A 51,369-nucleotide genomic window follows, 5' to 3' on the forward strand; every position below is an offset into this window, starting at 1 on the left:
CCGTGCTCGATCGTCAGCCCACCGAGGTAGGCACCGATCGCGTTCCCCAGGTTGAACGCGGCGATGTTGGCCGCCGACGCCAGCGCCGGCGCGCCCGCGGCCTTGTCCATCACCCGCTTCTGCAGCGGCGCCACTGTGGCGAACCCGGCCGCCCCGAACACCGCGATCGTCACCGCCGAGGTCACCTGCCCCTGTGCGGTGAACACAAAGGCGACCAGTACGGCGGCCAGCAGCGCCAGGATCCCGTACAGGCTGGGCATCAGCGACCGGTCGGCCGCCTTGCCGCCGAGCAGGTTGCCGACCACCAGGCCACCGCCGAACAGCACCAGCAGCCAGGTGACCGCGCCGGACGAGAAGCCCGCGACCTCGGTCATCATCGGCGCGATGTAGGTGAACGACGCGAACACGCCGGCGAACCCGAGCGCGGTCATCGCGAGTGCCAGCCACACCTGCAGGTTCTTGAACACGGCCAGCTCGCTGCGCAGGCCCGGTCCTTCGGAGGTGCTCTGCCGCGGGACGAGGAAGATGATGCCGAGCAGCCCGATCACGCCGAGCGCGGTGACGGCCCAGAAGGTCGACCGCCAGCCGAGTTGCTGGCCGAGCGCCGTACCGCCTGGCACACCGAACACGTTCGCGACGGTCAAGCCGGTGAACATGAGCGCGATCGCGCTGGCCTCCTTGGCCTTCGGGACCAGTGACGCCGCGACCACCGACCCGACGCCGAAGAACGCGCCGTGGGCCAGCGCGGCCACGATCCGCCCGGTCATCAGGACGCCGTACGTCGGTGCGACCGCGGAGAGCAGGTTGCCGGCGATGAACACGCCCATCAGCGCGACCAGGACCGTCTTGCGGGACACCTTGGACCCGATCGCGGTGAGCAACGGGGCGCCGACCACGACGCCGAGGGCGTAGCCGGAGATGAGCAGACCGGCGGACGGGATGCTGACGCCGAAGTCGGTCGCGACCTCGGGCAGCAGCCCCATGATGACGAACTCGGTGGTCCCGATCCCAAAAGCACCTAGAGCCAAAGCAAGAAGAGCCCCTCGCTTCGCTCGGGGGTTGGTGGGCGCCGCCAGGAGGGCTGCGGGCATGACTGGGTGTCTCCTCGAATGTAGTCTGGTGACTGTTACCGGCGTGTGCGATAGTTGCAGACGCGGGCTATTGCATAAGCGTTATAATTGCGCATGCAATCGTAAAGTTCAAGTGGAGGCGTGATGGGACTGCCGGACGACGCTGCGGAGGCGCGCGCGCAGGGATGGCGAACCCTGGCGGCCCTGCATGCCCGGATCGAGGACGAGCTGGAGCGCGCGCTGCAGAAGCAGCACGGGCTGTCGGTGAGCGAGTACAGCGTGCTCGACGTGCTCGCCCGGCAGGACGACTACCACCTGCGGATGAATCAGCTGTCGAACGCGGTCGTGCTCAGCCAGTCCGCGACGACCCGGCTGGTGAACCGGCTGGAAGACCGCAAGCTGCTGCAGCGGTACCTGTGCCCGACCGACCGGCGCGGCATCTACACCGAGGTCACCGAGGCCGGCCGCGACCTGCTCGACCAGGCTCAGCCCACGCACGACGCCGTACTGACGGCTGCCTTGGACAAGGCGGCCGACCTGCCCGAGCTGGCCCCGCTCGTCGACGCCCTGGGCAAGTTGTCGCTGAAGGTCTGACATGGCCCGGCGGTACGACAACCGCAAGCTCTACTACTGGCTGATGGGCAGCTGCCTGGTCCTGATCGGCCTGGCGTGGTTCGTCGTACGCCTGTTCTCCGTGCCGGTCGCCATCGGTATGAGCGCGGTCGCCGCCGTCCTGCCCCCGATAGCAGTGATCGTCGCCAACTGGGGTCAGGACTGAAGCACCTTGATGAACGCGGCCGCGAGCGGGTCGGGCTCGCCTCGGGTGTACGCCGTCAGGGTGCGGCAGACCGGGGGATCGGGGCGGAGGACGTGGCCTTCGAAGCCCGTGGGCAGGATGTTGTCGGGCACCAGAGCCGGTCCGAGTCCGGCGGTGGCCAGCGCCGGCGCTGCGGCGGTCTGCTCGGTGCGTACGGCGACCCGAGGCTCGAAACCCGCTTGTGCACAAGCGAGATCGAGTACGTCGCCCAGGCCGTGACCCGGCGTGTAGTGCACCCACGCGCGGTCGGCCAGCTCCTTCAACGCAACGGTCGAGCCATGGGCCGCGGCGTCGTCGGCGGCGAGCACGACGACGAGCTCCTCGGTGCCGAGCGTGAAGGTCCTGCCGGTCCATCCGGTCGGCTCGGGGCCGACCGCGAGGTCCGCTTGGCCGGCGTACATCGCCTCGACCAGCTCGTCAGTATGCCGGTGCTCGAACAGCCGGATGCCGACGTCGGGGTGGCTCTGCCGCCACCGACGCAGGGCGGTGGGCAGCACGCCGAGGGTGATCGAGTAGAGCGTCGCGATCTGCAGCTCACCGACCTCTAGTCCGGCGGCCTGGCGTGCGGCGCAGCGGGCGCGCTCGGCGTCGGCGAGCGTGGCGCGGGCGTGCGGCATCATCGCGCGGCCGGTCGGAGTCAGCCGGATCGCACGCGGCAACCGCTCGAGCAGCGGCCCACCGGCGGATCGCTCCAGGGTGCGGATCTGATGGGACAACGCCGGCTGCGTCACGTGCAGCAGCTCGGCGGCCTTCGTGAACGATCCCTGATCCACCACGGTCACCAGGTACTCGAGCTGCCGGAGCGTCGTCATGACCTCAGTTTATGACTTCGGTGAAAACTATGCCTTGGACTAATTGCCGCAGGTCAGCAAGGCTGATGAGCATGGACAAGGTTGCTTTGGTGGTCGGTGCGCGTGGGGTGATCGGGACGAATCTGGTCGAGCACCTGACGTCTCTGGGTGACTGGCGGGTGGTCGGGCTGTCCCGTCGCGGCGGGGTGGACGGGCCTCGGGTCCGGCACCTGGCCGTCGACCTGCTGGACCCGGACGACACCCGCGACAAGCTCGCCGGCCTCACCGACGTGACGCACGTGTTCTACGTCGCCTACCAGGACCGCCCGACCTGGGCCGAGCTCGTGCCGCCGAACCTCGCCATGCTGGTCAACGTCGTCGACGCGATCGAGCCGGTCGCGCGCAGGCTGCGGCACGTCAGCCTGATGCAGGGCTACAAGGTGTACGGCGCGCACCTCGGGCCGTTCAAGACCCCGGCCCGCGAGGACGACCCGCCGCACCTGCCGCCGGAGTTCAACGTGGACCAGCAGCAGTTCCTGGAGCACCGGCAGCAGGGCAAGGCCTGGACCTGGTCGGCGTTGCGCCCGTCCGTCGTCGGCGGTGTCGCGCTCGGCAACCCGATGAACCTGGCCGTCGCCATCGCCGTCTACGCGTCGATGTCGAAGGAACTCGGCGTACCACTGCGGTTCCCGGGCACGCCCGGTGCGTACGACGCCCTGCTCGAGCTGACCGATGCCGGGTTGTTGGCCAAGGCAACGGTGTGGGCGGCGACCGCGCCGGCCGCGGCCAACCAGGCGTTCAACATCACGAACGGCGACCTGTTCCGCTGGAACGAGCTGTGGCCGAAGCTGGCCGGCTGGTTCGGGCTCGAGGTTGCCCCGCCGCTGCAGATGTCCTTGCAGGACGTGATGTCCGACAAGGAGCCGCTGTGGAAGCAGCTGCAGGCGACGCACGGTCTGGCGGCGACGTCGTACGCGGAGGTCTCCTCGTGGCCGTTCGCGGACTTCGTGTTCGGCTGGGACTACGACTTCTTCGCCGACTCCTCCAAGTCCCGCCGGGCCGGTTTCCACGAGTACGTCGCCACCGACGAGATGTTCTTCGGCCTCTTCGCGGATCTGCGGAAGCGGCGAATCATTCCCTGATCCGGCGGGTATGGCATGCTCCGGCTGTGGCGGCGATGGGTGCGGGACGGTTGCTCGGGGCGAATCTGCGGGCGCGGCGGGACGAGCAGGGCATCTCGCTGTCCGAGCTGGCCCGGCGGTCCGGGATCGCGAAGGGCACGCTGTCGCAGCTGGAGTCCGGGGCGGGGAACCCGACGATCGAGACGGTGTTCAGTCTGTCGAACGCTCTCGGCGTACCGGTGTCGGCGCTGCTGAGCGAGGCGCCGAGCGCGGACCTGGTGCTGGTGCGGTCCGCGGACATCGACGTGCTGTCCGGTGAGGCGATCGACCTGCGGATGCTGCGCCGGCTGGAGCATCCGGGCGGGCTGTTCGAGATCTACAACCAGGAGGTCCGGGCCGGCGCCGTCCAGCAGTCGGCCGGACACCCCGGGACCGAGCACCACATCGTGCTGAGCGGGCGGTTGCGGGTCACGTCGCGGGGCCGGACCGAGGAGCTGGGCGAGGGCGACTATCTGGCGTTCCGGGCCGGCGGGCCGCACGAGTACGAGGCGCTGGACGGGCCGGTGCGGTCGGTCCTGCTGCTCGAGTACCCGCCGGACGCGCACCCGGTCACACCCGGCAGCCCGCATCTGCCCGGGTGACCGTTGACCGCAGTGGGTCTCGCGCCGTATCGTTCATTTTACTGAACGGCAAGGAGATGCTGCGATGCCTGGAACTACGACGGCCGACGTGGCTGTCGTGGGCGCTGGAATCGTCGGCGCGGCCTGCGCGGAGGCGCTGACCGCGGCCGGCGTGAAGGTCGTCGTGGTCGACCGCGACGCCGTCGCGGGCGGTACGACGGCGTCCGGCGAGGGCAACGTGCTGGTCTCTGACAAGGAGCCCGGGCCCGAGCTCGAGCTGGCGATCGCGTCGCGCGCCGAGTGGAGCGCCGTACTCGCCCGGCTGCCGGAGCGGGTCGCGGACGTGGAGTGGGAGTCCAAGGGCGGGGTCGTCGTGGCGACGACCGATCCGGGGCCGCTGAAGGAGTTCGCGGCCAAGCAGCAGGCGGCCGGTGTCGACGCGCGGGTGATCACTCCGGCGGAGGTCTTCGAGCTCGAGCCGCTGCTCACGCGGACCGTGACGATCGGGGTGCACTATCCCGATGACGCGCAGCTCCAGCCGGTGCTGGCGGCGACGGCTTTGCTGACCGCCGTACGGGACCGTGGGAGCTCGGTGCGGTCGGGGGTGGACGCGCTGGGGGTGCGGACGGCTGCGGGTCGGGTCGTCGGTCTCTCGACGTCTGATGGTGAGATCGCTTGTGGCGCGGTGCTGAACGCATGCGGGCCTTGGGCCGGGGCGTTCGGTGCTGCGGCGGGTGCGCCTATCCAGGTGCTGCCGCGGCGGGGGATGATCCTCGTGACGGCGCCGCTGCCGGAGTGCGTGCGGCACAAGGTGTACGACGCGGACTACGTCGGCGCGGTCGGGAGCGGTGACGCCGACCTGCAGACGTCGACGGTGGTCGAGTCGACGCGGGCCGGGACTGTGCTGATCGGGTCGAGCCGGGAGCGGATCGGGTTCGACGACTCGGTCCGGGTGCAGGTGCTGCGGGAGTTGGCGCGGAAGGCGGTCGGGCTGTTCCCGTTCCTGGGGGACGTGCCGGTGATGCGGACGTACGGCGGTTTCCGGCCGTACGCGCCTGATCACCTGCCGGTCATCGGGCCGGACCCGCGGATCGAGGGGCTGTGGCATGCGACCGGCCACGAAGGCGCCGGCATCGGCCTGGCCGCCTCCACGGGCCGTCTTATCACCGAGCTTCTCCTAGGCCTCACTCCACACATCACCGCGGCCCCGTTCCGCGTCGACCGCCCGGCGGTGCTGACCCCATGAAGATCACCGTGAACGGCCGCCCCGTCGAGGCGAGACCCGGCCAGACAGTAGCCGCCGTACTCCTGACCAACGGCCACCCCTCCTGGCGCACCACCCGCCACCACTCCCGCCCCCGAGGCCTCTTCTGCGGCATCGGCACCTGCCACGACTGCCTGGTGGTAGTCAACGGCACCCCCGACGTGCGCGCCTGCCAACGCACAATCCACGAAGGCGACACCATCACCACGCAGCAGGGCGCGATGCTGCCGGAGCCCGCAAGTCGGCCGGACAGGTCTTCGAGTGCTGTCCGAGAGTTTGATGTTGTTGTGGTTGGGGGTGGGCCTGCGGGGATTGCGGCGGCGTTGGGGGCTGCGGATGCGGGTGTGAGGGTGTTGCTGGTTGACAGTGCGGTGGGGGTGGGTGGGCAGTTCAATCGGCAGGTGGGGGTTGAGGGGGAGCGGGCTGAGCTGTTTCAGCATGGGTGGAAGGGGTTTGTGGCCAAGCGGGATCGGCTGGCGGCGCATCCCCGGATCACGCAGCTGAGCGAGACCTCGGTGTGGGCGCTGGAGCAGGGCAGCAAATTGTGGGTGCAGCGCGGGCCGGCTGACAGCGTGGGGCGGGAGGTGTTCGCGGTTGAGGCCAAGGCGATCGTGCTCGCGACCGGCGCCTACGATCGCGTACTTCCCTTCCCTGGTTGGGATCTGCCCGGCGTCTACAGCGCCGGCGCGGCTCAGGCGCTCGCCAAGGGCCAACGAGTAGCCGTCGGGAAGCGCGTGCTGGTCGCCGGCACCGGACCGTTCCTTCTCCCAGTGGCTGAGTCGCTGGTCGGCGTCGGCGCGGAGGTCGTCGCGCTGCTCGAAGCCAACAGCATCAAGACCGTCCGCAAGGGCTGGGCCACCGACCCATTGGTTGCTGCCAGCAAGCTTCGGGAGGCGGTCGGGTACGGCGTCCTGCTGGCACGGCACCGGATCCCGCTGAAGCACGGCTGGACGGTCATCGCCGCGCACGGAGACGAGCGCGTCGAGGCGGTCACCGTCGCGCGGGTGGACGCCGACTGGAAACCGATCGCGGGCACTGAGCGGCGTGTGGATGTCGACGCGGTCTGCCTCGGCTTCGGGTTCACGGCTCAGCTGGAGTTGGCGGTGTCGGCCCGGTGCGAGCTGACCACCGGACCGGACGGCGGGCCGGCTGTCGTCGTCGACGCTAACCAGCAGACCACCACCCCGGGCGTCTTCGCCGCCGGCGAGCTGACTGGCATCGGCGGCGCCGACCTCGCCGCGGCCGAAGGACGCGTCGCCGGAGCCGCCGCCGCTCGCCAGGCAGCAACCAAGGCGGACCACAAGCCGGTGACGCAAGCGGAGAACAAGGCGGCAACGCAAGCGGACTACAAGAAGGTTGTGAAAGGCCGGCGGTTTGCGGCTGCGCTGGCGAAGGCGTACCCGGTGCGGGACGGCTGGCGGGCGTGGAGTGGGCCGGCGACCGTGGTCTGCCGGTGTGAGGAAGTGACGCGGGGCGACATCGAAGGGGCTGTCGTCGAGCGGGGTGTGGGCGACGGGCGGGCGCTGAAGCTGACCAGCCGGGCCGGCCTGGGGCTGTGCCAGGGGCGGGTCTGTGCCCGGACCGTCGCCGAGCTGGCCGGGCCGGACGACGTACCCAATCCATCAATGAAACGACCGATCGCCGTGCCCGTCCGGCTGCGCGATCTGGCCGAGGCCCAGGCCGGGCCGACCGAGGAGGAGCTGTGACCGAGAAGCTGGACGGCGTCATCGTCGCCACCGCACTGCCGTACGCCGAGGACGCGAGCGCGCCCGCCGGGTTGCGGCCGGACCTGGACAAGTTCGCCGAGCACTGCCGCTGGCTGGTCGACAACGGCTGCCGCGGCGTCGGGCCGAACGGCTCGCTGGGGGAGTACTCGTCGCTGACCGACGACGAGCGCCGGGCCGTCGCCAGGACCGCGATCGAGGCCGTCGGTGACGACGGTGTGGTGGTCGTCGGCGTGCACGGCGTCGGCGCGCACCAGGCCCGCGCGTGGGCCGAGAAGGCGGCCGAGGACGGCGCGGACGGCGTACTGTGCCTGCCGCCGACCATGTACCGGGCGAACCGCGGCGAGGTGATCCACCACTTCAGCGAGGTCGCCAAGGCCGGGCTGCCGGTGATGGTCTACAACAACCCGATCGACACCAAGGTCGACCTGACCCCGGACCTGCTCGCCGAGATCGCGCAGCTCGACAACATCGTCGCGGTGAAGGAGTTCTCCGGTGACGTCCGCCGGATCCTGGAGATCCGCGAGCTGGCCCCGGACCTGGCCGTCATCGCCGGCGCCGACGACCTCACCCTGGAGGCGTTGCTGATGGGGGCGACCGGCTGGTTCGCCGGATTCCCGAACGTGTTCCCGAAGGAGTCGGTGCGTTTGTACGACCTCGCCGTACAGGGCAAGCTGGAGGAGGCGCGGGCGCTCTACGAGCCGCTCGTGGCCGCGTTCCGGTGGGACTCGCGGGTCGAGTTCGTCCAGGCGATCAAGTACGGCATGGACTACGTCGGCCGGTACGGCGGGCCGTGCCGCCCGCCGCGGGGCCCGCTGGTCCCCGAGCACGTCGCCCAGTTGGAGCAGGACATGAAGAAAGCAGTGGAGAGCTTGCGATGAGGTCCGTCCGGACGATCACCGCGATCGACTCGCACACCGAGGGGATGCCGACCCGCGTCGTCACCGGCGGAGTCGGCGTCATCCCCGGTACGACGATGGCCGAGCGGCGCGAGTACTTCGTCAAGCACCTGGACGACCTGCGGCTGTTCCTGATGAACGAGCCGCGCGGTCACTCGGCGATGAGCGGCGCGATCTTGCAGCCGCCGACCCGCTCCGACGCCGACTGGGGCGTGGTGTACATCGAGGTGTCCGGCTGCCTGCCGATGTGCGGGCACGGCACCATCGGGGTCGCCACGGTGCTGGTCGAGTCGGGCATGGTCGAGGTGACCGAGCCGGTGACCAAGGTCCGGCTGGACACCCCGGCCGGGCTGGTCGTGGTGGACGTTGCCGTGAACAACGGTCGCGCCGAGCACGTCACCCTGCAGAACGTCCCGGCGTACAGCCACGCCCTCGACGCGACCGTCGAGGTGCCGGGCCTCGGCACGGTCACCTACGACATGGCGTACGGCGGGAACTTCTACGCGATCCTGCCGTTGGAGCAACTCGGCATCCTGTTCGACCGGGCCGAGAAGGACCGGATCCTGAAGGCCGGCCTGGACATCATGGCCGCGATCAACGCCACCGACCGGCCGGTGCACCCGCTGGACCCGGGCATCCACAGCTGCAAGCACGTCCAGTTCACGGCGCCGGGTCAGAACGGGAGCCACTCGCGCAACGCGATGGCGATCCACCCCGGCTGGTTCGACCGCTCACCGTGTGGGACGGGGACGTGCGCGCGGATGGCTCAGTTGCACGCGCGGGGTGAGCTAGAGCTCGGTGTCGACTTCGTCAACGAGTCGTTCATCGGCACGTCGTTCACCGGGCGTTTGCTGGCGGCGACCACGGTCGGCGATCGCCCGGGCGTCGTACCGACCGTTCGCGGCCGGGCCTGGATCACCGGGATGGGTCAGTACCTGCTGGACCCCGACGACCCGTTCCCGGCCGGGTTCGTGCTCTGACCCTGCGGGAGGTGCTTGTCCGCCGGTGGGAAGCAGGCGAGGATGGCGGACATGACGGAGACGCCGGGGATCGACAGCACAGTGCCGCCGAGTGGGACCGGATGTGGGGATTGTCTGGCGATCGGCGGTTGGTGGTTCCACCTCCGCCGGTGCGCGCAGTGCGGGCACGTCGGGTGCTGTGACTCGTCACCCGCCCAGCACGCGTCGGCGCACGCCCGGGAGAGCGGTCACCCGATCGTGCAGAGCTTCGAGCCGGGCGAGGACTGGTTCTGGCACTACGGCGAGTCCCAGTACTACGACGGCCCGACCCTGGCCCCACCCCAGTCCCGCCCCGACAACCAGCCAGTCCCCGGAGGCAACGTCCCCACCGACTGGAAAACCAAGCTCCACCGCTAACCCCTCGCCGCGGCTACTCCGGCCAGTTGGAGTTCTTGATCACCTCGACGAAGTCGGTGCGGTGGAAGTCTGGGACGTAGTGGGCCAGGACGTCGGCCTTCACGTTGCCGAAGGTGGTTTCTGGGCGGTGCTTGATGCCTTCGGTGAAGGCGGCCAGGATGCGGTTCTTGAAGTCTGGCCGGGGATGCGCGGCGACGACCTCCGCGCGTTGCGTCTCGGTGATCGCGTCGTACCCGATGCCGAGCACGTCCAGCTCCACCCCGCGGGTCACCAGCGCGACCTCGGGTTCCATGTGCAGCGGGATCTCCGGCGTCGTGTGCAGCGCGATCGCCGTCCACACCCGGTCCGCCAGCAGCCCGGTCACACCGTGCGCGTGCAGGAACTTCCGCGCCTCGTCCGCGCCATCGATCTCGAACCGCTGATCAGTACGGCGGAACGGCTCGGTCAACCCCAGGTCGTGGAACATCGCCCCGACGTACAGCAACTCCGGATCGAACGCGAGCCCCTGCTGCCGGCCGCGCAACGCCCCGAACAGGAACACCCGGCGCGAGTGGTCGAACAGCAGCGGTGACGCCGCGTCGCGGACCAACTCGGTCGCTTCCTTGACCAGAACACTGTCCGGGATCTCGACCCCGGCGATCTGCTCGCTCATCGTGTTTCCCTCTCTCGTGGTTGCCTCAAGCCTGGCTGGCGCGGCTACGCTGGCACCATGTCCACAACGCCACACAAACCACAGATCCGGACACACCGGATCGCCCTCGTGGTGTTCGACGACGTCACCCTCCTCGACGTCAGCGGCCCCCTGGAGGTCCTCCACCAGGCCAACAAGCTCAAGCGCGGCGAGCGCAGTCACCGCGACGGTCGGCGGTATGCGCCGGTCCTGGTCTCGCCTTCCGGTGGGGACGTCAGGTCGTCCTCAGGCCCGGTGCTGGCGGGCACGGTCGCGGCGTCCGAGGCCGGGCGGTTCGACACCGTGCTCGTCGCCGGAGCCGATCACCTGGTCGAACGCGTCCCCGGCGAACTCCGCACAGCAGTCGGCGCCCTCGCAGACAAGGCCGAGCGGGTCGCCTCGGTCTGCACCGGTGCGTTTGTGTTGGCGGCTCTCGGCGTACTCGATGGGCGGCGGGCCACCACTCACTGGCGACACGCGCAGACGCTGGCGCGCCGCTACCCAGCAGTGCAGGTCGAGCCCGACGCGCTGCACATCGCGGCCGGGAAGTATGTGACGTCGGCGGGTATCAGCGCCGGGATCGACCTGACGCTCGCATTGGTCGAGGCCGACCACGGCGCCGAGCTGGCCCGCGAGATCGCGCGTGAACTGGTCGTCTTCATGCAGCGGCCGGGCGGTCAGTCCCAGTTCTCCGCGGCGATGGCGACACCTCCGGTTCGCAGCGATCCACTCCGCGCGGTGACCGCGACCGTTGTCGCCGATCCGGCTGCCGACCACAGCCTCTCCGCGATGGCCGCGTCGGCGGCGCTCAGCCCGCGGCATCTGACCCGCCTCTTCCAGAGTGAGTTGCAGACGACCCCGGCCCGCTGGGTCGAACGCGTACGGCTCGACCGTGCCCAGCAACTCCTCCTCGACGGCCACAGCATCACCACAGCCGCCCGCCTCAGCGGCCTGGGCAGCGACGAAACCCTCCGCCGAGCCTTCGCCCGCCACCTCAACACCACCCCGACCAACTACCTCCGCCGCTTCCGCGCCACCGGCTGAGCTCACCCAGCCCGAAGGAGACCCCGAGCAGTTGCGACGATCTCGGGCTCGAGACCGGACAGCCAAGTGACGCAGGCGTCGGCGATCTGGAGCACCGTCGGCCCGTCGTACTCGATGAGAAAGCCGCGCAGTACGGCGGCGCGCTCGTCGGACGGCGGATGGGTGCGATGCATCAACGCCGGCGGAAGGTCGAAAACCTCCTGCTGCACACGCTGGACCAGGTGGTCGACGGCGAGGAAGAGGAACGGGCCGGCGGCGGTGACGGCCTTGGTCAGGAACGGCGTTGCCGGGGTGAACTCGCGCAGGAGCAACAGGGCGGCCAGCTCGTCGGCCTCGAACTCGCGACTCACACCGGCGGCGCCCGGAGGTGCGTGCAGGTGACCGGCCAGCAGGTGACCGAGCTCGTGGCCGACCGTGAACTTCTCAGCCGACCTCATGATCAGGAAACCGAACGCCTGCCGCTCGGTGATGGGCAACCGGATCCGTGCCGGTGCATCGACTGCTCCTCCCGAGACGTAGGCGACGACCGATTCCGCGAGCATGACCCGGGCCTGTTCGCGGAGCCGATTCTGCTCGGCTGTCGGGTGCTCCGTCCGCCGGCTGCCGTCCGCTTGCCTGTCGAAGGTGAGGAGCGACGCGCTGAGCACGACCGCGACGCGATCGAGCAGCGTCCGCAGGCCGGTGTTCAGCAGGATCAAGGTGCCGTGGCGAGCCCGCCGGGCCTGCGCGTTGTATGCCTGATGCGGATACTCGCCGACGTACACGGCGCCTGGTACTTCGAGGCCGGTCTCGCGCAACGTGTTCCGCAGTTGCTCGTGCAGGTCGTCGTACGGATTCTCGTACCGCGCGACGTAGCCGTTCGTGAGGTACTCGTCGACGGGCTCGCGCAGGAACTCCCGTTCGGCCGCCGACAGTTGCTCGACGAACCGCCGGACGTCCGCTCGGCTCGGTGGTTCGAGCAGTTGTCCGAAACCCTCGTGACGCAGGAGGTCGCGGTACTCTTGCTCGATCGCCGTGGTCATCGGCTCGCTGCGAGGATCGCCGCCGCCCGGGCCGCCAGACAGCGATCAGCTCCCCGCGCGGCGATCTCGTAGTACTTGCGGGCCTTCGAGCGCCTGCGGCGTTGCTCCCAGTACCGCGCCAGATTGAAGGCTGCCGTCTGTTTGACGTGCTCCTCGTCGGACTTGTACGCGTACTCCGCGAACTTGCGGGCGGCTTCCCAGTTGCCGTCCTCGTCCTCGAGCGCGCCCAGGGCCAGCGCGGCCTCGGCCGATCCAGGGGCCTTGAGGCCGACGGCGACGTCGTACGCGTCCTTCGCCTCCGCACGCCGGCCCAGGTCTTCGAGCACCTGACCGACCCGGTAGGCGGCCAGGCCATGAGCCGTGGTCGGTCCGCAGGCCACGGCTGATCGGAAGGCGGCGAGCGCGTCGTCCCATCGGCTCGTCCGGCGCAGAGCGATGCCGAGGTAGAGGTAGCCGATCGCCCGAATCTCGGGCTCGTCCGACTCCGCCGTACGGCGGTACCACTTGAGCGCATCCGCGTTCCGGCCGTCTTCCGTGGCCAGGTCGCCGAGCCGGAAGGCCGCGCGGTGCGCTTCAGGCTTGGCGGTGCCGGCGCAGATGGTGAACGCCGCGATCGCCTTCGCCCGGTCGCCCGCCTCCAACGCCTGCTCGCCGCCCTTGAACGCGAACTCGGCCCGGTAGCGGTCGGAGATCCGCTCGAGCGTCGCTCGCCGTTGGCGATCGGCGGCTCCGGACACCTGGGCGCGGAGGATCCCCGCGGCCGCCGAGGAGTGCCGGCGCCCCGCCGGACTCGGCGTGCCGAACCTCTCGAAGCCCGCTCCCGCCGCTCCGGACGCCGGGACGTTGCCGGACCTGATCGCGTTCACGTCGGCGGAGTCCATCACGAGCCAGAAGGTCTGCGTCTTCACCCGGCAGGACGGGCACACGGTGCCTTTGACGCTCTTCATGAAGTCGCCGAGCTCTTCCCGGCCGGCCATCTCCCGGAAGGCGACGCAGTGATAGCAGTCCTCGGACATGGCTCCGACCAGCACAGGCTTCTCCTCGTCGTCAGTCTCCGTCGATCTGCCAGCGGCCGGCCTGTCCGTCCCAGTAGACGCGGAGCTTCTTCGACCGGCCATGCGCCGCCGCACCCAGATCCAGCTCCGCCAACGCGCGGATCGCCGCGTTGTCCATGTCGGGCTGGGCGTAGAGATTCACGTCGAGGCCGGGATCGTCGTTCTTCACCACCAGCAGTGGCCGCACCGGACCGGCCGGCTCCTTGCTCGCCACTCGCGCCTCTCGGAACCGTTTGCGGAGCAGGTTGCGTACGGCGTCGTACGAGTCCTCGGCCGCCCTCTGCACAAGGGTTTGCACGAACGGCACCACGGCTGCCGTCACCACCGCGGTGATGATGACGGTCTCGAGCGCCTCCGCCTCGTGCGGATCATGCGACACCTGATCGGCCTCGGAATGCTCTGCGTCGCTCATGCGCCCCCGCTCTCTCTTCGTACCGCCAACGTTACCGGTAGCCACCGACATTTCTCGTGGCGTCGGCGAGTGCGCTGGTGGGCAAGGGGTGTCCTGGCCGTCGGCGCCGCTGCGTTGACCGCCGTAGGTTCGTTGCTTGCGGCAACTGCTCGGGCTGCGACCGCGGCTGCGACACCGCCAGCTTCCCGGTGGGCGCCATCTGGATTTCGCGTCTGACGACTGCTGCCGTCGACCACCTCGAGTCGTTCGGGGTGGTCGACGGCAGGCAGTTGGGCCGGGCCATGATGTCGGCTGACGAGAAGCCGTCAGGCGGCGTCGAGGGCTTCGGTGATCTTGCGGGTCATCTCGGTCAGGGCCGGGCCGGGTCCGCCGCGCTCGGCGCGGGCGCCGGCCTCGATCGCGGTGAGGACGGTACTGCGGAAGTTGCCGGCCTCGGCGGGGTCCTGCTGCTCGAGCAGGCTCATGGAGGCGGTCAGGGCCGGCAGCACGGTGTCGGCGATCTCGGCGGTGGTCTTGCCGTTCAGCTTGACGCCCTTCTGCTTGTCGGCGAGCGCGTGCCCGACCGGGCCGGTCGCGGCGGCCAGAGCGAGCGATCCAGCGACGGCGATCTTACCGGCCGACTTGAGACCGGCGGCCGCGATCAGTGCGACGGCGCCGTGGGCGGCGGTGGCGAGGGTGGTCTTGTCCTGGTCGGTCAGGGTGATGGACATGGTGTGTGTGCTCCTTGGGTTTGTTGTCGTGATGGAGCAACCATCCGGGTCCGGACTGACACCGCTCTGACACCGCACAGACACGCTCCGGGCCGGTGTGTAGGCCCGTGTGGGAGCGCCGCGTCCTTTAAGGACGGCTTAAGGCTTGGGCGGAAAGTGGTGGACAGTACACCGCCTTAGGAGTGGCTCAGATGGATGTTGCGCAGCAGCTGCACCGGTTGATCACCGGACACCAGGTCGCACAAGCGGTGCATGTCGCGGCGAGGCTCGGACTGAGCGACCTGCTCGCCGACGGCCCGCGAAGTGTTGCCGAACTGGCCGAGTCCACCGCAGCGGACCCGCGGTCGCTGGCTCGTCTGATGCGGGTGCTGGTCGCGGTCGGGCTCTACGTCGGGGTCGAGGGCGAGAGGTTCGCGTGCACCGAGCTCGGCGACGCATTCCGGTCGGAGGCGCCGCGGTCGGTCGCCGGGTGGGCCCGCATGGTCGGCCGCCCGTTCCATTGGCAGGCGTACGGCGAGTTGGAGCACTGCGTTCGCACCGGCGAGAGCGGTTTCGTGGCGGCTCACGGCGTACCGCTGTGGGAGTACCTGACCGAGCATCCCGATGAACAGGAGCTCTTCGACGGAGCCATGACCGCAATCTCCCGCATGATCGCGGACGCTGTCGCGGACGCCTACGATTTCGGCCGGTTCGGCACGGTCGTCGACGTCGGCGGCGGTCGGGGACTGCTGCTCGCGGCCATCCTCGCGCGCTATCCGTCGCTGGACGGCGTACTTCTCGACCGGCCCGAGGTCGTGTCGGGCGCCCGCGCGTTGCTGGCGGCGGCCGGCGTGGCCGAGCGCTGCGGGGTGGTCGGGGGGAGCTTCTTCGAGGCCCTGCCCGCGAACGGCGACGTCTACATCCTCAAGGCCGTCATTCATGACTGGGCCGACGCGGAGGCGATCGAGATCCTGCGCACCTGCCGTCGCGCGATGCCAGCGCACGGTCGGTTGCTGCTGGTGGAACAGGTGCTGGACCTGTCGCAGGATGCGATGCGTACGGCGTTGTCCGACCTGACGATGCTCGTGATGGCCGGCGGCCAGGAGCGTACGTCGAGCGAGTATGGCGCGCTGCTGGCCGCGGCCGGCTTCGACCTCTCGCGCACGATCCCGACCACCGGGGATGTCTTCGTGATCGAGGCCGTCCCGGCCTAGACGGCGCCCGATCGCCCGGGGAGGCCGCGTGGATCAGGTGCTGAAGCGGAGGGGTTGGCCGGGGCGGAGTTGGGCGCAGGTGGGGAGGGTGGCGGTGGTGACGTAGGCGATGACGGGGTAGCCGCCGGTGACGGGGTGGTCGGTCAGGAAGATGACGGGGAGGCCGGACGGGGGGATCTGGACGGCGCCCAGGGCCATGCCTTCGCTGGCGAGCTCGCCTTCGCGGGACCGTTCTAGGGGCGTGCCTTCGAGGCGGACACCGACGCGGTTGCTGTTGCTGCTGACGACGTACGACTGGGTGGTGAAGGACTCCCACCCGGCATCGGTGAACCAGTCCCGACGCGGCCCGGGAGTCACGCGTACGACGACCTCGTCGCCAGGCGGATCCGCGACCGGGGCGAGGTCGACACCGGGCATCGGGCCGTAGTCGCAGCCGACGGGCAACGTCTGCCCGGCGGTCAACGGCGCAGGCCCGAGGCCGGAGAGCAGGTCGGTGGAGCGCGAGCCGAGCACCGGCGGTACGGCGATCCCGCCCCGGACGGCGACGTACGTGCGCAGACCGGTACGCGGCGGCCCGAAGTGGAGCACTTCGCCGGCCCTCAGGATGGTCGGTGCATTGAGCGGCACGCCCGGGCAGGGCGCACCGGTGATGGCGACGACGAGGTCGGTGTCGGCGTGCAGGACGAGACCACCGAATGTCACCTCGATCGCCGCGGCTTCAGGGGTGTTGCCGACCAGGCGGTTCGCCAGCGCGTACGACGTCCGGTCGCAGGCGCCGGACGTGGGGATGCCGAGGGACGCCTGGCCGATCCGGCCGCCGTCCTGGATTGTTGCCAAAGGCCCCGGTTCGAGGATGGTGAGGCTGCTCATCCACGACCTGCGTCGACGAACCGGACCCGGCGGCCGGGGTGGAACAGGGCTGCCGGCTCCCGCTCCTGGTCGAAGATCTTCACGTCCGTCCGCCCGATCAGCTGCCAGCCCCCCGGAGACTCCCGCGGGTACACCCCGCTGAATTCCCCGGCCAACGCGACTGCGCCGGCGGGCACCTTGGTCCGGGGCGACTTCCGTCGTGGAATGTCCCACGCCTGGGCGCCGGTGAGGTAGCCGAAGCCGGGGGCGAAGCCGCAGAAGGCTACGGTCCACTCCTCCTGGGCGTGCCGGGCGATCAGCTCGTCCACGGTGCAGCCGAGGAGGTCGGCGACATCGGCCAGGTCCTCGCCGTCGTACCTCACCGGGATCTCGATCAGGTCGCCGGCGACCTGGCTTCCGGACAAGGGTTCGACCGCCTGCAAGGCACGCGCCAACAGATCCAGGCCTCCGGTGGTGGTGACCATGACGGTGCGGGCGGCGGGGACGATGTCGACGACATCGGCGGGGGGATCGGCCGCCAGCGCGGTGTAGTAGCCGAGGACCTGGTCGAGGTTGTCGAGCTCGACCAGGAGGGCGTGGTCGCCGGAAGGCAGGATCCGCATCACCGGCTGAACGGGCTCAGTGTCACGCCCGCCCCCTCCATCGCCGAGCGCACCCGCCGCGCGATGTCGACCGCGCCCGGCGTATCCCCGTGCACGCAGATCGACGCCGGCTCCACCTTCAGCTCACCACCCGCACTGTCCCGGATCGGCTGCCCGGTCGCCATCGCCGTACACCGGGCCGCGATCTCGTCCGCGTCGTGCAGCACCGACCCCGCCTCGCGCCGCGACACCAGCGTCCCGGCGGGTGTGTAGGCACGGTCCGCAAAGGCCTCATGTACGACGGTCAGCCCGGCGTCGGCCGCCAGGCGCAGCCACGCCGACCCCGGCAGGCCGAGCACCGGCAGCGATCGGTCGTAGTCGACGACCGCCCCGACGACCGCCGCGGCCTGCTCCTCGTGGTGCCCGATCGTGTTGTACAGCGCCCCATGCGGCTTCACGTACCGAACCTTGTCACCCGCAACCCGGGCAAACGCGTCCAAAGCGCCGATCTGGTACACGACCTCGTCGCGGAGGGCAGCCGGCTCGATGTCGACGAACCGGCGCCCGAAGCCGGCCTTGTCGGCGTACCCGACGTGGGCCCCGATCGCCACCCCGCGCTCGACCGCCTGGCCGGTCACCCGGCGCATGATCGACGGGTCGCCGGCGTGGAAGCCGCAGGCCACGTTGGCACTGGTGACGACGTCCAGCAGCGCGCTGTCGTCACCCATCGGCCAGGATCCGAAGCCTTCGCCCAGATCCGCGTTGAGGTCCATGAACACTCCTCCAAGTTAGAACAGGTCGAAGAGCGGCTTCACCGATCGAACCGCCAGGTAGATGGTCAGCAGCCAGGCGGCGCCGCCCAGCACCAGCAGCGGTCGTGGATACCGGTACCCACGCAGCAGGTCGGCGCGCTGCCACGCGACCCACAGGAGTACGCCGATTCCGAGCGGCAACAGCAGCCCGTTGAAGGCTCCCGCGAACACGATCACCTTCGCCGGCGCCGTACCGAGGGACAGGTAGATGACCGCGCTGACCGCGATGAACAGCACGACCAGCGTCGTCCGGGTCCGGTCCGGAGTCGTCGTCCGCGAGGTGACGAAGGTGACGGTCGTGTACGCCGCCCCGATCACACCGGCGACCCCGGCCGCCCAGAGCAGCAACCCGAAGGCACGCAGTCCGAACTCACCAGCGGCATGCTGGAACGCCGACGCGGCCGGGTTCGCGTGGTCGAGCGTCGTACCACCGGCGACGACACCGAGGATCACGAGGAACAGGGCAGCACGCAGTAACCCGGTGATCAGGATCCCCGCGACCGAGGCCCGGCTGATCTGCCGGACGTACTGCGGCCCGCTCACCCCCGAGTCGAGCAGCCGGTGCGCACCGGCGTACATGACGTAGCCGCCGATCGTGCCGCCGATCAGGGTGATGACGACGAGGACGTCGGCCTGCTCGGGCAGTACGACGTTCCGCAACGCCCGTCCGGCCGGTGGGCCGGCGGCGAACGCCAGCCAGCCCGCGACCAGGATCATCAAGCTGCCCAGGACCACGACCACGCGATCGAGCGCGACCCCGGCACGCCGGACCAAGAAGATGCCAATGGCAACTGCCGCGGACATGGCGGCGCCCAACGAAGGATCGAGGCCGAGGAGCGCGTCGGTCCCGAGCCCGGTGGCCGACACGTTGCCGATCGTGAACACCAGCCCGCCGGCGAACAGCAGCGCGGCCATCGCCGTGCCGAGTCGGGGCGCGACCAGGTTGCCGAGCTCCTGCGCCCGGCGCCCGGAGACGCCGATCACCCGCCACACGTTGAGCTGCACCGCGAGGTCGACCAGGACCGAGGCGACGACGGCGAACGCGAAGGCCGCGCCGAGGGACACCGTGAACACCGCGGTCTGGGTGATGACCGTGGGACCGATCGCGGAGGTCGCCATCAGGAACACGGCGCCGATCAGCGTCGACCGGGTCCCGGTCTTCATCGCGCTGTCCGGCGTCTTCCGCCCGGCCGCTGGGGTGAGCCGGCGGGCATAGGGATTGGTACGGCGAGCAACCGGCCTGCTGGTCGGTCGGCGCATCGGTGGCTTGCGCGGTCGAGCGGTACGGACTGACATGCGGATGGACATGGCGGTGGCTCCTGGTCGGCAGAGTGCTGTCGGGATGGTCTCCATGGCTGTGAGTGATGGCCGGATGACACGAGAGTAGAGATTGTTCAACAATCCTGCAAGAGTCTTGTTCTACTAAACTTCCCCTGAACGCCTCGGGTGGGCGATGATGCGGTGATGAGCACGGGTGAGGTCGACGAGGGCCGGCAGGCGTGGTTGCGGAGCGTCGCAGCCGATGTCGCGCGGCTGGACCGCAGCAGCTCCGCCGAGCGGGCCGCCGACATCCTGCGCCGCAGCATCACCGAGGGTGCGCTGCCGCCGGGAGCGCAGCTGTCCGAGGTCGAGCTGACCGAGGTCCTGGAGGTCAGCCGCAACACGCTGCGTGAGGCCTTCCGGCTGCTCACCCACGAGGGGCTGCTCGTCTACAAGCTGCACCGCGGCGTGTTCGTGCCGGAGCTGGACGAGCGTGACGTGGTGGACCTGTACCGGCTGCGCCGGGTGCTCGAGGTAGACGTCGTACGCGGCCTGGCCGACCGTGACCCGGAGCTGCCGGCCAGCCGGCTCGAGCCGCTGCAGGACGACGTCGAGGCGGCCGAGGCGGCCGCGCTCGCCGACCGCTGGGCAGCCGTCGGTACGGCGAACATGCGCTTCCACCAGCACCTGATCGGTCTGGCCGACAGCGACCGGATGAACGCGATGACCGGCCGGCTGCTGGCGGAGTTGCGGCTCCTCTTCCACGTGATCGCGACACCGCAGGAGCTGCACGAGCCGTACATCGCGCGCAACCGCGGCCTGTTCGAGCTGCTTGAGGCGCGGAAGTACGAGCAGGCGGCGGCCGACCTCCACCAGTACCTCCTGGACTCCGAGCAGGGCCTGCTGGACGCGTTCCGGGCACGCTGATCCACGACTTCGGATAAGGGCTTGCGCGGCCCTGCTCTCACCTGAGTTGATGGCTGTAACCGTCAGCTGCAAAGGGGAGCTCAGCACATGACCGAAGACGACCGGACCGACGACACACCGAAGTCCTACCGCCCGATCGACTCCCAGGGGTTCCGGGAGTTCATCTCGCGTGGCTGGGGGCCGGTGGACCGCTCGGTGACCGTGCCCGAGGGGCTGGCGGAGGCGGCCGCCGGGCACCGGGAGAAGCTGGCCGCGGCGTTGCCGGGGCGGCGGATCGCGGTCGCGGCCGGCCGGGCGCCGGTCCGGTCGAACGACACCGACTACGCGTTCCGGGCCGACAGCGACTTCGTCTGGCTGACCGGCTGCCAGGCCGAGGGCGCCGTACTGGTGATGTCGGCGGACGGCGACTCGACGCTGTACCTGCGGGAGACGGCCGGTCCGGACGAGGCCGACTTCTTCGCGAACGCGCGCGACGGCGAGCTGTGGGTCGGCCCGGTGCCCGGGCTGAAGGACTGGTCGGACGCGTTGCAGATCGCCTGCCGCCCGATCGAGGAGCTCCCGGCCGCGGTGCGCGGCGCCGTGCCGTTCATGCTGTCGACGCCCGGGGTCGAGCCGCTGCTGGACGCGCTGGTCCGGACCTCGCCGACCGATGGGAACTCGCTGCGCCAGACGCTGGCCGAGCTGCGCCGGATCAAGGACGACTGGGAGCTGGACCAGCTGCGCGAGGCCGTCGCGGCCAGCGTGCTCGCGTTCGGCGACGTCGCGAAGGAACTGCCGGAGGCCATCCGCGGCGGTGGTGAGCGGTGGCTGCAGGGCACCTTCGACCGGCGCGCGCGGACCGCCGGCAACGGCGTCGGCTACGCCTCGATCGTTGCTGCTGGCAAGCATGCGCCGGTGTTGCACTGGGTCCGCAACGACGGCCCGGTGAACGAGGGCGACGTGATCCTGCTCGACGCCGGTGTCGAGACCCGGACGCTCTACACGGCCGACGTCACCCGGACCTTCCCGGCGACGGGCGAGTTCACCGACGCCCAGCGGCAGGTGTACGACCTCGTCCACAAGGCGCAGTTGGCGTCACTCGACGCCGTCAAGGTCGGAGCGCCGTACCGGGCCTTCCAGTACGCCGCCCTGCGCACGCTGGCCGAAGGACTGCGGGACTGGGGCCTCCTGGACGTGTCGCTCGACGAGCTGCTCGGTCCGGACGGCCAGCAGCACCGCCGGTACATCGTCTGCGGCACCGGGCACTACATCGGCCTGGACGTGCACGACTGCGACGCGTCCCGGCCGGAGGCGTACTTCGCCGGCGAGATCGAGGCGGGGATGGCGCTGGCGGTCGAGCCGGGGCTGTACTTCCACCCGCACGACGAGACCGTGCCGCCGGAGCTGCGCGGGATCGGGATCCGGATCGAGGACAACGTGGTGGTGCACTCCGACCGCCTCGAGATCCTCACCGCCGACCTGCCGATCACCGCCGACGGCCTGGAGAACTGGACCCAGTCACACCTCAACGCGCGGTAGCCGCGAAATCACCCAAAATTATTCGTCACAAGCAGTAACACCGAGGCCGTCGGCAACGATGTAGCGAGCGGGGGAGGGTCGAACTCGGCCCGGCGCGTGGAGTGGGGGGTCGCGACCACGCGCCGGGGCCGAGGCGGCCGAGCTGGAGCCCGGGGGGACTCCGGTTTCCTGGGGACACGGGGGTAGTGAGATGAACCTGCGAGTGCGCGTGGTGCACTACGGCGACCGGCATTGGTACGCCGACATCGACGACGCCGACGATCCGCAGCCCGACGACCCGTTCTGGTACGTCGACAACTGCCGATCCCAGACTCAGGCCCTCGAGACCGCGTGCGCCGAGCTGCGCCTGCTGGCGGGCCGCATGGTCCGCGGCGACCACCTCGACCGCGTGCTCGAGGTGACCGGAGTACCGGTCTGACGACTCCCGGGCAGGCGTCTGGTTGGGAGACGCCTGCCCGGGGCAGTTCCTACACCGGTGGCACAGCGGGGCAGCTCGTGCCGCGCTTCGGGGCGGCGAGCGTGAGCAGGTAGGCGTCGACGGTGTTCTGCATGCACGGGCTGCTGTTGTAGCTGCCGTGACCCCAGCCCTCGTAGGTGAGGAGGACGCCGTACCGGCCGAGCTGGCGCTCCACGCTACGCGCCCAGATGTAGCCGGTGGCCGGGTCGTGGCGTGCGTTGATCAGCAGGATCGGGTCGTCCAGGCCGCGGACCTTCAGCCGGTGCTGCGGGTTGTCCGCCGCCGGCAGGCCGAGGCACATCGAGACGGCCATCAGCTGGCCGGGGTAGCGCATGTCGGGGTTGTTCCGGGCCAGGCGGGTGAGCAGGCCGGCGTACTCCTGGTAGTTGCGGACCGGGAGGTTCCAGTCCTGGCAGAAGACCGCGAGCGTGTTCGAGGCCAGGCCGGTCGGGACCGGGGGCTGACCGATCGGCGGGGCGCTGGCGTCCAGCGTCTTCAGCATGGTCGCCAGGTCGGTCCAGCGCGGGCCGTAGAGCGCGCGGAAGACGTTGAAGCTCAGCCAGTACGGCGTGACCGGCAGCGTCGGCTTCTGCGGATCGGGTACCTCGCCGCGATCCGCCCGGGCCAGCAAGTCCGCCCACACCGCGTGGATGTCCCGACCGTGCAGCGCGCAAGCCGTCGCCGCGTCGCACCAGTTCACGAACCCGTCGAACGAGTCCTGGGCAGCCCATGCCTGAGAGTCGAGGAACGAGCGAGTCGAGTCGGCGCTGTGGTCGACGACGCTCTCCACGACCATCGCCCGGACTCGCTTCGGGTACGTCTCGGCGTACTGCGCCCCGAGCAGCGTCCCGTACGAACTGCCGTGCAACGAGATCGCCGACTCACCCAGCGCGGCGCGAACCGCGTCCACGTCCCGGACCGTCTGCCAGGTGTCGAGGTGATCGAACACCGGGCCGGTGTTCGATCGGCAGTCCGCGGCCAGGTCGCGGTTGTAGCGGATCGTCGCGGCGAACTCGGCCGGGTTCTTGATGATCGGCGACGGCTGCTTGGCCAGCAGCGCGGCCGAGCATTTCACCGGGTTGCTCCGGGCGATGCCGCGCGGATCGAAGCTGACCACGTCGAACCGGTCCTGCACCGGCTGGCTGAACCGGCTCATCCCGGTCTTCACCCGGTCGACACCGGAGTCACCGGGACCACCCGGGCCCCACACCAGCACACCCACGCGGTCGCTCGGGTTCTTCGCCGTACGGCGGGCGATCGCGAGACCGAACGTGGGTCCGTCCGGGTCGTGCCAGTCGACCGGGACCTGCAGGGTCGCGCACTGCGAGCCCTTGACCACCTCCGGCTTGTCGTTGCCTTCCGGCTTGCAGTCGGCCCACTGCAGCTGGGTTTTCGGCTCAGTTGCCGACACCGGAAGCGTCACCAGGCCGGCGGTCGCGACACCAAGCGCCACTCCGGACGCCAGGGCGCGTTGTCTGAATCTCATGCGGGAGATCTCCTGTCTGCGGACTCCCTCGATCCTCGGCAACCGTTTGCTCGGCCACATCGGGGACGAGCCCCCGGCCGACCCCGGGTGCGCCTTGGGGGACTTGTTAGGGTCGGTCGCTGATGAGTACAAAGCATGCGGTGTGGTTCCGGTGGGTGGCGATCGCGGAGGCGGTCTCCTGGACCGGGTTGCTGATCGGCATGTTGTTCAAGTACGTGCTGTCCGACAACGAGCTCGGGGTGCGGATCTTCGGCCCGATCCACGGCGGCATCTTCATCGTCTACGTGCTCACGGTGCTGGTCGTGCGCGGCCCGCTGCGCTGGTCCTGGCCGGTCACCTTGGCCGCCCTGGCAGCAAGCGTTCCCCCGCTGTTCACCTGGTTCTTCGAGATCTGGGCGGTGCGCACGGGCCGGATTGACGTCGGCCGGGAGGCCGCCGTACCGTCACGGACGTCAGTCAACTCAACAGCCGCATGAACCCGTGCGGGAGAGTCCCGGGCACGACCCGGGCGCCGTAGGAGCAACTCTCCCCAAGAATCTCTCAGGCACCTTCACCGTACGGGCGAGGCACCTCTGGAAGACGTCCGTCTGACAGAGCGGGGAGGACACCAAACGGTCAACGGCGACCGGAAGGAACCTCCACACGATGGCGATCAGCGTCTTCGACCTGTTCAGTATCGGGATCGGCCCGTCGAGCTCCCACACCGTGGGCCCGATGCGCGCCGCCCGCACCTTCGCACTCGGTCTGGCCGACGACGGGCTGCTCGCCCGCACGGCGAGGGTCGAGGCCCAGCTCTTCGGCTCGCTCGGCGCGACCGGCCACGGCCACGGCAGCAACAAGGCCGTCCTGCTCGGACTCGAGGGCGCGGACCCCGAGACCGTGATCACCCACTCCGTCGACGCCCGGGTCGAGACGATCCGCGAACGCGGCGGGCTGCTGCTCGCCGGCGTGCACGAGATCCGCTTCGACGAGAACACCGACCTGACCATGCACCGGCGCAAGGCACTGCCGTACCACCCCAACGGGATGATGTTCACCGCCCGTACGGCGGACGGCGAGGTGCTGCGGGAACGCACCTACTACTCGGTCGGCGGCGGCTTCGTGGTCGACGAGAACGCGGCCGCCGGGGACCGGATCGTGCCGGACACCACCTCGCTGAAGTACCACTTCACCACCGGCGCCGAGCTGCTCGACCGGTGCCGTGAGTCGCAGCTGTCGATCAGCGAGGTGATGCTCGCGAACGAGCTGGCCTGGCGGACCGAGGAGGAGATCCACGACGGCCTGCTGCGGATCTGGCAGGTGATGCAGGACTGCGTCCGCGAGGGTTGCGAGACCGAGGGGATCCTGCCCGGCGGCCTGAAGGTGCCGCGGCGGGCCCACGCGTTGCACACCCGGCTGAGCTCGGATCCGTGGTCGGTCGACCCGCTCAAGGTGATGGACTGGGTCAACCTGTTCGCGCTGGCGGTGAACGAGCAGAACGCGTCCGGCGGCCGGATCGTCACCGCCCCGACGAACGGCGCCGCGGGCATCATTCCCGCCGTGCTGCACTACTACCGGCGGTTCGTCCCGGGAGCGACCGACGACGGCGCCGTCCGGTTCCTGCTGACCGCCGGCGCGATCGGCGTGCTCTACAAGGAGAACGCCTCGATCTCCGGCGCCGAGGTCGGCTGCCAGGGTGAGGTCGGCTCGGCCTGCTCGATGGCGGCGGCCGGCCTGTGCGAGGTGCTCGGCGGCACCCCGGAGCAGGTCGAGAACGCGGCCGAGATCGCGATGGAGCACAACCTCGGCCTGACCTGCGACCCGGTCGGCGGGCTGGTGCAGATCCCGTGCATCGAGCGCAACGCGATGGCCTCGGTGAAGGCGATCAACGCGGCCCGGATGGCGATGCACGGCGACGGCGTGCACGTCGTCACCCTGGACAAGGTGATCAAGACGATGCGCGAGACCGGCGCCGACATGAAGATCAAGTACAAGGAGACGTCCCGCGGCGGCCTGGCCGTCAACGTCATCGAGTGCTGAGCAGACCCGCGTCCTGCACGTGGGCGTTGTGCCCGAGCCCCGGGTAGACGACCACCTGGTCGTGCAGCGCGCGGAGCTCGTCGTCGGTGTTCATCGGGTCGCCCTCGCCGCGGGCCAGGACGAGGTCGGCCTTGCAGTCCGCGATGAGCTTCGGCATGTCGGGAGCGCCGACACCGAACGTGCCGGGATCCATCGCCAGGCGCCAGCGCCCGTCGACCTCGGTCAGGCCGTGCTCGACCACCGGGTCGCTCGGGTCGGCCAGCCCCTGCAGGCCGGAGACCTTGAGGAACCGCGCGGCCGCGTCCTCCCGGGTGTCGAACCACGCGATCGGCTTCTGCGCCAGCGCGGCGGCCCGGCCCAGGTCGTCGTCCGACCAGGTGACCTTCACGCCGACCGCGACGACGCGGTCGACCTCGATGCCGTACCGGCCGCTCGCCAGTTCCAGGGCGATCACGCCGCCGAGGGAGTGGCCGACGATGACGACGGCACGCCGTACCGGGAGGGTCTCGGCGACCGCGGCGGCCATCGAGCCGAAGGTGTACGACGGCAGTGCCGCCGCCGCGCCGTGTCCGGGGAGGTCGGGGGCGAACCGCGGTTGCGGCCAGGCGTCCCAGACCCGGCCGTTGGCTCCGAGACCGTGCAGCAGCACCAGTGCAGACATGGGAGCAGGGTTCCACAGGAAATGACGTGCTGCCCGGCGGATTGGCGCGTCCTCAGCTAACTCAGTGCAATTCTACGAATGCGTACCGGAACGAAATTGCCGAATAGTTGCGATCTAGCGTGGAATTTCTTCCAAGGGCTGTTTCAAGCGCTGGATCAACCGATAACCTGCGGGACTTGTGAAACCGATCCCCGCCGCGATGGCCCGTCCGCCCTGGCACAACCGTCAGCGGCTGCGCCAGGCCGGGTTCGCGGCCGGCGGCCTACTGCTCCTGTACGCCGTCCTGCTGCTGATCGCCCTGCTCGGCGGTCCCCGGATCGGTGCCGCCTTCCTGCCGCTGCCCGGCGGCGGCCCGGAGCCGGCCAACCCGGTCGCCGGCCTCGAGCCCAGCCGGATCCCGACCAGCGGCGGCCCGACCGTCCCGCGCGGCTCCGAGACCCCGGTCCCGACCCAGCCGCCGACTCCCGGCGAGACCCCTCCGTTGCCCTCGACAACGACAACGACGACGGTGCCGGCCGTCGTCACGACCGACGGTCAGCCTGCCACCCCGTGCCCGACGCCGAAGCCGGCTCCTGAGCTGGTCGACCACCAGGACCCGACCCAGCCGCCGGCCACCAAGGTGCCGCCGAAGCCGACCATCTCGACGACGACCGGCAACCCCACGACGCAGCCCACCAAGCCGCCGACCACGAACGACCCGCCGCCCACGACCCCGACGAACCCGCCGACCACCCCGGACGACCCCGAGGACCCGGACCCGCCGACGCTAGGCGGCGTCCTGACCTCCATCCTCGACAAGCTCGGGCTCTAGTAGGCCTCGACCTCCGTCGTCGGGGCGTTGCCGGTGATCGTGGGTTTCAGGTCGACCTGCCAGAACAGGTTGCGGCCGAAGGAGCGCTCGAATTTCTGGAACGAGCAGTCCGCGCTGAACTGGCGCCGCGTCGGGCTCCAGTCGGTGCCGCTCTTGAAGTAGAGCGAGTAGGCGCCGCCGATCCGGCTGATCGTGGCGGTCTTGCCTGCCTCGACGTACGTCATCACCTGCGGCTTGCTCGGCGGCTGCCCGCTGCCGACGATCGAGATCGCGACGTCGTTCGCCGTACGGTTCATGACGCGGAGGCGTCCGGACCCGGCGGGACCGCGGCGGACCAGGGTGTCGCCGTTGGTCGGGACCGCCGTTTCCGGCTCGGGTCCGGGGTCGGGAAGGGTGCCGCCGAAGCGGAGGTCTAGCTTGCGGAGCGCGACGATCGCGCTGCTCAGGTCCGCCCGTAGCCGGCGCTGGACCTTCTGCGACGTGTACGCGACACCACCGCAGCGGGCGTTCAGCTCGGTCCGGTCCGAGGTGGTCAGGGCGTCGGCGGCAGCCTCGAGTCCGCCCGACAGAACCTTGTGGACACCCGTAAGCCGGCGCGTCACCGTGATCTCGGCCAGATCCTCGGCCGCGGCGTTCAGGGAGGCGCCGAGACTGTCCATCGTCTGCGTCAGCGCTTCGGCGGTGCGGACCCGGGTCAGCGCGCGCAGGTCACCCGCCAGACCCTGCTCGACCTTCGTCAGTTCGGCCTGGTACGCCGCCGCGCCGAGCGGACCCGCTGGTGTCGAGACCTCCGGAGCCTCGACCGGCGTTGCGCTGACCGAGGGCGTGGTCGAGGTGCTGTCGACCATGGGCGGTTCGCTGCAGCCGGCGAGCAGGATGAAACCCGCGCACAGCACAGCAAAGCGATTCATGCACTTCCCCCACGTCTCCCCAACCCCCTGTGCCGCAAAGGGTATGCGGGCACAGGGGGTCTGGGCGAGAGGGTCAGCCGAAGTTGTGATCAGCGCAACCGCTCAGGCGAACCGTGAGCGGTTCAGTCGAGACCGGTGGGCTGAGGGCGGGGGTGTCCCCGCCGTCGTGGTTGAGGTCAGGCGACTCGGTCGGTGGTGGTGAGGTCCAGGAAGAAGCGGGTGGCCGGCTCTTTGAGGGCCTCGTGGGCCTGGAGGAAGAGGTCGTGGGCCTCGCGGCCGTGCCAGCCGGCGGGGAGGAGCTCCTCGGGCAGGTCTGGGTCGCGGAACGGGAACATCCGGTAGTCGTGCACCAGTTCCATCCGCTCGACGAGCGCCTGCCGGGGTGACACGCTGCCGCCGCGGTACGCCTTCATCCGCGGCCGGTACGTGCGCAGCAGCTCGGCGTAGTCCGCGTCGAGCGACTCCAGGTCCCAGCATCGCGCGGCCATCTCCCGATCGCGCGACAACCCGGACGACGTGCACTGCAGCAGATCCAGCCGTACGGCGGGCTGGTCGGCGAAATGCTCCTGGACCTCGGTCAGCCGGTTGTGCGGACAAACCCAGGTCGACGACGCCAGCGGTCCGAACCCGAGCCAGGCGAGCTCCTTCCGCAGCTCCTCGCGCAGGGCGCGGTCGCTCTCCGGGACCGAGTAGATGACCATCGACCACTGCCGATCCCAGCGCTCCCGCGACCTTTCGAAGATCCGGGTCCGGCCCTCGTCGAGCAGTCGCCAGCTCTTGTCGTTGAGCGCGTAGACCGTCTCGCGGCCGTCCCGCCGGGTGTCGAACCAGCCCTCACGCCGCAGTCGCGCCATCACCACGCGCACCGTGCTCTCGCCGACGTCGAAGCACTCCAGCAGTGCGGTGAGCGTGCGGAGCCGCACCTCGCCGCCGTGGTAGCGGATGTAGTCGCCGAAGAGGTCGAAGACGATCGACCGAGGCTTCATGACGTCTCCTCGGAGCCGTTCCCAGTGGTTCGCTGCGCTCATCCTCTCATGGTGCCACCAAAAGCGTGTCAAAGTCTTGACGGTCGTCTGTGATCAGTTCTACGTTCGGAACATCCCCAGCCAGCCCGGCACGAATCGAGGGCCCGCACATGACCAGTCCCACCGCCACCACCGCCCGGTCCCGCGCCGGACTCTGGGTGGTCGCCATCTGCTTCGTCACGATCGTCTTCGACGGTTACGACCTGATCGTGTACGGCGCCGTCGTACCGTCCCTGCTGAAGAACCCCGACTGGCAGCTGACCGCCGCCCAAGCCGGCGCGATCGGCAGCTACGCGCTGATCGGCATGGTGATCGGCACGCTCTGCGTCGGCGCGCTGACCGACATCGTCGGGCGGCGCCGGATCATGTTCGCCAGCATCATCTGGTTCTCGCTCGCGATGGGGGCGACCGCCCTGGCGCCCAGTCCCGAGGTGTTCGGCATCCTGCGGTTCGTCACCGGCCTCGGCCTCGGCGGCGTGGTCCCGACCGCGATCGCGCTGACCGTCGAGTACGCGCCGCCGCACCGCCGGAACTTCAACAACGCGCTGATGTTCTCCGGCTTCTCGCTCGGTGGCGTGCTGGCCGCCGTCCTCGCGATCAACCTGGTTCCCACGCAGGGGTTCCGGATCATGTTCTGGATCGGGATGGCGCCGCTCGTCCTGGTGCTGCCGCTGGCCTGGAAGTTCCTGCCCGAGTCGGTCAGCTTCCTGCAGGCGCGCGGCCGCCACGACGAGGCGGCTGCCCTGGCTGCCAGGTACGGCGTGCAGCCCGAGCCCGTCGCGGCCGGCACCAGCAGCAAGTGGAGTGCGCTGGCCGTACTGTTCGGGCGCAAGCACCTCGCCGCGACGATCCTGTTCGGACTGGCCAGCTTCTTCGGGCTGCTGCTCGTCTACGGCCTGAACACCTGGCTCCCGCAGATCATGCGGCAGTCCGGCTACCCGCTCGGCTCGTCGCTGCGGTTCCTCCTGGTGATGAACCTCGGCGCGATCGTCGGCGCGCTGGCGGCGTCGACGCTCGCCGACCGGTTCGGCTCGAAGGTCGTCACCACGGTCGCGTTCGCCCTGGCCGCGTTCTCGATCTACACGCTGAGCGTCAACCCGGCCGCGGCCGCCCTCTACCTGCTGATCGCGATCGCCGGCCTGGGCACAGTCGGCACCCAGATCCTCGTCAACGGGTACGTCGCTACGCACTACCCGGCCGGGAGCCGGGCCACCGCGCTCGGCTGGTCCCTCGGCGTCGGCCGGCTCGGCGCGATCGTCGGACCGCTGTTCGGAGGCTGGGTGCTCGACTCCGGGCTCAGCCTCGACTGGAACTTCTACGGTTTCGCCGTCCCGGCCGTCCTCGGTGCGCTGGTGATCGCCGCCGTACCGCGGACCGGGCGGGAGCGCCGGGCGGAACCGGCGCTGGGCACGACTCCCCAGACGACCCGGGCCTGAGAGGAACCAGCAATGCGGATCGCATGTGTCGGCGGCGGGCCGGGCGGGTTGTTCCTCGCCACGCTGGTGAAGGCGAGTGACCCGTCGGCCGAGGTGACCGTGTTCGAGCGCAACCGCGCGGACGACACGTTCGGATTCGGGGTGGTGTTCTCCGACGCCACGCTGGCCGCCATCCACGCCGCCGACCCGGTGGTCCGCGACGCACTCACGCAGTACGGCGTGCACTGGGACGCGATCGAGGTCCGCCTGAAGGGCGAGCGGTTCCGGTGTGGCGGGATGGGGATGGCGGCGATCGCCCGCAAGACGCTGCTCGCCGTACTGCGGCAGCGGGCCGTCGACGTCGGAGTGACCCTGCGGTTCGAGACCGAGGTGGACCTGGACGACCTGACGGGTTACGACCTGGTGGTCGCGGCCGACGGCGCCAATTCACGGATCCGGGAGCGGCTGGCGGGCGTTCTCGAGCCGATGGTGGAGACGGCGGCGGCGAAGTTCATCTGGTTCGGTACGACGTACCACTTCGACGGACTCACCTTCGTCCACGAGCGCGGTGACGACGGCGTGTTCGCCGTACACGGGTATCCGATCAGCCCGGACGTGAGCACGTTCATCGTCGAGACCGACCGGGACTCCTGGCTGCGGGCCGGGCTGGACGAGTTCGACGTCTCGCAGCCGCCGGGGCCGAGCGACCTGACGACCAAGGTGTACCTGGAGAAGCTGTTCGCCGAGCAGATCGACGGTCATCCGCTGCTGGTGAACAACTCGCGCTGGGGGAGCTTCCGGACCCGGCGGACCGGGCGCTGGTCGCACGGCAACGTCGTACTGCTGGGCGATGCCGCGCACACCGCGCACTTCTCGGTCGGCTCGGGGACGAAGATGGCGATGGAGGACGCGGTCGCGTTGGCCGCGGCTCTGACCTCGTCCGACGACATCCCGTCCGCGCTGGCGGCGTACGAGGACGCGGCCCGGCCGTCGGTGGAGAAGATCCAGGGGTCGGCGCGGCCGAGCCTGTCCTGGTGGGAGCACTTCGGGCGGTACCACGACACGCTCGAGCCCTGGCAGTTCGCCTTCCACTTCCTCACCCGGAGCATCAGTGGCGGGAAGCTGGCCCGGCGCCACCCGGCCTTCGTCGCGGCGACGCGTACGGCGTGGCACGCGGCGAACGGCCCGGCTCCACTGGACACGCCGTTCCGCTCGGCTGGGCTGTCGTTGCCGTGTCGGTGGGTGGACGTCGCGGACGTCGGTGATCGGGCCTTGTGGGTCGAGGCTCCGGTCGACGAGCAGGGGTTGCCGGCTGCGCTGGCTGCACTGCACTCCGGCGTACTGGCCGGCCCTGCTGTGGTGGCGGTGCACGGTGGTTCGCGGTTGACGCGGACCCTGCTGGCGGAGGAGTCGCGGCTGGTCGCCAGGACACCTGCGCTGGTGATCGATGACGAGCTGACCCCGGACGAGGTAGAGACCCTCATCCTCTCCGGGCGCGCCGATCTGGTGGGCCGGACCAGCGGTCGCGCCACCGGGGTCAGCCTCAGCGTGGGAGGGAGCGCGTGACCGGGCTGGACGGGTTGTTCACCCCTCGCGGGGTCGCAGTGATCGGCGCCTCGCGCAACCCGGCGAAGCTCGGCGCGGTGATGGCGCGCTCCCTCTCCACGTACGACGCACCACTCGCGCTGGTGAACTCGCGGGACTCGCAGCTGCACGGCTCGGTCGCGGAAGCGGTCGACACGCTGGGCGCTCCGATCGACCTCGCTGTGGTCTGCGTCCCGGCGCCGGCCAGCGCGGACGCGGTCGCGGAAGCAGCGAAGGCGGGCGCCAGCGCGGCCCTGGTGTGTGCCGGTGGGTTCGCTGAAGCCGGTCACCCCGAGTACCAGGACGCCTTGGCTGAGGTGGTCGACCGCTATGGCATCCGGTTGCTCGGGCCCAACACGTCCGGCTTCCTGGTGCCGTCGCGCAAGCTGACCGCCAGCTTCGTGCCGAGCGCTGCCATGGTGCCTTCCGGCGGAGTAGGGGTTGTCGCGGCGAGCGGTGGTGTCAACCACGCGCTGTCGTTCCTGCTCGCTGAGGCCGGGTACGGCGTCAGCGTTGCCGTCGGCCTGGGGAACGCGGTAGACGTCGACATGGTCGACGTACTCGAGTATCTGCTGGACGACCCGGCGACGACTGCTGTTGCCTTGCACATCGAGTCGGTTGCTCACGGGTCGCGGCTCGCCGACGCGGTAGCGCGGTTGTCGGCGGTGAAGCCGGTGGTCGCGCTGGTTGTCGGGCGCAACGACGTGGGGGAGTTCGCGCAGTCGCACACGGGTGCGCTGGCCACCTCCTGGCGTACGACACGGGGTGTACTCAGCCAGGCCGGTGCGGTGCTGGTCGACGACGAGCGCCAACTGGTCGACGCTGTGGGTGCGTTGTCGATGACTCGGCTGAAGCCGGCCGCTGACCCCGGCGTCGGCGTCGTGACCGCACAGGCAGGTCCCGGACTTCTGTTGCTGGACGGGTTGCGCGGCTCCGGGATCCGGGTGCCGGTGTTGTCGGATTCTGCGCAGGCTCAGCTGGGCGAACTGCTTCCACCGATGACCTACCAGGCCAACCCGGTCGACACCGGCCGGCCGGCGCCGGGCTTCGGTGCGGTCGTGTCCGTGGTCGGCGACGACCCGGCGGTCGACCTGGTCGCGGTGTACGCGTTGTCGGAGCCCGACAGCCTCGACCTGGCCGCCGAACTCTCCCCGCTCGCCGGTTCCACGCCTACTGTGGTCGGCGTGGGCGGTTCCACCGCGGACGTCAGCGCAGTCTGGTCGGGCCTGCACAGCCGTGGCTACCCAGCAGCCACCAGCCCGACCGCCCTCGCGCATGCAATCAGAGCCCTGGTGGAAGACGCCAGGCTGGCGCACCGTCGCTCTGTACCTGAACCCGTTGACCGGGTCCAGGTACCACCTGGCCCGCTGGACGAGCACCAGGCGAAGGCCGTCCTGGACTCGCTGGGCATCCGCACGCCTGCCCGTTTCGCCTGCGACTCCGCTGCCGCGGCGTACGCCGCGCTGGACCAAGTCGGTGGGCCCGTAGCGGTGAAGATCCTGGACGCCACGGTGCTGCACAAGACCGAGATCGGTGGCGTGCACCTGGGGATCCGGAGCCGCGCGGACCTGGCCGATGCGCTCGAGAAGCTTGGCGACAGGCGGGTGCTGGTCGAGGCGATGGCGCCGGCTGGTGTCGACCTGATCGTCGGCGCCCGCCGCGACCCGGTGTTCGGACCTGTGGTGCTCGTCGGCCTCGGCGGCACGACAGCGGAGGCTCTTGCCGATGTCGCCGTACGGGCTGCGCCGTTGTCCGTCGCTGAAGCGGCCGCGATGCCGGACGAGCTGCTGGGGCGTGCGTTGCTGGACGGCTGGCGTGGTGGCCCGGTGCTGGACGCTCTGGAGTTGGCGCGGGTCGTGCGTGCGCTTGGTGCGGTCCTGCTGGCTGCACCGGAGGTCGACGAGATCGAGATCAATCCCCTCCGGCTGACGCGCGACGGCCTGGTCGCGTTGGACGCCGTGATCACGAGCAAGGAGCAGTGATGGTCAGTCCGATCGCCGATGGTGTCGTGCCGTGGCCTGATGAGGACGCGGCGCGCTATGTCGCGGCCGGCTACTGGGAAGGGCGCAGTCTGCCGTTCCACATTTGGCAGCAGGCGGCCCGTACGCCGGACAAGGTCGCACTGGTGGACGGTGAGGTCAGGTTGACCTACGCCGAGCTGATCGGTCGTGCCGACGGCGCTGCCGGCAGGCTGCTGGAGTTGGGACTGCGTGCGGACGACCGGATCGTCGTACAGCTTCCCAATCGGTGGGAGTTCGTCGTCCTGACGCTGGCGTGCCTGCGGGCGGGCGTCGTACCCGTGATGGCGTTGCCTGGTCACCGCTATCACGAGCTGTCCTACCTGGCGGCGCACGCTGAGGCTGCGGCGGTCGCCGTACCGGATGTACTGCGGGGCTTCGACCACCAGGAGTTGGGGCACCGGCTCGTGGCCGAGGTGGAGTCGTTGCAGCACGTGCTGGTCGCTGGTGACGACCTGCGCGGCGACAGCGTCGACCTGCGTTCGCTGTGCTCGGATGCCGGCGTCTGGGACGGGCCGGAGCCGGACAGCCGGAGTGTTGCGGTGTTCCTGCTCTCCGGTGGTACGACGGGACTGCCGAAGCTGATCGCTCGCACGCATGACGACTACACGTACAACGCCAAGCGGAGCGGTGAGGTGTCCGGCATGGATGCCTCGACGGTCTACCTGGTCTCGCTGCCGGCCGGGCACAACTTCCCACTCGCCTGCCCCGGTCTGCTGGGCGCACTGCTCGTCGGTGGGACTGTGGTGATGCTGCCGAGCCCTGAGCCGCGGCGGGCCTTTGCCACGATCGCTGCTGAGGGTGTCACGCACACTGCGGTGGTGCCTGCGGTCGCACAGCGCTGGCTGGACGACTACGCCGGTGAGGGCCTGTCCTCGCTGCGGGTGCTGCAGGTCGGGGGAGCCCGGCTGGCCGACGAGGTCGCCCGGAAGATCAAGCCCGTGCTGGGCTGCACGTTGCAGCAGGTCTTCGGCATGGCGGAAGGCTTGCTCAACTACACCCGCCTCGACGACTCCGAAGACATCATCTGCACCACCCAGGGCCGCCCGATGTGCCCCGACGACGAGGTCATGGTCGTCGACCCCTTCGACAACCCGGTCCCCGCCGGCGAGCCGGGTTCCCTGCTGACCCGCGGCCCCTACACCCCGCGCGGCTACTACAAGGCCGAGCAGCAGAACGCCCGCGCCTTCACACCCGACGGCTGGTACCGCAGCGGCGACATCTGCCGCATCGTTGCCGGCGGCAACCTGATCGTCGAGGGCCGCGACAAGGACATGATCAACCGGGCCGGCGAGAAGATCTCCGCCGAGGAGGTCGAGAACCTCACCTACACCCTCCCCCAGGTCCAGCAGGTAGCCGCCGTCGCGATGCCCGACCCCCGCCTAGGCGAACGAGTCTGCGTCTACGTCGTCCCCCGCCCCCACACCACCCTCACCCTCACCGAAGTCCGCACCACGATGGAGCAGCTAGGCGTAGCGGCCTACAAACTCCCCGAACGCCTGGTCCTCGCGGAGGAGCTGCCCACCACCAAGGTCGGAAAGATCGACAAGGCCGCCCTGCGGGCAGACATCGCGAGCCGCCTGGACGCCGAGCGCGAGATCCCCGCCCCGAACTAGTCCCGTGCCGCGGGGCGGACGAAGGGGAAGGCGAGGGTGGCGCGGATGTTTTGGCCGGTGAGCATCATCATCACGCGGTCCACACCGATGCCGAGGCCGCCCGTCGGGGGCATGGCGTATTCGAGGGCGGAGAGGAAGTCTTCGTCCAGCGACATGGCTTCGGGGTCGCCGGCGGCGGCTTTCAGGGACTGTTCGGTGAGGCGGCGGCGTTGTTCGACCGGGTCGACGAGCTCGGAGTACGCCGTACCGATCTCGGCGCCGAAGGCGACCAGGTCCCAGCGTTCGGCCAGGCGTGGTTCGGAGCGGTGGGTCCGGGTGAGTGGTGACGTCTCGAGCGGGAAGTCGGTGTAGAAGGTCGGCAGCGTCGTGGTCGGCTCGACGAGCTCGTCGTACAGCTCGAGGACCAGCTCGCCGGTGGTCAGCTCGAAGGTCGTGTGTACGCCGTGCGCCGTACACAGCTCCCGCAGCTCCTCGACCGTGGTGTCGGCCGAGATCGAGGCCCCGGTGGCACGGCCGACGGCGTCGTGGACGGTGATGACCGGCCAGTCGCCGGAGATGTCGATCTCGCCGTCCGGCCGCTGCACCACCGGTTTGCCGAAGACCGCGGTCGCGGCCTCGATCAGCAGCTCCCGGGTCAGCTCACGCATCACGTGGTAGTCGGCGTACGGCTGGTACGCCTCGACCGAGGTGAACTCCGGGTTGTGGGTCGCGTCCGCACCCTCGTTGCGGAAGTTCCGGTTCAGCTCGAACACCTTGCCGAGCCCACCGACGCTGAGCCGCTTCAGGAACAGCTCCGGCGCGATCCGCAGAAACAGCTCGGTGTCGTAGGCGTTGATGTGGGTCGCGAACGGCCGCGCGTTCGCCCCGCCGTGCACGGCCTGCAGCATCGGCGTCTCCACCTCGATGAACCCGCGCGCCTCGAAACCGTTGCGCAGGGCCCGTACCGCCGTACTGCGCTGCTGCATCATCCGCAGCGAGTCCGGATTCATCACCAGGTCGAGGTGCCGCTGCCGGACCCGCGCCTCCGGGTCGGTGAACCCCTTCCGCTTGTCCGGCAACGGATGCAGGCACTTCGCCGCCATCACCCAGCTCGTCACCGCGATCGACAGCTCACCGCGACGACTCGTCACCACCTCGCCGGTCACGCTGACGTGGTCACCGATGTCCACCAGCCGCCGCCAGTGGTCCAGGGGGACGTCACCACACTCGTCCGCGGTCAGCATCACCTGCAGCTGCGACAGCCCGTCCTGCAGCTGCGCGAACGACAGCCCGCCGTGGTTCCGCATCCGCATCACCCGCCCGGTGACGGACACGGTCACCCCCGTGCGGTGGTCGGCCGGCAGGTTCGGGTACAGCGAGCGGATCCGCTCCAGCGTCTCCGTCCGCGGCACGCTCACCGGGTACGGATCGATGCCAGCAGCAACAAGCTCGACCAGCTTCGTCCGGCGGATCCGCTCCTGCTCGGTCAGCTTCCGATCGGGCAGAGCCGGCCGCAGCAGCTCGTCCTCCTGCCCCCGTACGGCGATCGCGAAGGCGCCACCGTCCGCTGCCATGATCGCGTGCCGATCGACCGTCTCCACACTGTCGACCCGGGTCCACGGCCGCGGCGCCGGCAGGAACCCTTCAGCCGTCCCGGCCGCAAGCAGCACCTGGGCCAGCGACGCACCACGCGAGTAGCAGACCAGCCGCGGCGACCAGCGCGGCAGGTACTTCTCGTTCGACAGGTACAGACTCTCCAGCTGCCAGAACCGGGAGGCAGCCGTCAGCAAGGCGTTGGTCAACCGCAGCACCGGCCCGGCGCCGACCCGCTCGGCGTCGCTGAAGATCTCGCGGAACATCGCGAAGTTCAGCGAGATCCGGTGCACACCCAGATCCCCACAGGCGTCCACGAGCGACGTGACCATGAACTCCATCAAGCCGTTGACCGACTCGGGATCCCGCCGCATCAGGTCGAGCGAGACGCCCCGCACACCCCAAGGCACGAACGACAACAACCCGCGGATCGCCCCGTCGGCGTCCCGGGCGATCACCATCACGCACCGCGCGTCGGCCGGATCGCCCAGCCGTCCGAGCGCCATCGAGAAGCCACGCTCGGTCTGCGCCCCGCGCCACTTCTCGGCCAGCCCGACGTACTCGGACAACGCCTCCGGCGACAGGTCACCGTGCCGGACCACCTCGGCGTGGTACCCGGCCCGCTGGACCCGCGTCACCGCCTGCCGGACCGGCCGCATCGTCCGGCCTTCGAGCGTGAAGTCGGCGACGTCGATGATCGCCTCGTCGCCCATCGACAGCGCCCGCAATCCGGCGTCGACGTACGCGTGCGCCGCCTCCTCGCTCGCCGACAGCACGGCGGGGGACCAGCCGTAGGTCCGTGCTTCGGCCAGCCACACCTTGATCGCGCCGGGCCAGGCGGCCGGGTCGCCGAGTGGATCGCCGCTGGCCAGGCTGACTCCGTTGACCACGCGGTACGCGATCGCGGCGTCCTTGGCGGGGGAGAAGACGACCGCCTTGTCCCGGCGGGTGGCGAAGTACCCGAGTGAGTCGCGTTCCCCGTGCAGCAGGAGCAGCCGCCGTACGTCGAGCTCCTCGGCCTGGCTGAGGTAGCGGACCCGGCGGACCGAGCGCAGGAAGATGGCGAACGCGATCACCAGCGAGGCGGCCGAGATGGCGCCGACGGTCAGGCCGATCCAGCCGTGTCCCTCGTGACCGCCCATCCGGCTACGGGACTGGCCGAGGGCCGCGATGATCGCCCAGCCGACCTTCTCCCGCTGGCCGGTCAGGTCCTTCGGGAAGATCTGGGTCAGCGTGATGCTGACCGCGGCCGAGATCAGCAGGCCGAGCAGCAGCGCGCCGATCGCGAGTTGCCGGGTGCCGGGCGCCAGCCGGGCCGGGAACGCGCCGCGGATCTTCCACAGCAGCACGATGATCGCGACCACCACGACCAGCTGGGCGATCCCCCACTCCAGGTCCTGGACGGTGGCCGGGCCGAACTCCCGGAGCAGCTCGGCGTCGTTCGGGTTGGCAAGCCGGACGCTGGTGAAGGCGACCGCCGCGGTCTGCTCGATCAGCCAGAGCGCCTGGAACACCCACAGCACCCAGAGCAGCGCGGCGCGCTTGCCGCGTAGCAAGGCACTGCCGATGACGGCCAGGTAGACCGCGGAGAAGAACGTGTGCCCGGCCGGGATGCCGAAGAAATCGAAGGCTTGATCCACTCGCCGGACGTACGCCGGGGCGAACAGGTGCAACGGGATCGCGATGAACGACCAGACCGAAGCGGCGACCACGACCCGGCCGACCCAGACAGCAGCACGATGCTGCCACTGCGGGACCACCACCTCTGCCTGAACCGAGCGCACCCAGCGATCATCCCACTAGTTCCAGGAACCTTCGGTGGCGCTGGCACTACCGAGACGGTGTACCTGAGTCGACAGTGATCGCCTTGCTCGGTGTGCGACGCTGGCGGGCATGGTGACCGTCCCGTATCGCTTGATGCGCAACGTGATGATCGCCGCCGGGGTGCTCTACTGCAGCCTGCTGCTGGAGGCGGTTGCCGGCTACCCGCTCGACGTCCACATCTCGTTCCTCAGCGAGCTCGGCGCCCGCGACCAGCCGACCAGCCCGTACGCCCGGGCGCTCGACCTCGGTGCCGGCGTGCTCCTGCTGGTCGCCGCCATCCTCGGCCGCCCGGCGGCGCGGATGCACCGCGATGTCGCGGGATTGCTGATCAGCGCGGCGGTTTTCGGCGCCGGCACGTTGTTCGACTCGTTCTCGCCGATGGACTGCGCGCCGTCTCTGAGCGAAGCCTGCCGTGCCGCGGAGGCGAACGGGCAGGCCGGTACGGCGTTGCTGCTGCACGAGATCACCTCGACCACGGCCGGGATTGGCAGCGTTGCCATGGGCATCTTCGCCGTCCTGGTCCTGCGCCGCTCGGGCTGGGGCGGTCTGTGGGGCCGGCTGGTCGCCGTACTGGCTGCCGGGGTCGTGATCACCCAGGCCTGGCTCGGCATCGAGACCGGCTTGGAGGTGCTGACCGGCAGTGATCTTCATCCGCCCGGCATCCTGCAGCGTGTCTCGGTCCTGCTGGTCTGCTTAATGATGGCGACACTGCTACCAGGCCTGAGGCAAGCTTTTCTGCGATGACAACAACCTGGATCCTCCTGCCTGGCCTGGCCGAGACTCCGGAAGAGTTCGCCCGGGTGGCCGAGCTGTTGCCGGGGCTGGATCTCAGGGTGATCGATCCGTGGCGGACGCCGATCACGTCGGGTGTCGACGAGTTGCGGACGGCGGCCGGCGTGCCGGCGGACGCGGAGATCGGGCTGATCGGGCACTCCATCGGCGGCCTCGCCGTGCTTCGATGGGCGCTGACCCGGCCGCTCGAGGTGAGCCGGCTCGTGCTCGTCGACACCAGTCTCACGTCGGAGAGCGGCTTGCGTTGGCTGTATCCGGGGACGCGGGGCGACCGGGCGGTGCGGGCGTTCCTGCGGTTGCTCGGGCGGGTCGGCGTACCGCAGCTGCTCGGTCCTGCGCTCCGGCGGCTGATCGTCCGGATCGGGAGCGCGTCCAACCGGGATCTGTTGTCCAAGGCAACCGCGCGGAAGCGGTACGGCGATGCGTTGTCCTGGCTGCTGTTCTGGGACGAGCTCGCCAACAGCTGGGAGCTCGCGGCCGAGGTCGGCAAGCTGGTCGCCGGCCCGGTCGGCGAGATCGTCCCGACCACCTTCCTGGTCGCCACCGGCGGCAGCTCCCGCTTCACCGCAACTAGCTGGCTGGCCGGCCAGCAACGACTGGCCGACTCCCTCCACGGCACCGTCGAGGTCCTCCCCGACTCAGCCCACCTGGTCCACCTGGACCGCCCCGACGCCATCGCCGACGCCATCCGCCGGTAAACCCCTTCCGTCCCGCACCCTGCCCGACGTACGCTAAGTCTACTGAAACAGTCGTGGCAGCGAGGTGACATGGACGAGATACCGCGCAGCTTGCGGTGGAAATGGCGCCTGGACGACGCCCAGGCCTGCTGGCGCCGCGTATGGCGCCTGTACGTCAGCCGCGCCTATTCCTGGGGGCAGCGATGATCGTGATCACCTGCTCGGTATGTGATCGGCGCATGCTGCTGCCGCTGAGCATGGTGAACGGCATGGAGCGCCGCATGGATGTCACCGGGCAGGTCGTGTACGAGCTGACCTACACCTGTTGGTGCGGCGCAGCCGGTGCGAAGTTCGTGAAGGGGCCGCGGTCGCCCTAGGCCGTGCTGGTGAGGGCTGGGGTGGGGAGCTTGCGTTGCCAGACCTCGTCGAGGGCCATGCGCATGGCTCCGGTGACTACTGCGTCTTCGGCGAGGGCGGAGAGCTCCAGCTTGGGGTGGTTCAGCGTGAGCAGGCGCAGCTGGTCGGAGATGGCGTCGAGCAGTACGGCGCCTGCGCGGGCGACACCGCCACCGATCACCACGGCAGTCGGGTCCAGCACGAGGACGGCGGGGGCCAGCGCGCGGGCGAAGTCCCGGGCGACCTGCTGTACGACGGCCTGCGCCACCGGGTCACGCTCTGCGGCAGCTGCGAAGACATCAGCGGTGTCCAGCTGCTCGCCACCCAGCTCGGCCAGTCGCGAGTCGGGGTTGTCCAGCGCAGCTTGACGGCCCAGTGCGGCGATGGCCTCCGAGCCGACCGCACGCTCCAGCGGTCCGCGGCTGTCCTCGGGGTTGATCACGTCGTCCGGTGCGGTGGCGATGAACCCGATCTCGCCCGCAGCGCCCGTGCCCCGGTGCAGCCGGCCGTCGATCACGATGCCCGCACCGAGCCGCTCGCCCCACTGCACAGCGAGCAGCGTGCCCGTGCCGCCACGAGCTGCAGCAATCGCCAGCGCGGCCAGGTTGGCGTCGTTGTCGAGCATCACCGGGCAGTCGAGCAGGCTGCGGACGTGCTTCGTCAGGTCGATCGCGGACCAGCCCGGCACACTCGGAACCAGCTGGACCCGACCCGTGTGCTCGTCCACGATGCCCGGGCTCGCGGCCACCGCAGCAGCGATGTCCTCAGCCGGCACCTCGGCCTCCGCGAGCGCTTCGGTGATCACCTCACTGATGACCCCGAGCAGCTCCTGCGCGGTCCAGCCCGGACCGGAGCGGCGCACCAGCGCAAGCTTGCGGCCGGCCAGGTCGGAGACACCCACGGTCACCCGGTGCGGGCCGACGTCCAGGCCGAGCACCGGCGCAGCGCGTCCACGCAGTGAGACGCGGATCGCCGGACGACCGAGTGAGCGGTCCGCGGAGTCCGGGCCGTGCTGCTGCAGCCAGCCGGCGTCCAGCAGCTCGTCCACGGCCTGGGCGACGGTCGGTCTGGCCAGACCGGTCCGCTCGACCAGCTCGGCGACGCGCAGTGGTGCGGGCGCGGAGCGGCGTACCGCGTCCAGTACCGCCGCGACGTTGATCCGCCGCAGCATCGTCGTACCGCCGCCGCCGACCGTTCCCTTGCTCATGTCCGACCCCTTGCCTGCCACTCGCCCATCCTATATAGAAAGCGAGCGTTCATAAATTACCGTGCCCTGCTGTCCCGTGCCGCGCCGACGGGCGGTCGCCGAATGCGTGAGTCGACAAGTATCACCCTCCGGCGGTCCCGTCTCCCAGCACACGCATCAGTGCCGGAATCGGACCGGCAATCAGTCCTGCAGAACGGTGCGGGCGAAACTGCTCAGTGCCTCCCGGTCCGGTTGCTGGGTCTTGGTCATCAGGCTGGCCACATGCTTCTCCACGGTCCGTGGCGAGATGTGCAGCCGGGAGGCGATCGACTTGTTGCCGATCCGGTCCACCAGCAACCGGCAGACCTCGTACTCGCGGCTGGTGATGCCGAGCTGACGAAGGTGCGCTGGCACCTGCTCGATGCCGCTGCGGCGTTGTGACACCGTCGCCCCGAGCTGGCGCAGCAGACTACGGCACGAGCTTGCCACCGCCTGGATGTCCGCGTTGTGGAAGTAGTCCTCGGCCTGCCGCAGCCACGCCACCGGCTCACCCCAGCCGTCGGCGTGCGCCGGCTCGGCGACCAACCGCAGACCGAGGTACCGCGCCATCGGGTAGATCGACGCGGTCTCCAGCGCCTCCGCCACCTTGGCGTTGGCCGCGTCGACCTGACCGTCCCGGCCGAGCAGTACGGCGTGCGCCCACTGGACGAACTGCTTGTTCCACCGCATCCCACTGGCCGCCGCGGCTGTGGTCGCCTCGAAGTGCGCCCAGCTGTTGCGGCCGGACAGCACGCCGAGCAGCAACCCCAGCCCGTACTTGCCCGACGTGTGCAGGGTGGTCGGGTTCTGCGCGTCGTACGCGAGGGCCTGCGCCATCTCGGAGTCGGCCAGCTCCCGGTTCTCCTCCAGCAGCGCGCAGAACGTGCGCGCGAGCCCGTAGGAGTACGGCAGCTCGTACGACGCGCGCTCGCCACCCCAGTTGGCGGCCTCGGCCAGCGCCTCCTCCATCGCCGTACGGCGTCCCCGATGGGCCTCCAGAATCGCCTTGGTGGACAGGAAGTACGTCGCCGAGCGGCCGAGCCGGAGTCGCCGGGTGACCTCCAGGCACTCGTCGATGATGACCTGGGCCTTGTCGTACTCGGCCCGCAGGATCGCCTGCTGACCGAGGATCCCGTCCACCTCGTAGGCCAGCGGAATCGCGCCGATCCGCAGCGCCTGCTGCCGGGCCCGTTCGAGCTCGACGATGCTGCCTCCGGCCAGGCAGATCGTGCCGGCCTGGAAGATGTGCGAGCAGACCCGCTGGAAGGTCATGTTGTGCTCTTCGGCCACCAGCCTGGCCCGGTGGAAGTAGTCGATCGACCGGTCGAGGTCGTGCTCGCGGGACAGGATGCCGAGCAGTTGCAGCGCGTCGCAGGCGACCGCGGGCAGGTCGGCGCGTTCGGCCGCCGCGGCGGCGCGGGTGGCCAGCTCGGTCGCGGCCTTGAGCCGGCCGGGGCTCGGCCGGGCCAGCTCGAGGTGTGCGGCGATCGCGTCGACCGGCGCGAGGTCGGCGTCGCCGGCGTCGATGCCGAGCAGTGACCGCGCGGTCGCCACCTGGGTCAGCGCGGCGGACCAGCGGCCGGCCATGTGCTCGAGGTTCGCCAGCTGCACGTGCAGGGCGGCGACCTTGCGGCTGTCCAGGTTGCGGTCGGCCATCTCCTCGATCGTCGCAGCGTGCGCCGTACTGTTCTCGAACTGTCCGGTCTCACTCAGTGCGATCAGCAACGATCCGAGCACGTCGGCCCGGAAGCTGGTGTCGGAATCGCCGGCCAGCAAGGCGGTTGCGCGCTCCAGCAGCTTCACCGCCGACGCCATCGACCCCTCGTCGAACGAGCGCCGCCCGGCCATGGCGAACAGCCGGCCGGCTCGGGTGTTGTCGCCACCGGTCTCGGCGAGCTCGGCGACCATCTGGCACCACTCACCCGGCAGCCCGGGGTGCAGCGCCTCGATCGCGTCCGCGCAACGCCTGGCGAGTGTGGCCCGCTCGGTCGGAGTGAGCCCGGCAAGCAGCGCGTCTGCGGTCAGCGGATGCCGGAACGCGTACCAGTCCGGCACCGGCTCGTCCGGCCCGACCAGCTGCGCCGCCAGGCCCGCTCGCAAGGTGGCGAGCAGCAACCGTTCGTCAGTCCCGGTTGCCTTGCGTACGACGCTCAACGGGAAGCGGTGACCGATGACGGCAGCCAGCACCAGCAGGTCGCGCGACTGTGGTCCGAGCTGATCGGTCCGGCTGCTGATGCTTCGGACAACGGCTGCCGGGACGTTCGTCTGCAGATCGTCGACGACCTGCACGCTGCCGTCCGCCCTGGACAGCAGCTGTCCGGACCTGCTCGCCTCCTGCAGTAATTCCTCAACGATGAAAGGGATTCCGGCACTGTCGCGCCACAGTTGGTCGACCAGTGCATCGGGTACGCCGTCCGGCGGCACCTCCAGGCAGTCGGCTGCCAACTCACCCACTTGTGCCCGGTCCAGCGGTTGCAGCTCGACCAGGCTGGCCGAGCCGCGTTGGGCGGACAGTCTGGCCAGCTCGTACGCCGCACTGGTCTCCGGGCGCAGTGTGGCGACCAGTGTGATCGGCTGGTCCTCCAGGTTGTCCAGCAGGTACTCGACGACTGCGAGTGTCTCGGGGTCGGACCCGTGCAGGTCCTCCAGAACAAGCAGGCAGCCACGGTCCTTGCCGACCAGTGCGAGCAGTCGCAGGACAGCCTCACCGAGCACGACGGTCGACGTTGCGGTGTCGTGCGCCGTACCGTCGTCCCAGTCCGGGACGAGGCGGCCGAGCACCTGCCGGTACGGACCGAGCCCGTCGGCGGCCGGCATCTCACCGCGGCGGATGAGTGACAGCAGTGCTTCGGTGAACGGGCGGAACGCCACCATCGTGCCGATGGCGCCGACCCGGCCGCGCAGCGTCGCCATGCCATGGTCGAGCGCGTGCGCCGTACCTACTCCGGCCAGCCGGCTCTTGCCGATTCCGGGCTCGCCGACGAGGAAGATCGCACCCCCGTGACCGCTTCGGGTCGCCGCCAGCCGACGGTGGAGCTGATCGATCTCCCGGTCTCTGCCGACCACTCTGGGAGCGCGGGTCTGCATGCTTGCCAACTCTAACGACGTATTGCTGCCGCCGCAGCGAATCGGCGGCGCCGACCGGCCACCCCCCAGGGGACCGGTCGGCGCCGTCGATCAATCGCTTGGTCGGTCAGTCCTAGATCGTCGGCCAGGTGCTGTCGGCCACGTTGGCGGCGGCCGCGGCTGCGAACGCGCTCAGGCCGACGGTGCCCACCAGGGCCATCGCCCGGGCGCCGACCTTGGAACGCTTCGGCAACATGATCGGACCGAGCGGGTCGGTGTGGTCCTGGACCGGCTGCTGGATCTCCGGCTGCTCTGCCTGGTGCTGTGCGGTGTGGTGCTGGGCGGTCATGCTGTTTCCCCTCGACTGATGGGTCAGCGCTGTGCTTGACGCGTTGACCCGGCGGTTGGTTCGAGCAGCAGGACGGACGGAACGCGTTCGGCGAACGCCAGCCGGAGCAGGCCGTAGCCGATTCCCGCCAGACCGGTCAGCAGGCCTGGAGACGGAACCGACCGCGGTGTCCCGCACTGTGGTCCGTACTGCTGTACTGCGGCGAGCACCAGCCCGGCCCGGCGGCGCCGGACCACCTCAACGGCTGCGTGCTCGCGTTCGGCGAGCCACACCAGTGGCTCCACCGCGCCGAGCTCGCCGTGACACAGACTCAGGTCGGCGAGCACCGGACGTTCTGCTGCGGTCCTCAGGTAGGCCTCGAGGTCCGCGGGTACTCCGGCGGACAGCCGGGCCAGCGCGGTCCCGGCGTCCCCGGAGCACCAGCCATGGCCACCAGGGCGCTCTCGGCGGTCCAGATCGGCCGCCGCACGCGCGACGTCCGTGTACCTGTCTCCAGGTACGCCGTACCGGCCGAGAGCCCAGGCGATGCCCTGATAGCCCCGGGCGAAGCCGTGGTCCGCTGCTACTCGGCCACGACGGAGCCCGAGCTCCACTGTGTCGACGAGTTCCTCGGCGTACCGCTTGGCCAAGCGGGTGGCGGCCGGGAACCCTTGGATCGCCTGCATGGCGGCGAGTCCGCCGGCCGCGCCCTCGGCGTACGAGGGGAACCCGTCGGGCTGCAGCTTCTCGCTGAGCTCGAGGGACGCGGCCAGCCAGGAAGTGAGATCGGAGTCGTCGAGCAGGTGGCGCAGGCGGTCGAGCCCGTAGCTGATGCCGCCCAGCCCGTGCAGGCCCGGACCGACCAGCTGCGCGGACTCCGGGTCCGCCGCGAGGGCCTCGAGCAGCGCGGGGATCGGGCGGATCGCGTCCCGCGCGAGCTCGCAGTACTTGCCTGCTCCGGTCAGCACGCCGACCTGGGCGAGGAAGAGCGCCGTACCGGTGTAGCCGTTGGAAAGCCCTGCTCCCATTGGCCTGACGGCCCAGTGGTGGTCGTCGAGGAGCTCGAGGCCGAGCCAGTTGGCCGCTCCGCCGGACTCGCTGTGGGCCTGCGCCATGATCTCGTCGGCGATGTCCGTTGCGGCGGCGAGCAGGTGGTCCGGGTCCGCCTCGGTGGCGCAAAGGTCCGGGTGTGCGGCGGTGCTGGAGTGCACGATCGGCTCCGGCCGGGTCGCGAGCGTCGCGGAGATCACCCACTTCTGCCGGTGCTGGTCGATGTCGCCGAGGCCGGCGATCTTCGCCTCCACCGCAGCGAGCCCCTCGGTCGCCAGCACGTCCGGGATGCGGGTGCCGTCGGAAGCCCAGACGTCCCGGCAGTCCGGACGCGCCGTGAACAGCGGTACGTCGCCTGCCCACAGGTCGGCCAGCTCGTACGGCACCACGACGTGCAGCGCCTCGTCGGCGTCCCACAACAGGTCGAGCAGCTGGCTGCGACCGGCTGCGTTCCGGAGCGCGTCCGGATGCGTCGCCTCGTCCAGCAGCCCGGTGTAGAGGCTGGTGCTGCGCGGCACGAAACGGATCTGGTCCGACGCGCAGCGTGCCAGGAACCCGTCCGCTCCGATCAGCTCATCGCGGTGCCGGGCAATCGCCTCGTACGCGGCCCGAAACCCTGTGAGCACAGCGATTTCGTGGTCCCGAGGTTCGATGTCGGCGCCGTCCAGCTGCGGCCGGTTCCGCGCGCCGTGGGTCGTCCCTGGGCGCCTGACGAGGTGCATCGAGTCCAGGCCGGCGTCGGCCCAGTCGACAACGCTGGTCGGTGCGGTCGCGCCGGCGTCGCCACCTAGGCCGGACATGTCCGCCACACCGTGCTCGCCACTCACCAGGAGTGGCAGCAGCGCAGTGCGGTAGACCGAGCTCAGCAATGCCTGGTACGCCGGGTCGCGGCTGAGCGCACCAATCGGTGCGTGGCTCGGGTGGAACAGCGTCTCGACATCGACGAGAACCGGCTGCTCACCGACGGCGATCAGGTTCTCGTAGTGCATGTCGGTGCCGTCCAGCACGTACAGCAACGCCAGCAACGCGCCTTGCCGGTGGTAGAAGCGACGTACTTCGGCCAGATCATGACAAGGCTGATGTACGACGTACTCCGACCAGCCGTACCCGTCGCGGGGGAGTAGCCCGACCGTGCTGATGTCCAGACCGGTCTTGCCGTTCAGCCAGCCGACCAGCTCGTTGAAGTGGCCGTGCAGGTCGAGCGACCGCGGCTTGTACACGATCCGTCGCCCGTCAGCGAAGGTGAGGGTTGCCGTGGACCGCCCGCCCCGGTGGGGATCGCCCGCAGGGTCGATGGCGGTCAGCGCACCGGGATCACGGCCGTCCAGCAGTCCGATGACGAGCGACTCACGGTCCTCGGCGAGTCGTGCCAGCAGTTCGAGATGACCCTCGACGCCTTGTCGGCACGACTCGCCCAGGACCCGGGCCAGCACCGGGTATGCGGCCAGGAACTCCGCCAGTTCGCTCCCTCCTACGAGCCGGCGGGTGAAGTCCAGAAAGCGTTCTGCCGGTGTGTCACCGGCCAGCTCGCCACGGTCACGGGCCCGGGCGAGCTCCAGCACCAAGGTGCGCGAGGCAAGCTTCACCAAGCGCAGGCCGAGCCGGTGCAGGAACTGCTCCGCCAGTACCCCGGTGTGCCCGGCGGCAGCGAGGTCGCAGCGAGCGGAGTCGAGCAGGGGCTCCAGGCAACGTACAAGCGCCTGCCGCCAGTCGCTGTGCCCACCCGACGCCCCGTCAGCCCCACCTGATGTGTGGCCGCCGACGGCATCGGTCCCTGCGGGGCTGCGACCGGCGGCAGGCGCGGTCTGGGTGGTGCTGCGCTCGACGTACTCCGCCCAAGCGGGAGCGGAGGCGGTCAGCTCGTGCGGGCGCATACCAGCGGACCACCAGGCTTTACGCTGGTCGGTTCGCGCCGGCCCGGCGGTCGCTGAGTTGAGCACGCGGACAGGCTGCCATCGGCGACCTGCCCCAGACATGGGTATCCAGCCCCCATATTTCGCCGCGCAAGCGCGGGTTCACAGGGAGTGACGTGGTTGGTGAAAATCTGAAGGAACGGCGGGAACGATGCCCGACCGGTCGACAGCGCGGCAAGCTGTCCGCACCCCCATTTTCGGGACCGGCGCCATGGTCGGGAGGTAGGTGTGCACCGGCCTGAACATGGGGGCCGAACACCCATGTGCGAAGCCGCCGGCGCTGCCACGGTGGGCAGGTGCTCTCGCCCGTGACTCCCGGACTACCCGTCTCAGCGCACTCGGTGCTCGACGTCGTACCGCAGCTGCCCGGTCAGTCGGCTGCGGCCGCACTCCGGGAGACCGCGGAGGTCGCACAGGCTGCTGACGACCTCGGATACCGCCGCTTCTGGTTAGGGGAGCAGCACGGTGTCCGAGGCGTCGGTAGCGCCACACCGGCCGTGCTCGCGGCCGTCCTGGCCGCGCGGACGGACCGGATCCGGCTGGGTTCGGGCGGCGTACTGCTGACCACCCATCAACCGCTCGTGATCGCCGAGCAGTTCGCAGCGCTGGCAGCTGCCTACCCGAGCCGAATCGACCTTGGTGTCGGACAGTCGGCCGACGTGACGCCCAGTACGGCGGCAGCGCTTGGCGAAACCGCACGAGACGCGTTCCCGCAGCGGCTGGACGAGTTGTGTGGCTTCCTGCGTGACGCTCTGCCGGGCCGTGCACCGGTAGGCGATGTACGGCTCTCGTTGGCCGGGTTGCCGCCACCTGTCTTCGTGCTGGCCGACCAGCCGGGTGCTGCCGCGGCAGCCGCCGTACGAGGGTTGCCGGTCGTGCTGGCGCATCACCACGCGGCGGCGACAACGGCTGCGGCGGTGGCGGCGTACCAGGACCAGTTCGCGGCGAGCGGGCCGACCGTGAAGCCGTATCTTGCGGTGACGGTCGGCGTGGTGGCGGCGGACTCCGACGAAGACGCGATCGTCCGGTTCGCGGAGTACGTCCGTGTGCAGACGCGACTCGCAGCGGCGTCGCCCCGCGCCACTCCGGCCGAGCTGATCGAACTGCTGGATCCGCCGCTTACCAGCAGGGAGGCCAGCAAGGCTGAGCGGCTGCTGGACGATCCTGGTCACGTCGTCGGCTCACGCGCCACAGTGGTGTCCGGACTGGGCAGACTGGTTGCCGCCACTGGTGCCGACGAGGTCATGTTGGTTCCGCTGGCCTTCGACGGACTCGTACGGTCGGCCATCCTGCGCACGATCGCGGGCGGACTCACTGGCGCAGTCCGCACCGTCCCACGTCACGCCCCGCCACTGATCGCCACAGCCTGAACGTCGTACCTATGGTGGGTACATGACGAGCGAACAGGAAGTCGTTGCAGCGTGTCCGACCGAGCTGTTCATCGGAGGTAAGTGGCGGGCGGCCGCGGGCGGGAAGACCCTGGCCGTCGAGGACCCGGCCACCGGTACGGCACTGTGCGAAGTCGCCGATGCGAGTCCGGCCGACGGCGTGGCCGCTCTGGACGCCGCCGTCGCTGCGCAGGCCGAGTGGGCCGCCACGGCACCACGGGAGCGCGGCGAGATCCTCCGCCGTACCTATGAGCTGATGACCGAGCAAGCCGACGACCTGGCGTTGCTGATGACGCTGGAGATGGGTAAGCCGGTCGCCGAGTCGAAGGCGGAGATCGCCTACGCCTCCGAGTTCTTCCGCTGGTTCGCCGAGGAGGCGGTCCGGATCGACGGCGGCTACCAGGTGGCCCCGAACGGCAAGGGCCGCTTCCTGGTGATGCGGCAGCCGGTCGGCCCGTGCCTGCTGATCACACCGTGGAACTTCCCGGCCGCGATGGGTGCCCGCAAGATCGGCCCGGCCGTCGCCGCAGGCTGCACGATGGTGATCAAGCCGGCCGCCCAGACCCCGCTGTCGATGCTCAAGCTGGCCGAGCTGATGACCGAGGCCGGGCTGCCCGCCGGCGTGCTGAACGTGATCACCACCAGCGACTCCGGCGGCGTGATGGAGCCGCTGATCCGCGACGGACGCGCCCGCAAGCTGTCGTTCACCGGCTCCACCCAGGTCGGTCGCAAGCTGATCGAGCAGGCCGCCGAGCAGGTGCTGCGGACCAGCATGGAGCTCGGCGGGAACGCGCCGCTGCTGGTGTTCGCCGACGCCGACCTGGACAAGGCCGTCGACGGTGCGATGCTGGCCAAGATGCGCAACGGCGGCGAAGCCTGTACGGCGGCCAACCGGATCTACGTGCAGTCGCCGGTGATGGACGAGTTCGCGCGCCGGCTGTCCGAGCGGATGGGCGCGCTGAAGGTCGGCCGCGGCACCGAGGACGGCGTCGACGTCGGCCCGCTGATCGACGCCACCCAGCGCGACAAGGTGAAAGACCTGGTCGACGACGCGGTCGGGCAAGGCGCCCGGGTGCTCACCGGCGCGTCGGTTGCGTCAGGCAACGGGTATTTCTACCAGCCGACCGTGCTCGCCGACGTGCCGAAGACCGCGCGCCTGCAGAAGGAGGAGATCTTCGGCCCGGTCGCGCCCCTGACCGCCTTCGAGACCGAGGAGGAAGCGGTCCGGATGGCGAACGACACCGAGTACGGCCTGGTCTCCTACCTGTTCACCAGCGACCTGACCCGCGCCCTCCGCGTCTCCGAACGACTCGAAACCGGCATGCCGCTGGGCGAGCTCCCGCCGTACGACGTCGTCCTGGCGGGCCCGAGTGGCGAAC

At 70.0% G+C, this 51,369-nt stretch carries 46 protein-coding genes, 1 pseudogene and 1 riboswitch (1 of these 48 running past the window's edge); of the genes and pseudogenes, 27 read left to right on the top strand and 20 right to left on the bottom strand.

Features of this window, described 5'->3' with window-relative positions; genetic code table 11:
- Positions 1–1,091, bottom strand: partial view of an MFS transporter gene (locus ACWCOV_RS12750; protein ID WP_449829398.1) — the 5' portion only. The gene continues 136 nt to the left of window position 1, outside the view; the window shows 1,091 of its 1,227 coding nt (coding positions 1–1,091); the start codon lies at positions 1,089–1,091; the stop codon falls past the left edge of the window.
- Positions 1,092–1,214: 123 nt separating this feature from the next.
- Between ACWCOV_RS12750 and ACWCOV_RS12755 the strand changes: the two genes are divergently transcribed.
- Together ACWCOV_RS12755 and ACWCOV_RS12760 are read left to right on the top strand one after the other, a co-directional pair.
- Positions 1,215–1,664: a MarR family winged helix-turn-helix transcriptional regulator gene (locus ACWCOV_RS12755; protein WP_360517970.1), complete on the top strand. Its 450-nt coding sequence runs from the start codon at positions 1,215–1,217 to the stop codon at positions 1,662–1,664.
- A 1-nt stretch (position 1,665) separates the two neighbouring features.
- On the top strand, positions 1,666–1,848 hold the full coding sequence (locus ACWCOV_RS12760; RefSeq protein WP_132210089.1) for a DUF3099 domain-containing protein: 183 nt from the start codon (positions 1,666–1,668) through the stop codon (positions 1,846–1,848).
- On the opposite strand, the gene ACWCOV_RS12765 is transcribed toward ACWCOV_RS12760, so the two are convergent.
- On the bottom strand, positions 1,839–2,699 hold the full coding sequence (locus tag ACWCOV_RS12765; protein ID WP_449829399.1) for a LysR family transcriptional regulator: 861 nt from the start codon (positions 2,697–2,699) through the stop codon (positions 1,839–1,841). The genes ACWCOV_RS12760 and ACWCOV_RS12765 overlap by 10 nt on opposite strands.
- A gap of 71 nt (positions 2,700–2,770) precedes the next feature.
- Here ACWCOV_RS12765 and ACWCOV_RS12770 point away from each other — a divergent pair, with 71 nt between their 5' ends.
- From ACWCOV_RS12770 to ACWCOV_RS12805, 8 genes and pseudogenes are all read left to right on the top strand, one after another.
- Complete coding sequence (locus ACWCOV_RS12770) at positions 2,771–3,820, top strand: SDR family oxidoreductase (protein ID WP_449829400.1); 1,050 nt, start codon at positions 2,771–2,773, stop codon at positions 3,818–3,820.
- Between the two features lie 35 nt (positions 3,821–3,855).
- Entirely contained in the window at positions 3,856–4,440 is a 585-nt protein-coding gene (locus ACWCOV_RS12775; protein ID WP_449829443.1) for a helix-turn-helix domain-containing protein, read from the top strand.
- Positions 4,441–4,504: 64 nt separating this feature from the next.
- Positions 4,505–5,665, top strand: a complete 1,161-nt coding sequence (locus ACWCOV_RS12780) for an NAD(P)/FAD-dependent oxidoreductase (protein WP_449829401.1) — start codon at positions 4,505–4,507, stop codon at positions 5,663–5,665.
- Positions 5,662–5,838 (top strand): annotated as a pseudogene (locus ACWCOV_RS12785) ((2Fe-2S)-binding protein); the annotation flags it as partial. The gene ACWCOV_RS12780 and the pseudogene ACWCOV_RS12785, both read left to right, overlap by 4 nt.
- 66 nt (positions 5,839–5,904) lie before the next feature.
- Positions 5,905–7,389 carry an FAD-dependent oxidoreductase gene (locus tag ACWCOV_RS12790; RefSeq protein WP_449829444.1) on the top strand — a complete coding sequence of 495 codons (1,485 nt, stop codon included), beginning with the start codon at positions 5,905–5,907 and terminating at the stop codon, positions 7,387–7,389.
- Complete coding sequence (locus ACWCOV_RS12795; RefSeq protein WP_449829402.1) at positions 7,386–8,288, top strand: dihydrodipicolinate synthase family protein; 903 nt, start codon at positions 7,386–7,388, stop codon at positions 8,286–8,288. The genes ACWCOV_RS12790 and ACWCOV_RS12795 overlap by 4 nt, the downstream gene beginning before the upstream one ends.
- Positions 8,285–9,286, top strand: coding sequence for a proline racemase family protein (locus ACWCOV_RS12800; protein WP_449829403.1), 1,002 nt, complete (start codon positions 8,285–8,287; stop codon positions 9,284–9,286). The genes ACWCOV_RS12795 and ACWCOV_RS12800 overlap by 4 nt, the downstream gene beginning before the upstream one ends.
- 51 nt (positions 9,287–9,337) lie before the next feature.
- Complete coding sequence (locus tag ACWCOV_RS12805; RefSeq protein WP_449829404.1) at positions 9,338–9,682, top strand: UBP-type zinc finger domain-containing protein; 345 nt, start codon at positions 9,338–9,340, stop codon at positions 9,680–9,682.
- 13 nt (positions 9,683–9,695) lie between these two features.
- Here ACWCOV_RS12805 and ACWCOV_RS12810 read toward each other — a convergent pair whose 3' ends face one another.
- Complete coding sequence (locus tag ACWCOV_RS12810) at positions 9,696–10,334, bottom strand: HD domain-containing protein (protein ID WP_449829405.1); 639 nt, start codon at positions 10,332–10,334, stop codon at positions 9,696–9,698.
- A gap of 57 nt (positions 10,335–10,391) precedes the next feature.
- On the opposite strand from ACWCOV_RS12810, the gene ACWCOV_RS12815 reads away from it, so the two are divergent.
- A complete protein-coding gene (locus tag ACWCOV_RS12815; protein WP_449829406.1) occupies positions 10,392–11,396 on the top strand; it encodes a GlxA family transcriptional regulator in 1,005 nt (334 codons plus the stop codon).
- 2 nt (positions 11,397–11,398) lie between these two features.
- On the opposite strand, the gene ACWCOV_RS12820 is transcribed toward ACWCOV_RS12815, so the two are convergent.
- The 4 genes from ACWCOV_RS12820 to ACWCOV_RS12835 form a co-directional block, all read right to left on the bottom strand.
- Complete coding sequence (locus tag ACWCOV_RS12820; protein ID WP_449829407.1) at positions 11,399–12,418, bottom strand: hypothetical protein; 1,020 nt, start codon at positions 12,416–12,418, stop codon at positions 11,399–11,401.
- A complete protein-coding gene (locus ACWCOV_RS12825; protein WP_449829408.1) occupies positions 12,415–13,449 on the bottom strand; it encodes a tetratricopeptide repeat protein in 1,035 nt (344 codons plus the stop codon). Before ACWCOV_RS12825 ends, ACWCOV_RS12820 begins: the two co-directional genes overlap by 4 nt.
- Before the next feature lie 16 nt (positions 13,450–13,465).
- Positions 13,466–13,885 (bottom strand): hypothetical protein, encoded by a 420-nt coding sequence (locus ACWCOV_RS12830; protein ID WP_449829409.1) that lies wholly within the window; start codon positions 13,883–13,885, stop codon positions 13,466–13,468.
- A gap of 305 nt (positions 13,886–14,190) precedes the next feature.
- The gene (locus ACWCOV_RS12835; protein ID WP_449829410.1) at positions 14,191–14,595 is read right to left on the bottom strand and encodes a hypothetical protein; all 405 of its coding nucleotides are present in this window, start codon (positions 14,593–14,595) and stop codon (positions 14,191–14,193) included.
- 191 nt (positions 14,596–14,786) lie between these two features.
- Between ACWCOV_RS12835 and ACWCOV_RS12840 the strand changes: the two genes are divergently transcribed.
- On the top strand, positions 14,787–15,788 hold the full coding sequence (locus ACWCOV_RS12840) for a methyltransferase (protein WP_449829411.1): 1,002 nt from the start codon (positions 14,787–14,789) through the stop codon (positions 15,786–15,788).
- A 33-nt stretch (positions 15,789–15,821) separates the two neighbouring features.
- Here ACWCOV_RS12840 and ACWCOV_RS12845 read toward each other — a convergent pair whose 3' ends face one another.
- From ACWCOV_RS12845 to ACWCOV_RS12860, 4 genes are read right to left on the bottom strand one after another with little or no spacing between them, the layout of a single operon-like run.
- Complete coding sequence (locus ACWCOV_RS12845) at positions 15,822–16,658, bottom strand: 5-oxoprolinase subunit C family protein (RefSeq protein ID WP_449829412.1); 837 nt, start codon at positions 16,656–16,658, stop codon at positions 15,822–15,824.
- On the bottom strand, positions 16,655–17,260 hold the full coding sequence (locus ACWCOV_RS12850; protein WP_449829413.1) for a 5-oxoprolinase subunit B family protein: 606 nt from the start codon (positions 17,258–17,260) through the stop codon (positions 16,655–16,657). Before ACWCOV_RS12850 ends, ACWCOV_RS12845 begins: the two co-directional genes overlap by 4 nt.
- Positions 17,260–18,012: a LamB/YcsF family protein gene (locus ACWCOV_RS12855; RefSeq protein WP_449829414.1), complete on the bottom strand. Its 753-nt coding sequence runs from the start codon at positions 18,010–18,012 to the stop codon at positions 17,260–17,262. The genes ACWCOV_RS12850 and ACWCOV_RS12855 overlap by 1 nt, the downstream gene beginning before the upstream one ends.
- Positions 18,013–18,027: 15 nt before the next feature.
- The gene (locus ACWCOV_RS12860) at positions 18,028–19,359 is read right to left on the bottom strand and encodes an NRAMP family divalent metal transporter (RefSeq protein ID WP_449829415.1); all 1,332 of its coding nucleotides are present in this window, start codon (positions 19,357–19,359) and stop codon (positions 18,028–18,030) included.
- A 156-nt stretch (positions 19,360–19,515) separates the two neighbouring features.
- Here ACWCOV_RS12860 and ACWCOV_RS12865 point away from each other — a divergent pair, with 156 nt between their 5' ends.
- From ACWCOV_RS12865 to ACWCOV_RS12875, 3 genes are all read left to right on the top strand, one after another.
- Positions 19,516–20,238, top strand: a complete 723-nt coding sequence (locus tag ACWCOV_RS12865; protein WP_449829416.1) for a GntR family transcriptional regulator — start codon at positions 19,516–19,518, stop codon at positions 20,236–20,238.
- Between the two features lie 87 nt (positions 20,239–20,325).
- A complete protein-coding gene (locus tag ACWCOV_RS12870; protein WP_449829417.1) occupies positions 20,326–21,756 on the top strand; it encodes an aminopeptidase P family protein in 1,431 nt (476 codons plus the stop codon).
- A 190-nt stretch (positions 21,757–21,946) separates the two neighbouring features.
- A complete protein-coding gene (locus ACWCOV_RS12875; RefSeq protein WP_449829418.1) occupies positions 21,947–22,174 on the top strand; it encodes a hypothetical protein in 228 nt (75 codons plus the stop codon).
- A gap of 49 nt (positions 22,175–22,223) precedes the next feature.
- Here the strand turns inward: ACWCOV_RS12875 and ACWCOV_RS12880 are convergent, their stop codons facing one another.
- Positions 22,224–23,699, bottom strand: coding sequence for an alpha/beta hydrolase (locus ACWCOV_RS12880; RefSeq protein ID WP_449829419.1), 1,476 nt, complete (start codon positions 23,697–23,699; stop codon positions 22,224–22,226).
- A gap of 122 nt (positions 23,700–23,821) precedes the next feature.
- On the opposite strand from ACWCOV_RS12880, the gene ACWCOV_RS12885 reads away from it, so the two are divergent.
- Together ACWCOV_RS12885 and ACWCOV_RS12890 are read left to right on the top strand one after the other, a co-directional pair.
- Positions 23,822–24,175 (top strand): DUF3817 domain-containing protein, encoded by a 354-nt coding sequence (locus ACWCOV_RS12885; RefSeq protein WP_449829420.1) that lies wholly within the window; start codon positions 23,822–23,824, stop codon positions 24,173–24,175.
- A riboswitch (glycine riboswitch) is annotated at positions 24,173–24,265 on the top strand. (Overlaps the previous gene by 3 nt.)
- A 79-nt stretch (positions 24,266–24,344) precedes the next feature.
- A complete protein-coding gene (locus ACWCOV_RS12890) occupies positions 24,345–25,718 on the top strand; it encodes an L-serine ammonia-lyase (protein WP_449829421.1) in 1,374 nt (457 codons plus the stop codon).
- Here the strand turns inward: ACWCOV_RS12890 and ACWCOV_RS12895 are convergent.
- Entirely contained in the window at positions 25,705–26,379 is a 675-nt protein-coding gene (locus ACWCOV_RS12895) for an alpha/beta fold hydrolase (protein ID WP_449829422.1), read from the bottom strand. The genes ACWCOV_RS12890 and ACWCOV_RS12895 overlap by 14 nt on opposite strands.
- 178 nt (positions 26,380–26,557) lie before the next feature.
- On the opposite strand from ACWCOV_RS12895, the gene ACWCOV_RS12900 reads away from it, so the two are divergent.
- Positions 26,558–27,190 (top strand): hypothetical protein, encoded by a 633-nt coding sequence (locus tag ACWCOV_RS12900; RefSeq protein WP_449829423.1) that lies wholly within the window; start codon positions 26,558–26,560, stop codon positions 27,188–27,190.
- Here the strand turns inward: ACWCOV_RS12900 and ACWCOV_RS12905 are convergent.
- Together ACWCOV_RS12905 and ACWCOV_RS12910 are read right to left on the bottom strand one after the other, a co-directional pair.
- Positions 27,187–28,101 carry a hypothetical protein gene (locus ACWCOV_RS12905; protein ID WP_449829424.1) on the bottom strand — a complete coding sequence of 305 codons (915 nt, stop codon included), beginning with the start codon at positions 28,099–28,101 and terminating at the stop codon, positions 27,187–27,189. The genes ACWCOV_RS12900 and ACWCOV_RS12905 overlap by 4 nt on opposite strands.
- 176 nt (positions 28,102–28,277) lie before the next feature.
- Positions 28,278–29,087 (bottom strand): PaaX family transcriptional regulator, encoded by an 810-nt coding sequence (locus ACWCOV_RS12910; protein ID WP_449829425.1) that lies wholly within the window; start codon positions 29,085–29,087, stop codon positions 28,278–28,280.
- 149 nt (positions 29,088–29,236) lie between these two features.
- Here ACWCOV_RS12910 and ACWCOV_RS12915 point away from each other — a divergent pair, with 149 nt between their 5' ends.
- Genes ACWCOV_RS12915 through ACWCOV_RS12930 form a run of 4 tightly spaced genes read left to right on the top strand, consistent with a single transcriptional unit; the run spans position 29,237 to position 35,759 of the window.
- Positions 29,237–30,562 carry an MFS transporter gene (locus tag ACWCOV_RS12915; protein ID WP_449829426.1) on the top strand — a complete coding sequence of 442 codons (1,326 nt, stop codon included), beginning with the start codon at positions 29,237–29,239 and terminating at the stop codon, positions 30,560–30,562.
- A gap of 12 nt (positions 30,563–30,574) precedes the next feature.
- The gene (locus ACWCOV_RS12920) at positions 30,575–32,107 is read left to right on the top strand and encodes an FAD-dependent monooxygenase (RefSeq protein WP_449829427.1); all 1,533 of its coding nucleotides are present in this window, start codon (positions 30,575–30,577) and stop codon (positions 32,105–32,107) included.
- On the top strand, positions 32,104–34,107 hold the full coding sequence (locus ACWCOV_RS12925; protein ID WP_449829428.1) for an acetate--CoA ligase family protein: 2,004 nt from the start codon (positions 32,104–32,106) through the stop codon (positions 34,105–34,107). Before ACWCOV_RS12920 ends, ACWCOV_RS12925 begins: the two co-directional genes overlap by 4 nt.
- Positions 34,107–35,759 (top strand): (2,3-dihydroxybenzoyl)adenylate synthase, encoded by a 1,653-nt coding sequence (locus ACWCOV_RS12930; RefSeq protein ID WP_449829429.1) that lies wholly within the window; start codon positions 34,107–34,109, stop codon positions 35,757–35,759. Before ACWCOV_RS12925 ends, ACWCOV_RS12930 begins: the two co-directional genes overlap by 1 nt.
- Here the strand turns inward: ACWCOV_RS12930 and lysX are convergent.
- On the bottom strand, positions 35,756–39,115 hold the full coding sequence (lysX, locus tag ACWCOV_RS12935) for a bifunctional lysylphosphatidylglycerol synthetase/lysine--tRNA ligase LysX (protein ID WP_449829430.1): 3,360 nt from the start codon (positions 39,113–39,115) through the stop codon (positions 35,756–35,758). The genes ACWCOV_RS12930 and lysX overlap by 4 nt on opposite strands.
- Before the next feature lie 109 nt (positions 39,116–39,224).
- On the opposite strand from lysX, the gene ACWCOV_RS12940 reads away from it, so the two are divergent.
- The 3 genes from ACWCOV_RS12940 to ACWCOV_RS12950 all read left to right on the top strand — a co-directional run bounded on the left by ACWCOV_RS12940 (position 39,225) and on the right by ACWCOV_RS12950 (position 41,001).
- Positions 39,225–39,899 carry a DUF998 domain-containing protein gene (locus ACWCOV_RS12940; RefSeq protein ID WP_449829431.1) on the top strand — a complete coding sequence of 225 codons (675 nt, stop codon included), beginning with the start codon at positions 39,225–39,227 and terminating at the stop codon, positions 39,897–39,899.
- A complete protein-coding gene (locus ACWCOV_RS12945; protein WP_449829432.1) occupies positions 39,896–40,645 on the top strand; it encodes an alpha/beta fold hydrolase in 750 nt (249 codons plus the stop codon). The genes ACWCOV_RS12940 and ACWCOV_RS12945 overlap by 4 nt, the downstream gene beginning before the upstream one ends.
- A 182-nt stretch (positions 40,646–40,827) precedes the next feature.
- Positions 40,828–41,001, top strand: a complete 174-nt coding sequence (locus ACWCOV_RS12950; RefSeq protein WP_449829433.1) for a hypothetical protein — start codon at positions 40,828–40,830, stop codon at positions 40,999–41,001.
- On the opposite strand, the gene ACWCOV_RS12955 is transcribed toward ACWCOV_RS12950, so the two are convergent.
- From ACWCOV_RS12955 to ACWCOV_RS12970, 4 genes are all read right to left on the bottom strand, one after another.
- A complete protein-coding gene (locus tag ACWCOV_RS12955; RefSeq protein ID WP_449829434.1) occupies positions 40,998–42,227 on the bottom strand; it encodes an ROK family transcriptional regulator in 1,230 nt (409 codons plus the stop codon). The two genes, ACWCOV_RS12950 and ACWCOV_RS12955, sit on opposite strands and share 4 nt — an antisense overlap.
- Before the next feature lie 180 nt (positions 42,228–42,407).
- On the bottom strand, positions 42,408–45,332 hold the full coding sequence (locus ACWCOV_RS12960; RefSeq protein WP_449829435.1) for an ATP-binding protein: 2,925 nt from the start codon (positions 45,330–45,332) through the stop codon (positions 42,408–42,410).
- Positions 45,333–45,444: 112 nt separating this feature from the next.
- Entirely contained in the window at positions 45,445–45,660 is a 216-nt protein-coding gene (locus tag ACWCOV_RS12965; protein WP_449829436.1) for a hypothetical protein, read from the bottom strand.
- A 23-nt stretch (positions 45,661–45,683) separates the two neighbouring features.
- Positions 45,684–48,563: a type 2 lanthipeptide synthetase LanM family protein gene (locus tag ACWCOV_RS12970; RefSeq protein ID WP_449829437.1), complete on the bottom strand. Its 2,880-nt coding sequence runs from the start codon at positions 48,561–48,563 to the stop codon at positions 45,684–45,686.
- Positions 48,564–48,898: 335 nt separating this feature from the next.
- Here ACWCOV_RS12970 and ACWCOV_RS12975 point away from each other — a divergent pair, with 335 nt between their 5' ends.
- Together ACWCOV_RS12975 and ACWCOV_RS12980 are read left to right on the top strand one after the other, a co-directional pair.
- Positions 48,899–49,972 carry an MsnO8 family LLM class oxidoreductase gene (locus tag ACWCOV_RS12975; protein ID WP_449829438.1) on the top strand — a complete coding sequence of 358 codons (1,074 nt, stop codon included), beginning with the start codon at positions 48,899–48,901 and terminating at the stop codon, positions 49,970–49,972.
- 22 nt (positions 49,973–49,994) lie between these two features.
- On the top strand, positions 49,995–51,369 hold a 1,375-nt coding region (locus ACWCOV_RS12980), incomplete at its 3' end, for an NAD-dependent succinate-semialdehyde dehydrogenase (protein ID WP_449829439.1).

Source organism: Kribbella sp. NPDC002412 (assembly GCF_053592935.1).

What these genes read in the sequence shown, in the direction of transcription:
- ACWCOV_RS12805 (WP_449829404.1), top strand. Translation starts at nt 9,338, where the DNA reads ATGACGGAGACGCCGGGGATCGACAGCACAGTGCCGCCGAGTGGGACC.
- ACWCOV_RS12820 (WP_449829407.1), bottom strand. Translation starts at nt 12,418, where the DNA reads ATGACCACGGCGATCGAGCAAGAGTACCGCGACCTCCTGCGTCACGAG.
- ACWCOV_RS12950 (WP_449829433.1), top strand. Translation starts at nt 40,828, where the DNA reads ATGATCGTGATCACCTGCTCGGTATGTGATCGGCGCATGCTGCTGCCG.
- ACWCOV_RS12905 (WP_449829424.1), bottom strand. Translation starts at nt 28,101, where the DNA reads ATGAATCGCTTTGCTGTGCTGTGCGCGGGTTTCATCCTGCTCGCCGGC.
- ACWCOV_RS12870 (WP_449829417.1), top strand. Translation starts at nt 20,326, where the DNA reads ATGACCGAAGACGACCGGACCGACGACACACCGAAGTCCTACCGCCCG.
- ACWCOV_RS12915 (WP_449829426.1), top strand. Translation starts at nt 29,237, where the DNA reads ATGACCAGTCCCACCGCCACCACCGCCCGGTCCCGCGCCGGACTCTGG.
- ACWCOV_RS12815 (WP_449829406.1), top strand. Translation starts at nt 10,392, where the DNA reads ATGTCCACAACGCCACACAAACCACAGATCCGGACACACCGGATCGCC.
- ACWCOV_RS12800 (WP_449829403.1), top strand. Translation starts at nt 8,285, where the DNA reads ATGAGGTCCGTCCGGACGATCACCGCGATCGACTCGCACACCGAGGGG.
- ACWCOV_RS12895 (WP_449829422.1), bottom strand. Translation starts at nt 26,379, where the DNA reads ATGTCTGCACTGGTGCTGCTGCACGGTCTCGGAGCCAACGGCCGGGTC.
- ACWCOV_RS12920 (WP_449829427.1), top strand. Translation starts at nt 30,575, where the DNA reads ATGCGGATCGCATGTGTCGGCGGCGGGCCGGGCGGGTTGTTCCTCGCC.
- ACWCOV_RS12850 (WP_449829413.1), bottom strand. Translation starts at nt 17,260, where the DNA reads ATGCGGATCCTGCCTTCCGGCGACCACGCCCTCCTGGTCGAGCTCGAC.
- ACWCOV_RS12890 (WP_449829421.1), top strand. Translation starts at nt 24,345, where the DNA reads ATGGCGATCAGCGTCTTCGACCTGTTCAGTATCGGGATCGGCCCGTCG.
- ACWCOV_RS12945 (WP_449829432.1), top strand. Translation starts at nt 39,896, where the DNA reads ATGACAACAACCTGGATCCTCCTGCCTGGCCTGGCCGAGACTCCGGAA.
- ACWCOV_RS12770 (WP_449829400.1), top strand. Translation starts at nt 2,771, where the DNA reads ATGGACAAGGTTGCTTTGGTGGTCGGTGCGCGTGGGGTGATCGGGACG.
- ACWCOV_RS12885 (WP_449829420.1), top strand. Translation starts at nt 23,822, where the DNA reads ATGAGTACAAAGCATGCGGTGTGGTTCCGGTGGGTGGCGATCGCGGAG.
- ACWCOV_RS12775 (WP_449829443.1), top strand. Translation starts at nt 3,856, where the DNA reads ATGGGTGCGGGACGGTTGCTCGGGGCGAATCTGCGGGCGCGGCGGGAC.
- ACWCOV_RS12860 (WP_449829415.1), bottom strand. Translation starts at nt 19,359, where the DNA reads ATGTCCATCCGCATGTCAGTCCGTACCGCTCGACCGCGCAAGCCACCG.
- ACWCOV_RS12970 (WP_449829437.1), bottom strand. Translation starts at nt 48,563, where the DNA reads ATGCGCCCGCACGAGCTGACCGCCTCCGCTCCCGCTTGGGCGGAGTAC.
- ACWCOV_RS12765 (WP_449829399.1), bottom strand. Translation starts at nt 2,699, where the DNA reads ATGACGACGCTCCGGCAGCTCGAGTACCTGGTGACCGTGGTGGATCAG.
- ACWCOV_RS12780 (WP_449829401.1), top strand. Translation starts at nt 4,505, where the DNA reads ATGCCTGGAACTACGACGGCCGACGTGGCTGTCGTGGGCGCTGGAATC.
- ACWCOV_RS12840 (WP_449829411.1), top strand. Translation starts at nt 14,787, where the DNA reads ATGGATGTTGCGCAGCAGCTGCACCGGTTGATCACCGGACACCAGGTC.
- ACWCOV_RS12965 (WP_449829436.1), bottom strand. Translation starts at nt 45,660, where the DNA reads ATGACCGCCCAGCACCACACCGCACAGCACCAGGCAGAGCAGCCGGAG.
- ACWCOV_RS12760 (WP_132210089.1), top strand. Translation starts at nt 1,666, where the DNA reads ATGGCCCGGCGGTACGACAACCGCAAGCTCTACTACTGGCTGATGGGC.
- ACWCOV_RS12790 (WP_449829444.1), top strand. Translation starts at nt 5,905, where the DNA reads ATGCTGCCGGAGCCCGCAAGTCGGCCGGACAGGTCTTCGAGTGCTGTC.
- ACWCOV_RS12865 (WP_449829416.1), top strand. Translation starts at nt 19,516, where the DNA reads ATGAGCACGGGTGAGGTCGACGAGGGCCGGCAGGCGTGGTTGCGGAGC.
- ACWCOV_RS12875 (WP_449829418.1), top strand. Translation starts at nt 21,947, where the DNA reads ATGAACCTGCGAGTGCGCGTGGTGCACTACGGCGACCGGCATTGGTAC.
- ACWCOV_RS12835 (WP_449829410.1), bottom strand. Translation starts at nt 14,595, where the DNA reads ATGTCCATCACCCTGACCGACCAGGACAAGACCACCCTCGCCACCGCC.
- ACWCOV_RS12930 (WP_449829429.1), top strand. Translation starts at nt 34,107, where the DNA reads ATGGTCAGTCCGATCGCCGATGGTGTCGTGCCGTGGCCTGATGAGGAC.
- ACWCOV_RS12880 (WP_449829419.1), bottom strand. Translation starts at nt 23,699, where the DNA reads ATGAGATTCAGACAACGCGCCCTGGCGTCCGGAGTGGCGCTTGGTGTC.
- ACWCOV_RS12910 (WP_449829425.1), bottom strand. Translation starts at nt 29,087, where the DNA reads ATGAAGCCTCGGTCGATCGTCTTCGACCTCTTCGGCGACTACATCCGC.
- ACWCOV_RS12955 (WP_449829434.1), bottom strand. Translation starts at nt 42,227, where the DNA reads ATGAGCAAGGGAACGGTCGGCGGCGGCGGTACGACGATGCTGCGGCGG.
- ACWCOV_RS12755 (WP_360517970.1), top strand. Translation starts at nt 1,215, where the DNA reads ATGGGACTGCCGGACGACGCTGCGGAGGCGCGCGCGCAGGGATGGCGA.
- ACWCOV_RS12940 (WP_449829431.1), top strand. Translation starts at nt 39,225, where the DNA reads ATGGTGACCGTCCCGTATCGCTTGATGCGCAACGTGATGATCGCCGCC.
- ACWCOV_RS12830 (WP_449829409.1), bottom strand. Translation starts at nt 13,885, where the DNA reads ATGAGCGACGCAGAGCATTCCGAGGCCGATCAGGTGTCGCATGATCCG.
- ACWCOV_RS12855 (WP_449829414.1), bottom strand. Translation starts at nt 18,012, where the DNA reads ATGGACCTCAACGCGGATCTGGGCGAAGGCTTCGGATCCTGGCCGATG.
- ACWCOV_RS12810 (WP_449829405.1), bottom strand. Translation starts at nt 10,334, where the DNA reads ATGAGCGAGCAGATCGCCGGGGTCGAGATCCCGGACAGTGTTCTGGTC.
- ACWCOV_RS12845 (WP_449829412.1), bottom strand. Translation starts at nt 16,658, where the DNA reads ATGAGCAGCCTCACCATCCTCGAACCGGGGCCTTTGGCAACAATCCAG.
- ACWCOV_RS12960 (WP_449829435.1), bottom strand. Translation starts at nt 45,332, where the DNA reads ATGCAGACCCGCGCTCCCAGAGTGGTCGGCAGAGACCGGGAGATCGAT.